Annotated in this window: 50 protein-coding genes and 1 tRNA gene (1 of these 51 running past the window's edge); 25 read left to right on the top strand and 26 right to left on the bottom strand. The window is 64.4% G+C overall.

Features of this window, described 5'->3' with window-relative positions:
* Both GXB81_RS11220 and glnK read left to right on the top strand, forming a co-directional pair.
* Window positions 1-1283: the 3' portion of an NAD+ synthase gene (locus tag GXB81_RS11220; protein ID WP_205989141.1), read on the top strand. The gene continues 406 nt to the left of window position 1, outside the view; 1283 of the gene's 1689 nt are visible here — the last part of the coding sequence; the start codon falls outside the window, past its left edge; the stop codon is at window positions 1281-1283.
* Window positions 1284-1349: 66 nt separating this feature from the next.
* Window positions 1350-1688, top strand: coding sequence for a P-II family nitrogen regulator (gene glnK, locus GXB81_RS11215; protein ID WP_006048444.1), 339 nt, complete (start codon window positions 1350-1352; stop codon window positions 1686-1688).
* 293 nt (window positions 1689-1981) lie between these two features.
* On the opposite strand, the gene GXB81_RS11210 is transcribed toward glnK, so the two are convergent.
* From GXB81_RS11210 to hisQ, 4 genes are all read right to left on the bottom strand, one after another.
* Window positions 1982-3136 (bottom strand): porin, encoded by a 1155-nt coding sequence (locus GXB81_RS11210; RefSeq protein WP_205989140.1) that lies wholly within the window; start codon window positions 3134-3136, stop codon window positions 1982-1984.
* 610 nt (window positions 3137-3746) lie between these two features.
* Entirely contained in the window at window positions 3747-4526 is a 780-nt protein-coding gene (locus GXB81_RS11205; RefSeq protein WP_167036815.1) for an ATP-binding cassette domain-containing protein, read from the bottom strand.
* A 63-nt stretch (window positions 4527-4589) separates the two neighbouring features.
* Window positions 4590-5303: an ABC transporter permease gene (locus GXB81_RS11200; protein ID WP_205989139.1), complete on the bottom strand. Its 714-nt coding sequence runs from the start codon at window positions 5301-5303 to the stop codon at window positions 4590-4592.
* The gene (hisQ, locus tag GXB81_RS11195) at window positions 5300-5989 is read right to left on the bottom strand and encodes a histidine ABC transporter permease HisQ (RefSeq protein ID WP_167036821.1); all 690 of its coding nucleotides are present in this window, start codon (window positions 5987-5989) and stop codon (window positions 5300-5302) included. Before hisQ ends, GXB81_RS11200 begins: the two co-directional genes overlap by 4 nt.
* Window positions 5990-6620: 631 nt before the next feature.
* On the opposite strand from hisQ, the gene GXB81_RS11190 reads away from it, so the two are divergent.
* A complete protein-coding gene (locus tag GXB81_RS11190; RefSeq protein ID WP_167036824.1) occupies window positions 6621-7331 on the top strand; it encodes a pirin family protein in 711 nt (236 codons plus the stop codon).
* A 144-nt stretch (window positions 7332-7475) separates the two neighbouring features.
* Here GXB81_RS11190 and GXB81_RS11185 read toward each other — a convergent pair whose 3' ends face one another.
* A complete protein-coding gene (locus GXB81_RS11185; protein WP_167036827.1) occupies window positions 7476-8018 on the bottom strand; it encodes a periplasmic heavy metal sensor in 543 nt (180 codons plus the stop codon).
* A 220-nt stretch (window positions 8019-8238) separates the two neighbouring features.
* On the opposite strand from GXB81_RS11185, the gene GXB81_RS11180 reads away from it, so the two are divergent.
* A complete protein-coding gene (locus GXB81_RS11180) occupies window positions 8239-8964 on the top strand; it encodes a response regulator (RefSeq protein ID WP_167036830.1) in 726 nt (241 codons plus the stop codon).
* On the top strand, window positions 8948-10264 hold the full coding sequence (locus tag GXB81_RS11175) for an ATP-binding protein (protein ID WP_205989138.1): 1317 nt from the start codon (window positions 8948-8950) through the stop codon (window positions 10262-10264). The genes GXB81_RS11180 and GXB81_RS11175 overlap by 17 nt, the downstream gene beginning before the upstream one ends.
* A gap of 104 nt (window positions 10265-10368) precedes the next feature.
* Here GXB81_RS11175 and GXB81_RS11170 read toward each other — a convergent pair whose 3' ends face one another.
* Both GXB81_RS11170 and GXB81_RS11165 read right to left on the bottom strand, forming a co-directional pair.
* Window positions 10369-10635, bottom strand: coding sequence for a hypothetical protein (locus GXB81_RS11170; RefSeq protein WP_167036835.1), 267 nt, complete (start codon window positions 10633-10635; stop codon window positions 10369-10371).
* A gap of 102 nt (window positions 10636-10737) precedes the next feature.
* Complete coding sequence (locus GXB81_RS11165) at window positions 10738-12429, bottom strand: sensor domain-containing diguanylate cyclase (RefSeq protein WP_205989137.1); 1692 nt, start codon at window positions 12427-12429, stop codon at window positions 10738-10740.
* Between the two features lie 863 nt (window positions 12430-13292).
* On the opposite strand from GXB81_RS11165, the gene GXB81_RS11160 reads away from it, so the two are divergent.
* Window positions 13293-15044, top strand: coding sequence for an ABC transporter permease subunit (locus GXB81_RS11160; protein ID WP_167036841.1), 1752 nt, complete (start codon window positions 13293-13295; stop codon window positions 15042-15044).
* A gap of 101 nt (window positions 15045-15145) precedes the next feature.
* Window positions 15146-16492, top strand: coding sequence for a nitrate/sulfonate/bicarbonate ABC transporter ATP-binding protein (locus tag GXB81_RS11155; protein ID WP_167036844.1), 1347 nt, complete (start codon window positions 15146-15148; stop codon window positions 16490-16492).
* Window positions 16493-16689: 197 nt separating this feature from the next.
* On the opposite strand, the gene GXB81_RS11150 is transcribed toward GXB81_RS11155, so the two are convergent.
* From GXB81_RS11150 to GXB81_RS11140, 3 genes are all read right to left on the bottom strand, one after another.
* Window positions 16690-17208: a hypothetical protein gene (locus tag GXB81_RS11150; RefSeq protein WP_205989144.1), complete on the bottom strand. Its 519-nt coding sequence runs from the start codon at window positions 17206-17208 to the stop codon at window positions 16690-16692.
* A gap of 170 nt (window positions 17209-17378) precedes the next feature.
* Window positions 17379-17957, bottom strand: coding sequence for a hypothetical protein (locus GXB81_RS11145; protein ID WP_167036846.1), 579 nt, complete (start codon window positions 17955-17957; stop codon window positions 17379-17381).
* Between the two features lie 408 nt (window positions 17958-18365).
* On the bottom strand, window positions 18366-19424 hold the full coding sequence (locus GXB81_RS11140) for a sigma-54 dependent transcriptional regulator (RefSeq protein WP_205989136.1): 1059 nt from the start codon (window positions 19422-19424) through the stop codon (window positions 18366-18368).
* A gap of 403 nt (window positions 19425-19827) precedes the next feature.
* Here GXB81_RS11140 and GXB81_RS11135 point away from each other — a divergent pair, with 403 nt between their 5' ends.
* From GXB81_RS11135 to otsA, 6 genes are all read left to right on the top strand, one after another.
* Window positions 19828-20145 carry a DUF883 family protein gene (locus tag GXB81_RS11135; RefSeq protein ID WP_167036852.1) on the top strand — a complete coding sequence of 106 codons (318 nt, stop codon included), beginning with the start codon at window positions 19828-19830 and terminating at the stop codon, window positions 20143-20145.
* Window positions 20146-20220: 75 nt separating this feature from the next.
* The gene (locus tag GXB81_RS11130; RefSeq protein WP_167036855.1) at window positions 20221-20487 is read left to right on the top strand and encodes a hypothetical protein; all 267 of its coding nucleotides are present in this window, start codon (window positions 20221-20223) and stop codon (window positions 20485-20487) included.
* A 312-nt stretch (window positions 20488-20799) separates the two neighbouring features.
* Window positions 20800-22200: a sigma-54 dependent transcriptional regulator gene (locus tag GXB81_RS11125; protein WP_167036858.1), complete on the top strand. Its 1401-nt coding sequence runs from the start codon at window positions 20800-20802 to the stop codon at window positions 22198-22200.
* A gap of 206 nt (window positions 22201-22406) precedes the next feature.
* Window positions 22407-22709, top strand: a complete 303-nt coding sequence (locus tag GXB81_RS11120) for a hypothetical protein (protein WP_167036861.1) — start codon at window positions 22407-22409, stop codon at window positions 22707-22709.
* Window positions 22710-22852: 143 nt separating this feature from the next.
* Window positions 22853-23065, top strand: a complete 213-nt coding sequence (locus GXB81_RS11115) for a hypothetical protein (protein ID WP_167283885.1) — start codon at window positions 22853-22855, stop codon at window positions 23063-23065.
* Window positions 23066-23289: 224 nt separating this feature from the next.
* Complete coding sequence (gene otsA, locus GXB81_RS11110) at window positions 23290-24720, top strand: alpha,alpha-trehalose-phosphate synthase (UDP-forming) (RefSeq protein ID WP_167036866.1); 1431 nt, start codon at window positions 23290-23292, stop codon at window positions 24718-24720.
* Between the two features lie 285 nt (window positions 24721-25005).
* Here the strand turns inward: otsA and GXB81_RS11105 are convergent, their stop codons facing one another.
* The 5 genes from GXB81_RS11105 to GXB81_RS11085 form a co-directional block, all read right to left on the bottom strand.
* The gene (locus GXB81_RS11105) at window positions 25006-26427 is read right to left on the bottom strand and encodes an MFS transporter (RefSeq protein WP_167036869.1); all 1422 of its coding nucleotides are present in this window, start codon (window positions 26425-26427) and stop codon (window positions 25006-25008) included.
* A gap of 91 nt (window positions 26428-26518) precedes the next feature.
* Window positions 26519-27022 (bottom strand): YbhB/YbcL family Raf kinase inhibitor-like protein, encoded by a 504-nt coding sequence (locus GXB81_RS11100; RefSeq protein WP_167036872.1) that lies wholly within the window; start codon window positions 27020-27022, stop codon window positions 26519-26521.
* Window positions 27023-27317: 295 nt separating this feature from the next.
* A complete protein-coding gene (gene vsr / locus GXB81_RS11095; RefSeq protein ID WP_167036875.1) occupies window positions 27318-27764 on the bottom strand; it encodes a DNA mismatch endonuclease Vsr in 447 nt (148 codons plus the stop codon).
* A gap of 57 nt (window positions 27765-27821) precedes the next feature.
* Window positions 27822-29114 carry a DNA (cytosine-5-)-methyltransferase gene (gene dcm / locus GXB81_RS11090; protein ID WP_205989135.1) on the bottom strand — a complete coding sequence of 431 codons (1293 nt, stop codon included), beginning with the start codon at window positions 29112-29114 and terminating at the stop codon, window positions 27822-27824.
* A 278-nt stretch (window positions 29115-29392) separates the two neighbouring features.
* Complete coding sequence (locus tag GXB81_RS11085) at window positions 29393-29755, bottom strand: hypothetical protein (protein ID WP_167036880.1); 363 nt, start codon at window positions 29753-29755, stop codon at window positions 29393-29395.
* Between the two features lie 202 nt (window positions 29756-29957).
* On the opposite strand from GXB81_RS11085, the gene GXB81_RS11080 reads away from it, so the two are divergent.
* The 3 genes from GXB81_RS11080 (at window position 29958) to GXB81_RS11070 (ending at window position 31534) form a co-directional block, all read left to right on the top strand.
* Window positions 29958-30149 (top strand): CsbD family protein, encoded by a 192-nt coding sequence (locus GXB81_RS11080; protein WP_167036883.1) that lies wholly within the window; start codon window positions 29958-29960, stop codon window positions 30147-30149.
* 296 nt (window positions 30150-30445) lie between these two features.
* On the top strand, window positions 30446-30667 hold the full coding sequence (locus tag GXB81_RS11075) for a hypothetical protein (RefSeq protein WP_167036886.1): 222 nt from the start codon (window positions 30446-30448) through the stop codon (window positions 30665-30667).
* A gap of 159 nt (window positions 30668-30826) precedes the next feature.
* On the top strand, window positions 30827-31534 hold the full coding sequence (locus tag GXB81_RS11070) for a glutathione binding-like protein (protein WP_167036889.1): 708 nt from the start codon (window positions 30827-30829) through the stop codon (window positions 31532-31534).
* 134 nt (window positions 31535-31668) lie between these two features.
* Here the strand turns inward: GXB81_RS11070 and GXB81_RS11065 are convergent, their stop codons facing one another.
* Window positions 31669-32196, bottom strand: a complete 528-nt coding sequence (locus GXB81_RS11065) for a hypothetical protein (protein ID WP_205989134.1) — start codon at window positions 32194-32196, stop codon at window positions 31669-31671.
* Between the two features lie 425 nt (window positions 32197-32621).
* Here GXB81_RS11065 and GXB81_RS11060 point away from each other — a divergent pair, with 425 nt between their 5' ends.
* The gene (locus tag GXB81_RS11060; RefSeq protein WP_205989133.1) at window positions 32622-33368 is read left to right on the top strand and encodes a YoaK family protein; all 747 of its coding nucleotides are present in this window, start codon (window positions 32622-32624) and stop codon (window positions 33366-33368) included.
* A gap of 34 nt (window positions 33369-33402) precedes the next feature.
* Here the strand turns inward: GXB81_RS11060 and GXB81_RS11055 are convergent, their stop codons facing one another.
* From GXB81_RS11055 to GXB81_RS11040, 4 genes are all read right to left on the bottom strand, one after another.
* A complete protein-coding gene (locus GXB81_RS11055; RefSeq protein ID WP_205989132.1) occupies window positions 33403-33930 on the bottom strand; it encodes a hypothetical protein in 528 nt (175 codons plus the stop codon).
* Between the two features lie 823 nt (window positions 33931-34753).
* On the bottom strand, window positions 34754-35209 hold the full coding sequence (locus tag GXB81_RS11050) for an Arm DNA-binding domain-containing protein (RefSeq protein ID WP_205989131.1): 456 nt from the start codon (window positions 35207-35209) through the stop codon (window positions 34754-34756).
* A 156-nt stretch (window positions 35210-35365) separates the two neighbouring features.
* Window positions 35366-35440, bottom strand: a tRNA-Arg gene (locus GXB81_RS11045).
* Window positions 35441-35678: 238 nt separating this feature from the next.
* A complete protein-coding gene (locus GXB81_RS11040; RefSeq protein ID WP_167050023.1) occupies window positions 35679-35870 on the bottom strand; it encodes a rubredoxin in 192 nt (63 codons plus the stop codon).
* A 295-nt stretch (window positions 35871-36165) separates the two neighbouring features.
* Between GXB81_RS11040 and GXB81_RS11035 the strand changes: the two genes are divergently transcribed.
* From GXB81_RS11035 to GXB81_RS11015, 5 genes are all read left to right on the top strand, one after another.
* Window positions 36166-36567 carry a DUF4399 domain-containing protein gene (locus GXB81_RS11035; RefSeq protein ID WP_167050021.1) on the top strand — a complete coding sequence of 134 codons (402 nt, stop codon included), beginning with the start codon at window positions 36166-36168 and terminating at the stop codon, window positions 36565-36567.
* Between the two features lie 280 nt (window positions 36568-36847).
* Entirely contained in the window at window positions 36848-38782 is a 1935-nt protein-coding gene (locus tag GXB81_RS11030) for an ATP-binding cassette domain-containing protein (protein WP_205989130.1), read from the top strand.
* A 398-nt stretch (window positions 38783-39180) separates the two neighbouring features.
* The gene (locus GXB81_RS11025; RefSeq protein ID WP_167050016.1) at window positions 39181-41166 is read left to right on the top strand and encodes a DNA topoisomerase IV subunit B; all 1986 of its coding nucleotides are present in this window, start codon (window positions 39181-39183) and stop codon (window positions 41164-41166) included.
* 70 nt (window positions 41167-41236) lie between these two features.
* Window positions 41237-43561, top strand: a complete 2325-nt coding sequence (gene parC / locus GXB81_RS11020; RefSeq protein ID WP_205989129.1) for a DNA topoisomerase IV subunit A — start codon at window positions 41237-41239, stop codon at window positions 43559-43561.
* Window positions 43562-43934: 373 nt separating this feature from the next.
* Window positions 43935-44393 (top strand): CopD family protein, encoded by a 459-nt coding sequence (locus GXB81_RS11015; RefSeq protein WP_205989128.1) that lies wholly within the window; start codon window positions 43935-43937, stop codon window positions 44391-44393.
* Between the two features lie 65 nt (window positions 44394-44458).
* On the opposite strand, the gene GXB81_RS11010 is transcribed toward GXB81_RS11015, so the two are convergent.
* The 6 genes from GXB81_RS11010 to GXB81_RS10985 all read right to left on the bottom strand — a co-directional run bounded on the left by GXB81_RS11010 (window position 44459) and on the right by GXB81_RS10985 (window position 52321).
* Complete coding sequence (locus GXB81_RS11010) at window positions 44459-45670, bottom strand: chromate transporter (protein WP_205989127.1); 1212 nt, start codon at window positions 45668-45670, stop codon at window positions 44459-44461.
* 33 nt (window positions 45671-45703) lie between these two features.
* Window positions 45704-48067 carry an EAL domain-containing protein gene (locus GXB81_RS11005; protein WP_205989126.1) on the bottom strand — a complete coding sequence of 788 codons (2364 nt, stop codon included), beginning with the start codon at window positions 48065-48067 and terminating at the stop codon, window positions 45704-45706.
* 532 nt (window positions 48068-48599) lie between these two features.
* The gene (locus GXB81_RS11000; RefSeq protein ID WP_167050006.1) at window positions 48600-49499 is read right to left on the bottom strand and encodes a PhzF family phenazine biosynthesis protein; all 900 of its coding nucleotides are present in this window, start codon (window positions 49497-49499) and stop codon (window positions 48600-48602) included.
* Window positions 49500-49753: 254 nt separating this feature from the next.
* Window positions 49754-50218, bottom strand: a complete 465-nt coding sequence (locus GXB81_RS10995; RefSeq protein ID WP_167050004.1) for a RidA family protein — start codon at window positions 50216-50218, stop codon at window positions 49754-49756.
* A 98-nt stretch (window positions 50219-50316) separates the two neighbouring features.
* The gene (locus tag GXB81_RS10990) at window positions 50317-51513 is read right to left on the bottom strand and encodes a PLP-dependent aminotransferase family protein (RefSeq protein ID WP_167050002.1); all 1197 of its coding nucleotides are present in this window, start codon (window positions 51511-51513) and stop codon (window positions 50317-50319) included.
* A gap of 118 nt (window positions 51514-51631) precedes the next feature.
* Window positions 51632-52321 carry a VOC family protein gene (locus GXB81_RS10985; protein ID WP_205989125.1) on the bottom strand — a complete coding sequence of 230 codons (690 nt, stop codon included), beginning with the start codon at window positions 52319-52321 and terminating at the stop codon, window positions 51632-51634.
* 291 nt (window positions 52322-52612) lie between these two features.
* Between GXB81_RS10985 and GXB81_RS10980 the strand changes: the two genes are divergently transcribed.
* The 3 genes from GXB81_RS10980 to GXB81_RS10970 all read left to right on the top strand — a co-directional run.
* Window positions 52613-54067 carry a PLP-dependent aminotransferase family protein gene (locus tag GXB81_RS10980; protein ID WP_167049998.1) on the top strand — a complete coding sequence of 485 codons (1455 nt, stop codon included), beginning with the start codon at window positions 52613-52615 and terminating at the stop codon, window positions 54065-54067.
* Window positions 54068-54273: 206 nt separating this feature from the next.
* Entirely contained in the window at window positions 54274-56172 is a 1899-nt protein-coding gene (htpG, locus tag GXB81_RS10975) for a molecular chaperone HtpG (protein WP_205989124.1), read from the top strand.
* 311 nt (window positions 56173-56483) lie between these two features.
* Window positions 56484-56726 (top strand): chorismate lyase (locus GXB81_RS10970; protein ID WP_205989123.1); only part of this gene is annotated, 243 nt, incomplete at its 3' end.

The raw sequence follows: 56726 nt of genomic DNA, 5'->3' as shown, positions 1-56726 counted from the left end.
CCGAGGTGTTCGACGAGAAGCGCTACTTCGCCTCGGACCCGCAGCCGTTCGTGTTCGAACTCGAGGGCGTGAAGTACGGCGTGGTGATCTGCGAGGATGCATGGCATGCGTCGGCCGCGCAGATGGCGAAGGCCGCAGGCGCGCAGGTGCTGCTGATTCCGAACGGCTCGCCGTATCACCTGAACAAGGAAGCCGTGCGCTTCGACATTCTGCGCGCGCGGATTCGCGAGACCGGCATACCGATGGTCTACGTGAACATGGTCGGCGGCCAGGACGAACTCGTGTTCGACGGCGGTTCGTTCGTGCTCGACGCGCAGGGCGAACTGGTCGCGAAGCTCGCGCAGTTCGAGGAAGCCACGGCGCTCGTCGAGTTCGACGGTGCCACGCCGGCGCCGGCCGCGATCGCGCCGGAGCAGTCGCTCGAAGCGCAGGTGTACGCGGCGCTCGTGATGGGCGTGCGCGACTATATCGGCAAGAACGGGTTTCCGGGGGCGCTGATCGGGTTGTCGGGCGGCGTCGATTCGGCGCTCGTGCTGGCCGTCGCCTGCGATGCGCTCGGTGCCGACAAGGTGCGCGCCGTGATGATGCCGTCGCGCTACACGGCCGACATCTCCACCACCGATGCCGCCGAGATGGCGCGTCGCGTCGGCGTGCGCTACGACGAGATCGCCATCGCGCCGATGTTCGACGCGTTCCGCGGTTCGCTCGCCGAAGAATTCGCGGGCCGCGCCGAAGACGCGACCGAGGAGAACATCCAGGCGCGTATTCGCGGCACGCTCTTGATGGCGTTGTCGAACAAGTTCGGCTCGATCGTGCTGACCACCGGCAACAAGAGCGAGATGGCGGTCGGCTACTGCACGCTGTATGGCGACATGGCCGGCGGCTTCGCGGTCATCAAGGACATCGCGAAGACGCTCGTGTACCGGCTGTGCCACTATCGCAACGCGGCCACCACGTTCGCGACGCGCGACGTGATTCCCGAGCGCATCCTGACGCGCGCGCCGTCGGCGGAACTGCGCGAGAACCAGACCGACCAGGACAGCCTGCCCGAATACGACGTGCTCGACGCGATCATGCGCATGTACATGGAAGAGGACTGCTCGCTCGCGGAGATCATCGCGGCGGGCTATGCGGCCGACGACGTGAAGCGCGTCACGCGGCTCATCAAGATCAACGAGTACAAGCGGCGTCAGGCGCCGATCGGCATTCGCGTCACGCATCGCGCGTTCGGCCGCGACTGGCGTTATCCGATCACGTCGCGCTATATCGAGCCGGTGGCGTGACGCGCGGCGTAGAATAAAAATCACCCATTTCCCTTTCACTTTCCCTATCACGAGACGAGGTTCGCCATGAAGCGCATCACCGCAGTCATCAAACCGTTCAAACTCGACGAAGTGCGCGAGGCGCTCGCAGAAGTCGGCCTCACCGGCCTGACCGTGACCGAAGTCAAGGGCTTCGGCCGTCAGAAAGGGCATACCGAGCTTTATCGTGGTGCGGAGTATGTGGTCGACTTTCTGCCGAAGGTGAAGATCGAAGTCGTCGTCGCGGACAACCAGTGCGATCAGGTGATCGATGCGATCATCGGCGCGGCGCGTACCGGCAAGATCGGCGACGGCAAGATTTTCGTCGCGGACGTCGAGCGCGTGATCCGTATCCGCACCGGCGAAGAGAACGAAGCGGCGGTGTAAGAGGGCGGTTTCACGGGCCGCCTGCGAGGCTCAAGGCCCACTTTCAAGGCCTGTTCACGCTGCATGTCCCGGCTGTCCTGCGCGGCTGCGTTGCGTGCATGATGAGCAAGCCGGCAAACCGTGGACACCCCACGGACTCGCCAGGCCGAAAAACTCGTCTCCAATAAAAAACGGTGCAATACCCTTGCGGGCATTGCACCGATACGCGCCTCTCGCAGCAGCGTGAAAAAGATTCTCTTGGAGAAATCTGTATTGACGCCCCGAGGGTCGTCCCCTCGGGGCACACCGTTCGCTTAGAACGAGTGCTGGATACCTGCGTACACGCCGGTTTGCGCGTGGCCCGGCAGCGGGTTATCCGTTCCGGCCGAGGTGCCCGCGTTGTTCGCGTTCAGGCCGAAGTTGGCGTTGCTGCTGTTGCGTACCGTTGCAACCTGCAGGTCGAGCAGTGTGCGCTTGGACAGGTTATACGAACCGCCGACCGTGTAGATCGTCGCATTGCCCGCGCCATTGTTGCCGTTCACGTGGTAGACCGCTGCGATCAGCGCAGCAGCCGGCGTGGCTTGCCACGTCACACCGCCCCATTCGTGATTGAGCGTGGTCGGCTGGCCATACGCGACGCCGGTCGCGCCGGCGGAGCGCACAGCCTGGTAAGCAGCCTGAATCTTGAACTGGCCGAGGAACACGTTCACGAGCGCCGAATATTCGCGCGATGCCGAGAATACGCCATTGCCCGTGTTAGCCGAATTGATGCCGTTGTTGGCGACCGCGCCGCCCCACAGGGCGCCATTCGTCGGGTTGCGGATTTCGTCGTAGAGGCCGCGGACCTGGAACAGCGAGTTCGTGTAGGTGACCTGAGCGCCTGCTTCACGGCCTTGCGGCGTCGTGCCGTTGCCGTTCCAGCTCGTCGCGTTCGACAGGGCGTACTGACCATAGAAATCGAAGCCGGCGATCTTCGGCGACTGGTAGGCGACGTTATTGCTCGACTGCGGCCAGTTGCGGCTACGCACGAGCGATGCCGATGACCAGTTCGATTGACCGAACGGGTCGAAGTCCCACACGCCGTTCGAGATGAAGAGCATGCGGCCCATCGTGAACGTACCGTACTGGTCGTTCGACAGACCCACCGTTGCCCAGCGATTGAAGAGGCCGCCGTTGCCCGGACCCGCGCCCGTCATCGTGTTGAACGAGCCCTCCAGCTGGAACAGCACCTTGTTGCCGCCACCGATGTCTTCGACACCCTTCAAGCCCCACAGGCTGGTACCCCAGTCGCCGCTCTCGGCCTTGAAGCGGTTGCCGCTGCCGGTGGCCGCGCCGTTGGCGGGACCGGTCGGCACGCCCGACATGTACTCGAGGCCCGCATCGAGGCGGCCGTACAGCGTGACGCTGCTCTGAGCGTGTGCGACAACGCCGGCCGACATCAGCGCCGCGGCGAGCAAAGCTTTCTTCATCTTCTCCTCCATACCCTGTCAAAAAATGAAACCCAGTACTGCGAGTGGTGTTCGGACGCGATCTGCACCGAACAGAAAGCGGTACCAGGGGAGATGGCGGGCGGATAGGGTCTCCTGCCGTGACGCGTAGCCTGGGGCTATCTGTGCGTCATGCCGATCCCTCGCCGACCGGTTCTCCTCTGTGTTTTGAAGTGAAACTACTTTTAATCAACTTTGTTTTGCTACTTTGGTTACTAATTTATCAAAAATAACTTTGGCTGGGAGAAGAAATTGGCGCCGTGCTCCGGCTGTGTCGCCAAATTGCAATACGAATGTGCGCCACGTCTCTCCGGTGCCGCTCGGGAAAACGCGCAAAGCCTTGTCTTACAAGGGACTCACGATTAGCCTGGGGTCGTATTAAGGATTGCCACTATTGACGCCCGGAAAGTGGCAGGTTAAGGCAAAAAAGCAACGCTTAGCGTTGTTTGGACGAGGTTTTTGGTGCTCCGAACGGTCACCGGCGAACAGAAACGGGCAATAAAAAAGGCGCTCGTAAGCGCCTTGTAAAACTACTTCGACTACACATCACGGCATCGGTGCGATGCGGGATGCGTATCGGACTGCATCCGGTTTATTTGAGGCTGCCGGAAAGGAACTGCCTGAGGCGCTCGCTCTTCGTATTCTTGAACACTTCGTCAGGGTGGCCTTCTTCTTCGACGCGGCCCTGATGCAGGAACATCACGTGATTCGACACGTTGCGCGCGAAACCCATTTCGTGGGTCACGACGATCATCGTGCGGCCTTCCTCGGCGAGCTTCTGCATGACCTTCAGCACTTCGCCGACGAGTTCGGGATCGAGCGCCGAAGTCGGTTCGTCGAACAGCATCACGTCGGGATGCATCGCCAGGGCGCGCGCAATCGCGACACGCTGCTGCTGGCCGCCCGACAGGTGCGACGGATACTGCTTTTCGAGACGCGGCGCGAGACCGACCTTCTCGAGATATTCGCGCGCGCGGTCCTCGGCTTCCTTGCGTTTCAGGCCGAGCACATGCACGGGTGCCTCGATGATGTTCTCGAGCACGTTCATGTGCGACCACAGGTTGAAGTGCTGGAACACCATCGCGAGTTTCGTGCGCACGCGCTGCAACTGCTTCGGGTCCGACACGCGCAACGCACCGTCCCTGGCCGTTTGCGTGCGCACTTCCTCGCCGTCGACGACGATGCGCCCGGCGTTCGGCTGTTCGAGAAAGTTGATGCAGCGGAGCATCGTGCTCTTGCCCGAGCCGGACGAACCGATCACGCTGATCACGTCGCCGGCATCGGCCTTCAGCGACACGCCCTTGAGGACTTCGTTGTCGCCGTACTTTTTGTGAAGCTCGTCGACGAAGAGCTTCTGCTTCTTGGTGTTCATCAGGATCCTTGACGAGCTTGCCTGCCCACGGACGCGGTCTCTAACCGCGATGTCCAACGTTACTTACTTGCCTTGCGGCCGCAGGTAAGCGAGCCAGCGGCGTTCGGCGCGGCGGAACAGCCACACGAGCGCGAAAGAGATGCACAGGTACAGCAGCGCGGCGATACCGAACGCGTTGAACGACTGATAGGTCGCCGAGTTCACGTCGCGCGCGATCTTGAGAATGTCCGGCACGGTCGCCGTGAAGGCGACCGTGGTGGCGTGCAGCATCAGGATCACTTCGTTGCTGTAGTAGGGCAGCGCGCGGCGCAGCGCCGAGGGCAGAATCACGCGCCGGTACAGCGTGAACGACGACATGCCGTAGGCGCGCGCCGCTTCGATCTCGCCGTACGGCGTCGCCTTGATCGCGCCCGCGAAAATCTCGGTGGTGTACGCGCAGGTGTTCAGCGTGAACGCGAGCAGCGTGCAATGCATGCCGTCGCGGAAAAACGCGTTGGTCAGCTCGTTGTTGCGGATGATGTCGAGACTGTAGAGACCGGTGTAGCAGAGCAGCAGCTGCACGTAGAGCGGCGTGCCGCGGAACACGTACGTATACAGCCACACCATGCCGGAGAGCCATTTCTTCTTCGACACGCGCGCGACCGCGAGCGGCACCGACAGGCAGAAGCCGAGGCCGATCGACACCACCAGCAGCCACAACGTGATCGCGACGCCGGTGAAGCGATAGCCGTCGGTGAACAGATAGTTGCGCCAGTATTCCTGAATGATCTCGATCATAGATCCGCCTTTCGCACGCCGGTCGAGTAACGCTTTTCGAGGTACATCAGCACGAAGTTCGACACGGTGGTGATGACGAGATAGATCGCCCCGGCGAGCAGGGTGAAGAAGAAGAACCGCAGCGTGCCCTTGCCGGCGTCCTGCGAGGCCTTGACGACGTCGGCGAGACCGATGATCGACACGAGCGCGGTCGCCTTCACCATGACCTGCCAGTTGTTGCCGATGCCGGGCAGCGCGAAGCGCATCATCTGCGGGAACATCACGCGCGAGAACACCTGCCAGTTCGTCATGCCGTAGGCCGCGCCCGCTTCGAGCTGGCCGCGCGGCACGGCGAGGAACGCGCCGCGGAACGTCTCGGTGAAGTACGCGCCGTAGATGAAGCCGAGCACCGCGACGCCGGCCACGAACGGATCGATGTCGATCTCGTCCCAGCCGAGCGCGTCGGTGAGGTTGTTCAGCCAGATCTGGATGCTGTAGAACAGCAGCAGCATCAGCACGAGATCGGGCACGCCGCGCACGAGCGTCGTGTAGACGGTGCCGATGCCGTTGGAGAGGCGGTTTTTCGACAGTTTCGCCGCCGCGCCGAGCAGGCCCAGCACGAAGGCGAGCACGAGCGACAACACCGCCAGTTTGACGGTCTGCCAGGTGCCGCTGAGAAGCAGCGGGCCGTAGCCTTGAAGGAACATATGAAGTCCTTGACGACGCGCTTGTGACGCATCGCGAAAGACGCGGCCCGTGTTGCGCCGCGCGGGCCGCGAGCGTTCGGCTCGCCATGACGCGCGGCGCACAGCGTGCCGCTGTGCAAATCATGCCGTGGGAGCGTTGGCGTTCCCGCGGCGCGCTTTTGGGACTTTCGTCTCGAATGGGTTTGAATCTACTGCCGGTTTCTGCCACTGCCGCCGTTGCTGGCGACCGGGCTTGCCTTCCTTGTTGCCGACTCTAGTACGAAGCCCCGCTCACGCCCATGCGGGCGAGTCCCGAGTCTCGCGGATACTGCCTGCCGGTTCGTCTCGCGCGGTGTCGAGTGTTGTTTGCGCCGAGGTGTCCTGAAGGGCCCTGAGCGACGCATGGAACGTCCGAGCGCCTCGAAAAGGGCGGTATTTTACCCGAACAGCGCCGGGGTGCCAGTCCGGGACGTCCGTGGACCGGCACGAGCGGCGGCGGGCGTTGTGCGTGCGCGACGTTGCGGCGGGTCTTGCCGCCGGCAGCGATTGCTCGCACCGGTGGAACGGTCCAGTGCATGTGCGCCGATTGTTTGGCGATCGCGTTGGCCCTACATTGTCTCCATCAACTTGTTTCTTTACCGGGAGATTTTCCATGATCGAGATTCGCCGTTCCGAAGAACGTGGCCATGCCAACCACGGCTGGCTCGACTCCTACCACAGCTTCTCGTTTGCCGATTACCGTGATTCGCGGCACGTGCATTTCGGCCCGCTGCGCGTCATCAACGAAGACCGCATCGAGGGCGGCCAGGGCTTTGGCGCGCACGGCCACCGCGACATGGAAATCGTCACGTACGTGCTCGAGGGCGCGCTGGCCCATCGCGACAGCATGGGCAACGGCTCGACGATCCGCCACGGCGACGTGCAGCGCATGAGCGCGGGCACCGGCGTGCAGCACAGCGAGTTCAACGCTTCGCGCGACGAGCAGGTGCATCTGCTGCAGATCTGGGTGCTGCCGAGCCGCGCGGGCGACCAGCCCGGCTACGAGGAAAAGCGTTTCGATGCCGACAGCAAGCGCGGCCGCCTGCGCGTGATCGCATCGCCCGACGGCCACGACGGCTCGGTGACGATCCACGCGGACGCCTCGATCTACGCGGGTCTTCTCGACGGCGCCGAGACCGCGCAGTTCGCGCTGCCGAAGGGGCGTCTCGCCTACGTGCACGTCGCGCGTGGTGCGGTGACGGTGAACGGTACGCTGCTCAAGGCGGGTGACGCCGCGAAGCTCAGCGACACCGACACGGTCACGCTCGAAAACGGCGAGGACGCGGAAGTGCTGCTGTTCGATCTGGGTCAGTTGAACGGCTGATTGCTGCCGCGCCCGCTTCGATGGTGAGGCTTTGGCGCGGCTTTAACCGCCACCAAAGAACAACGCCACGGAAGATTGCTTTCGTGGCGTTGTTTCATGCGCGAGGCGGCCTTTCGGCTGGCCCCGCGCTACCTGGCGTGACGCTTACTGACTGGCGGCCGGCGCCGACGCCGCGCCCTTCTGAGCCTTGTGATGCTGCCAGCGCTCGTGCATCTTCTCGCGGCGTTCTTCCATCCGCGCGAAGCGCTTCTTCAGCGCGGTGCTGACGGTGGTCTTCTGCTGGTCGTTCAGCGCGTTATAGAACTTGAGCCAGGTGTCGCTGGTTTGCTGGCGCAGTTGTGCGTCCTTCTGCTCGATCTGCTGGTGCGTCGCGGCCATCGCGTTCAGGTCGAGGATGGGCTGCTGCTGCGCCGCCTTGAACTGTTCGCGAGCCTGTTGGTGGTTCGCGCGCATCGCTTCGTGATTCTGCTTCATCGTATCGAGCGCGCTTTGCCACAGCTTTTCCTGATCCGCGTTCAGCTTCAGCTGGTCGTGGAGCTGGGTCAGTTCCTTCATGAAGTGGCCGTGCCAGCCGCCGGGGCCGCCGTGCGCGTGCTCCGCGGGCTGGGCGGCATAAGCGGCGCCCGCGCCGAGGGCGAGAGCGGTGGCGGCAACAGCGAGAACGCGCGACATCTTTTTGGTGGACATATAAGGCTCCTTGTAATGGAATAGCCGACGATGCAGCCGGTCATGAGGACTCGCCTGCATTCGGTAAGGCACAGCGTAGAGAACTGTGCCGGGCACTGTGTTACGTGCTCCGGTGCGGCTATTACCAGGCATTACGCGAGGCTTTCACCGTAACACCCGGTAACCCTTGACGCTGTTTGGAAAACGAAATCCCTTTCTGCTGCGCGTTAAACTTCATTCCATGGCTACTCAAATCCTGGTCGTCGACGACGACGTCGAATTGCGCGATCTTCTGCGCGACTATCTCGCCCGTCAGGGTATCGAAGTCTCGGTGCTGCACGATGCGGGCTCGCTCGAGCGCCGCCTCGAACGCGAGCGTCCCGACCTCATCGTGCTGGACCTCATGATGCCGGGCGTAGACGGGCTCACCGCGCTGCGCAAGCTGCGCGCCTCGGGCGACGATATCCCCGTCATCATGCTGACCGCGCGCGCGGACGACGTCGACCGCATCGTCGGTCTCGAACTCGGCGCGGACGACTATCTCGGCAAGCCGTTCAATCCGCGCGAACTGCTCGCGCGCGTGCAGGCGGTGCTGCGGCGGCGCCGCACGCTGCCGTCGGCGGCCGCGCCCGAGCAGCGCGAGCCGTTCAGCTTCGGCCGCTTCACGCTCGACTTCCAGTCGCGCACGCTGCATCACGAAGACAAGCCGCTCACGTTGTCGGGCAGCGAGTTCGCGCTGCTGAAGATTTTCGTCAATCATCCCATGCGCACGCTCACGCGCGAGCGCTTGCTGGAACTGCTGCACGGTCCCGAGTACGACGGCACCGACCGCGGCATCGACGTGCAGGTGTGGCGCCTGCGCCGCATTCTCGAAACCGATCCGTCCACGCCGCGCTTCATCCAGACGGTGCGTGGCCGCGGTTACGTGTTCGTGCCGGACGGCGAGCAGCATGCGTCGGCCCATTGATTCGCTGTTCGGGAGACTGGCACTGCTGGTTGTCGGCGTGCTGCTGCTGTCGCATTTTGCGTGGTACGCGCTGATACGGCTCGAACGCTCGCAGTTCCAGACGCGCTACGCGGTCGAGGAAGCGATCTTCCTCGTCGACGCGGTGCGTCAGCATGTCGCCCGTACACCGGATCAACCGTTGCCGTCGCGCGTGAAGCTCGTCGATCCGGCGAGCCCCGACGTGCCGCCGGCAAATTCCACCATGCCGGCGCCGCTCTCGCGTTTCGTCGAAGACGTGCGCGACCGCATGCCGGACGGCACCCAGGTGCGCGTGGGTCCGCCGGGCCATCCGCCCACGCTGTGGGTGCGCGAGGCGAACGATAGCAACTGGATCGTCGTGCCCGTGCAGCCGCTGCGCATGCCGCACTCGCTCGACCGCACGGTGCTGTGGCTCGTCATGATTTTCTCGTTCGCGGTGATGGCCGCGGTGTTCGCCGCGTGGGCCTTGCAGCAGCCGCTGCGCTCGCTCGCGCAGGCGGTCACGCGCTTCGGCCGCGGCTTGCCGGTGTCGCCGGTGCCCGAGCGCGGCCCGCGCGAATTGCGGCAGCTCACGCACGGCTTCAATCAGATGGTGCAGGAAGTCGCGCGCACCGAGAACGATCGCGCGGTGATGCTGGCCGGTGTCGCGCACGATCTGAAAACGCCGCTTGCGCGCCTGCGGCTGCGTGCCGAGATGATGGACGACGCGAAGACGCGCGACGGCGTGGTGCGCGACGTCGATTCGATGACGCATATCGTCGAGCAGTTTCTCGTGTTCGCGCACGACGGCGCGGATCGCAGCGAACCCGTCGAAGTGGATGCGCAATGCGAGCGGGTCGTGCGCAGCTATCGGGCGGTGGCCTCTGGCGCGCCGACCGTGGAGACGGAACTCGCCGCGGGGCCGTCATTCCTGCTGCCGGCCGCCACGCTCGACCGGATTCTCTCGAACCTGCTCGATAACGCGCATGCCTATGGCGCGCCGCCGGTGATCGTGGCGACCGCGCGCACGGCGCAGGGCTTCACGCTATCGGTGAGCGACAGCGGCAAGGGCATTGCCGCGCAAGACATCATCAACGCGAGCCGGCCGTTCGTGCGGCTCGATCCGGCGCGCGGCGGCAACGGCCATAGCGGGCTCGGTCTCGCGATTGTCGAGCGGCTCGTGCGGCGCGCGGGCGGCGAATGGGAAATCGGCAATCACGATGGCCGTGGCTTGCGCGTGCTGATGAGCTTCTCGTTCGAGATGCTGCCGAAGGTGGCGGCAACTTCGGAGCATGCCTGGTAAATGCCACGATAAATGGCTGGGGAAGGCGAGGCACGGTGGGGGCGATGTTCGCGGCACGCGGCCTTGCGGCCACGTGACTCGCGCCTGATTGCACCCCCGGCGTCTTAATCCGAGAACAGCGTATTGAGCGCGTTGGCCGTTTCGCTGTCCACCGTATTCCACGTGACCGATTCCGCCTCGAAGATGTAGTGCGTCGTGTATTTGCCGAGGCGCGCCAGTATTTCCTCCTGAATCAGTTCCGGCGCGACTGCCAGTTTCAGATACCACGCGGTCGACGACAGGCGCGTCTGAAACGCACCGTATTCGGCCAGCAGGTGGTCGAATGCATCAGCATCCTGATCGCGACAGACGATGACCAGATTTCCCTTCATGCGAATCTCCCGTTAGAGCAGTAGCGACAATTCCAAGATCAGGATCGATGATACCTGCTTCGCTGCGAGAGGCTCGGAGATGGCGTCGACGGATGCGCCTGCTTACCAGGCGTTGACCGCCGTGCGCGTGGGCGGCGCGGTATCGTCGGGCGGCAGCGCCTCGGTGCGGTCGCGGCCGCCGGTCTTGGCCGCGTAGAGCGCGGTGTCGGCGCGGCTCATGAGGCGCTCGGGCAGATCGTCCGGCGACAATTCCGTGATGCCGATGCTCACGCTCAGGCTGACCGAGGGCGGCAGCTTCGGCGACGGCGCGGCCTTCAGCGCGAGGCGCAGACGCTCGACCACTTCGCGGCCGCCGGCAAGACCGGTGGCCGGCAGCAGCAGGCCGAACTCCTCGCCGCCGAGCCGGCCGATGGCGTCCGAGCCGCGCAGCTCGGTGCGGCAGGTATCGACGAAATGTTCGAGCGCGCGGTCGCCGGCCGCGTGGCCGAAGCGGTCGTTGATCTGCTTGAAGTGGTCGAGATCGGCGATCGCCATGCACAGCGGCTCGCGGCCCGCCTGCGCGCGGTCGATCTCGCGGCGCAGCAGGTCGAGGAAGTAGCGCCGCGACAACGCGCCTGTCAGCGCATCGTGACGCGCCTCGGCCGACAGCAGCGTATTGGCCGATTGCAGCTGCTTCGCGAGATCGCGCGTCGCACGATGGTGGCGCCGTTCGCGCACGTAGGACACGGTAATCACCCACGCGAGCGCGACGGTGCCGGCCAGCGTCAGAAACACCAGCAGATGATCGCGCTTGTGATTGCGCAGCAACTCGGGCCACGCCGCGAGCGGATCGACCAGATGTGCGGACAGCCCCGAATTCAGGCCGCTGCGGTTCTGATACAGCGCCGGCGCCGGCTGTTCGCTCATGCCGAAGAACTGCGCGGCCGCGGCCGCCGGGACCCACGGCGCCTGCTCGCGCAACTGCGTGTCGACGCGGATGCGCATCTCGGGAAACGTCTCGCGCCGATAGATGATGCGCCGCTCGGCGGGGCTCATCTGCGTGATGCGCGAGCTCGGCATCGCGCGGCCTTCGAGCCCGCTGTCGTGCGCCATGATGATGACGCCGTTGTCGTCGGTGACGAAGGTGCCCGCGTGCGCTACCCAGTGACGCAGCCGCGCGATGCCGACCTTCGCGACCACCACGCCGACCAGCAAGCCGTCCGAGTAGACCGGCGCGGCGATGAAGATGCCCGGCTCGCCGCTCGCGCGGCCCACGCCGTAGGCTTCCGAAAACGCGCCGAGCAGCGCGTTGGTCATATAGCTGCGTGTGCGCATGTCCACGCCGACGAGCGACGGCTGGATGCCGGCCGGATTCGAGATCGTGGCGCTCGACGCCACGCAGATGCCGTTCGTGTTGACGATCCAGATCTGGTCGAGCCCGGAGAAGCCCTGCGCGTCATGCAGGAACTGGCTGACCGCCGCCATCTGCGGATTGCCGAGCAGCGCGGCGCGCAGGGCGGGTTCCGCCATCCCCGCGTTCACGGCATAATTCTGCGATTGCACGAGGGCGCGCTGGACTACGTCCATTTCGGCCATGGTCGCGGGGATGGCGCGGGACATCGCGAGGTCGCTGGCAATCACCTCGGCCATGTTGTCGACGATCGACGTGGACATTTGCCGCTGGCTGTGCAGAGCCGCATCCAGTTCCTGCTGTACCATCCGGTCCGCGACCATGCCAGCCACGAACCAGCAAACCAGTACGATCAGCGCGAAGCTGACCGGTCCGGCTATCTGGCGCAAGGTTGTCCTGTTCATCGACCCTCTGATCCGTCTGTCTGTGACATGCAACTTGCTCATTCGCGGCAACGCGCGGGTGCGGTCTGCGGCCCTTGCGTCGGCACCTGGCCGGGGCTGCTCGCCCGCCTTGCGGCCGATGCCCTCGTGGGTCCTATGGTCGATGTGTTTGCCGCTGGTCTGCCGCCGTGTTTGAAACGGCTGACGATTCAAACACGGCGCGAACCCGGCGGCCCGGCAAGAATCGTTTGAAAACAGGTGCGTCGTTTCCTGATTCTAACCGTCATGAGGCCCGGCGCCATCCTTATTGCAGGGATGCGCACTGCATGGATCAGGCCGGTCAGATTCATAACGGCAGGCGCCTCGTTTTCTTGATGGCTGCATCGGTCTCGCAGGCGGATTCGTCAGGATTCCCGATACGCTGCGATTACCGTGTATGTCGTTTGCGCGCCACGCCTTGCGATACGGTGCGCGCGCGGATCTGCCATCGCGCAGCGCGGCGAGGTACAGTGCGGCGCGCTGCCGATATGGCGCAAACAGGGGCGGTTGTAAGGCCCCGGTAACCCTGTCTCGCAATTTGCGGGGAAAGGTTGTATCTGAAACATAGGATGGTGTAGTGTCGTGCCGTCCAAAATGAGGAAAGCCCGCCGGCCTTCGGGCGGCGTCCGCGGCGACAGGTATCCGTGTGATGGTTGTGCTCGCGGGCGGCTCGTTCGCGAACATGTCCGTTGCCGGACCACGTGTCTTCAACGCTAACGATTTACCACGCACGCGCGTTTTGCCATGCCCGATTTCCACTTTCCGGACCGATCTGTTGACCGCCGCGTTCAAGTCGCGACCTCCTTCGAGCGATCGCATGCCTGTTTCGAAAGAGGGGGCATCTAATGGATTTCAGCTTTGACCTCAAACGCACCGCCAATGCGTCGGCATGGCGCGTGCTGCCCAACCGCTGGGACTTCGTCGCGTTTCCGCTGATCATCTGTCTGATCGCGATGGCGTCGATCGGCTTTCACGAGACGCTCGCGCCGATGTCGACGCTGAAGACCCAGGCGATCTCGCTCGATCCGTCGAACCTGCCCGAGTACGCGATGCGCACCACGCTGCGCATGCTCGCGGCGATGGTGGCCTCGCTGATCTTCACGCTCATTTACGGCACGCTGGCCGCCAAGAGCCGCCGCGCCGGCCTCGTGCTCGTGCCGATTCTCGACATCCTGCAGTCGGTGCCGGTGCTCGGCTACATTTCGTTTACGGTCACGTTCTTTCTCGCGCTGTTCCCGGGCCGCGTGCTCGGCGCCGAGTTGGCCGCGATCTTCGCGATCTTCACGAGCCAGGCGTGGAACATGACGTTCAGCTTCTATCAGTCGCTGCGCACGGTGCCGCGCGATCTCGACGAAGTCTCGCGCGGCTTTCATCTGACTTCGTGGCAGCGTTTCTGGAAGCTCGAAGTGCCGTTCTCGATGCCGGGCCTCATCTGGAACATGATGATGTCGATGTCGGGCGGCTGGTTCTTCGTGGTCGCTTCCGAAGCGATTACGGTCGGCAACAACACGATTACGCTGCCGGGCATCGGCGCCTATCTGGCGCAGGCGATCAGCGACAAGAACCTGCACGCGATCGGCTGGGTGATTCTCGCGATGACGGTCGTGATCCTCGCGTACGACCAGTTCCTGTTCCGTCCGCTCGTCGCGTGGGCCGACAAGTTCCGCATGGAAAACACCAGCTCGGGCGACGCGCCCGAATCGTGGCTGCTCGACCTGATTCGCCGCACGCACCTGATTCACCGCCTGCTCGTGCCGCTTGGCTGGCTATTCGCGCACGCCGCGCGCATGCGTTTCCAGCTGCCGGCGTTCAGCGCACCGCGCTTTCATATTCCGCAGAGCGAGAAGAACTCGAAGGTCGGCGACATCGTGTGGGCGGCGCTGGTGCTGATCGCCACCGCCTACGTGGTGTATCGCGTGTTTCTCTACGTGCGCACCGGCGTCACGCTCGACGAGATCGGCCATGTGCTCGTGCTCGGGCTCATCACGCTGCTGCGCGTCGTGGTGCTGATCGCGATCGCCTCGGTCATCTGGGTGCCGATCGGCGTGCTGATCGGCCTGCGCCCGGCGCTCGCGGAAAAGATCCAGCCGCTCGCGCAGTTTCTCGCGGCGTTTCCGGCGAACCTGCTGTTCCCGGTGTTCGTGATCGTGATCGTGCGTTTCCATCTGAACCCGGATATCTGGCTCTCGCCGCTGATCGTGCTCGGCACGCAGTGGTATATCCTGTTCAACGTGATCGCCGGCGCGAGCTCGTACCCGAACGACTATCGCGAGGCGGCCAAAAATTTCCATATCCGCGGCTGGCAGTGGTGGCGTCAGGCGATGCTGCCGGGCATTTTCCCGTACTACGTGACGGGCGCGATCACCGCGTCGGGCGGCGCGTGGAACGCGAGCATCGTGGCCGAGTTCGTGCAGTGGGGCGATACGAAGGTCGCGGCGCACGGGCTCGGCGCGTATATCGCGCAGACCACCGCGGCGGGCGATTATCCGAAGATCATCGTGGGCATCGCCGTGATGTCGCTGTTCGTCACGTTGTTCAACCGTCTGCTGTGGCGTCCGATGTACGCGTACGCCGAAGGCAAGCTGCGGCTCGATTGAGCGTCCCCGAACCTGTCGCTGCGCGCCGGGCCCTCGTGGGCGGCCAGCCAGACCCGAGGGGCGGCGCGGCGTTTTGATAAGAGAAATGAAGGCATAACGCGATGCAAAATCCTAAAGCTGCTATGACCGCCGCGCCGATCCAGACACCGCCGAAGCCCCCGCGTCTCGGCGACGAAATCCTGCGCGTCAAGGACGTGTGCCGCGGTTTCAACAAGACGCAGGGCGAGCTGCTCGTGCTCGACGATGCGAATCTGTCGCTGTGCGAAGGCGAGATCGTCGGGCTGCTGGGCCGCTCGGGCTCGGGCAAGTCGACGCTCCTGCGCATCATCGCCGGCCTGATCGAGCCGACCGGCGGCGAAGTCACCTATATGGGCAAGCCGCTCCAAGGCCCGGCGAAGGGTGTCGCGATGGTGTTCCAGACCTTCGCGCTGTTCCCGTGGCTGACCGTGCTGCAGAACGTGGAGGCGGGTCTCGAGGCGCAGGGCGTGGCCGCCAGCGAGCGCCGCACGCGCGCGCTCGCGGCGATCGACCTGATCGGTCTCGACGGCTTCGAGAACGCGTATCCGCGCGAGCTGTCGGGCGGCATGCGCCAGCGCGTCGGCTTTGCGCGGGCGCTGGTGGTCGATCCGACGCTGCTGCTGATGGACGAGCCGTTCTCCGCGCTCGACGTGCTGACCGCCGAAACGCTGCGTACCGACCTGCTCGATCTGTGGACGCAGGGCCGCATGCCGATCAAGGCGGTGCTGATCGTCACGCACAACATCGAGGAAGCGGTGTTCATGTGCGACCGCATTCTCGTGCTGTCGTCGAACCCGGGCCGCGTGATCGCCGAGATCAAGGTGCCGTTCAAGCATCCGCGCAACCGTCTGGACCCGGCGTTCCGCAAGCTGGTCGACGACATCTACGCGAAGATGACCGCGCGTCAGACCGACGAGCAGACCAAGAAGGGGCTCGAACTGCATAGCTGGCTGCCGCATGTGTCGACCAACCTGATGGCCGGTCTGATCGAAACGCTGGCCGCCGCGCCGTACCACGGCCGCGCGGACATGCCGGAAATCGCGCGCTCGCTGCATCTCGAGGTCGACGATCTGTTTCCGATCGCCGAAGTGCTGCAACACCTCGGTTTCGCCGACGTGCGCGAAGGCGATATTTTCCTCACGCCGCCCGCGCGCGTGTTCTCCGAGTTCGGCACGCAGGAACGGAAGATGATGTTCGCCGAGCATTTGCTGCGGCACGTGCCGCTCGCCGCGCGAATCAAGAAGGTGTTGAACGAGCGGCCGGGGCATCGCGCGCCGCGCGTGCGCTTCGAGCAGGAGCTGGAAGACTTTCTGTCGGATAGCGCCGCCGAGGAAACGCTCGATGCGGTCATCAACTGGGGCCGTTACGGCGAGATTTTCTCGTACAACGACCAGACCGAAATTTTCAGCCTGGAAGACGTGGAGTCGTAAAGCGCGGAATTTTGTGCGCGCGATTCGGCCGGCAGATTTGGCTTGCAGGTTCAGCCGGCAGGAAGCGATTCGAACGATAGGCTCGCTTGACCAAGCGGCGGGGCGGATTGAATCGACTGCGCCGCTCTTTGCCACCAACCAGATGGTCGGCCTGACCGAAACGGCCCGCCCGGCATAGCCGGGCGGGCCGTTTCTGCTTATTGCAGCGTGCCCCAGCGTGCGACCGCCGGCTCGGCCGAGGCCCACTTCCAGCCCTTGTCCTGATGGCAGGCGCTCGCCGTGAACCACATTTCCAGCGCGTTCGGGCCGTCGCCGTCCTGCACCGAGAATACGAACTCCTTGCAGAGCGCGAGCGCCGAACTGAAGGCGCGCGTCACGCGCACCTCACCGTGGCCGTTCTCGATCGGCAGCGTATGCTTGACCGACCACGGCCGCGTTTCGCCGACCGGCATCGCGCCCGCCAGCGCCGCGATCAGGTCCTGCTGGTCCTGGTGCATGTTGCGCATATAACGGGCGACGACTTCATCGGTCGCGGCCTGCACGGCGACGCCGACGCCGAGCGCAACGGCCGGATTGCTCGTGACGATTCCCGACGCGACACCCGCCGCGGCACCGCTTGCCGCGCCGATCGAGCCGCAGCCGCTCGCGAGCAGGCTCGCGGCCACGCACAGCACGCCGGCCGCGATGTGGCGCAGGCGGTTGCCGGCCAGCGTCAGCGTGCCTGGGGGCGTGGCGGTGCCGGTAGCGCGAGGGGCTGGATCAGACGTGGCTTCGAGCGAAGCATGACGACGTACCTGACGCACGGGATGCGCGGCCCGAAACGGCAACCGGAGCCGGAGCGCAAACCAGGCTGGCCGGCGCCTCGCAGCCTTGAGCGAAAGCCTCGTCATTGCAGCGAGCCCCAGCGCTCGGTAGCCGGTTCGGCCGAGGCCCAGCGCCAGTTGCTGCCGTCACGGCAGATCGACGCGATATAAAACGCACTGCTCGCGGGCACATTCTGGGTCGCGTTCTGATCGACGGAGAAGACGATTTCCTTGCAGTCGAGCGGACCGGTGCTGATCAGGCGGCTGACTGTCACGCGGCCGTGTTCGTCGTCTTCGATCGGGAAGGAGTGCGTGATGCTCCAGGGGGCCACCGCGCCGACGTCGAGCGGTCCTGCCGCGGTTGCGATGCTGTTCTGGGTGTTTCTGTGGACCACGCGCTCCGAGTACTGCACTCCGGCACGCGCCGCGGCCACCGCGCCGAGACCGATGCCGGTCGCGACCGCCGCATTGCTGGTGACCTTCGCCGCGACCGCTGCACCCCCGATACCGGCGCCCGCCACCGCGCCTTCCGAGTACAGCGAGCTGCAACCACTCAATGTCGATGAGACCGCCAGCGCGAGCGCGACAAGCGCTGTTGCGTGAGGGCGCTTGCGCGCGGCAGCGGATTTCGCGTTGCCGGCCCACACCATGTTCTTTTGCATTTCTTTTGTCCCTGCTCGTACAGGTGTCGTCGCTCACGCGCCAGGCAGCATGTGAACGAGCGGCACGTCGTTCCTGTCGTTCCCGTCGTCCCAATACGCAGCGGAATTGTGCAGGATGATATTTGTAATGGGCAGTGGGAAAATGCAAGAAATTGCAAAACATCGTGCATGGCACGGCGTTTTCTGTTTTTTCTTCGGGGTTTGCCGGCGAATTGTATTGGCGTATTGGCGTTTGGGCGGATTCGCTCATCGGCGCGCGAGGCGGCTCGCACCATGCGGCGAAGCTATACGCGCGAACTTCGGCATTCCGGTGCGAATGGGCATCGTGCCCGGCAATGAATCGCGGCGCGAACAGCGGATTCGCCGTCGGCACATGTATTCGATGCCCGTTATCGACGCACCGCCTCGCTACTGCTCGGCCTCCTCTTCGCCGTTCTCGTCGCCGTATGCGCTCAGGCGGTTGTACAGCGTTTTCAGGCTCACGCCGAGCGCTTTCGCCGCGCGCCGCTTGTCGCCGCCGCAATACTTGAGCGTGCCGAGAATGATCTGCTTTTGCGCATCGGCGAGCGGCGTGCCGATCCACACGCTCATCGCATCGCCCTGCGTGACCGCTTTCTTGACCCGCGATGCGAGATGCGGATGCGGCAGCTCGACCGTCTTCTCCGCGAGAATGAACGCGCGATACACGGCGTTCTTCAGTTCGCGCACATTGCCCGGCCACGACCAGGCGCGCAGCGTTTCGATCGAGCGCTTGCTGAAGCTCTTGCTGGTGCTTTCCTGTTGATTCAGCTGCGCGAGGAAATACTGCGCGAGCAGTTCGCGGTCGTTTTCGCGCTCGCGCAGCGGCGGCGCGCGCAGCGGAAAAACCGCGAGCCGGTACATGAGGTCTTCGCGCAAGCCGTTTTCCTTCACGGCCACGGCGGGATCGCGATTGGTCGCGGCGATCACGCGCACGTTGCCGCTAATCAGCTCGTTGCCGCCGACGCGATAGAACGTGCCCGTCTCGAGCGCGCGCAGCAGTTTGACCTGGCGCACCGGCGCCATTTCGGTGATCTCGTCGAGAAACAGGGTGCCGCCGTTCGCGTGTTCGAAGTAGCCGATGCGGCCCTGGACCGCGCCGGTGAAGCTGCCTTTCTCGTGGCCGAACAGTTCGGCTTCGATCAGTTCATCGGGAATCGCGCCGCAGTTCACGGCGACGAACGCGGCGTCCTTGCGGCTGCTGCGCTCGTGGATCGTGCGGGCGATCAGTTCCTTGCCGGTGCCCGATTCGCCGATGATCAGCGCGGTCGCGTCGGTATCGGCGACGCGCTCTATCTGCTCGTAGAGATCGAGCATCACCGGCGACGAGCCGTATAGCAGCCCGTACGATTTCAGTCCCGCGACGCCGTCCGCGACGCGCTGCTTCGCTTGTGACGAAGCATGGCCGCCGGCGGAGACGGTGGGCGAGTCCAGATCGATTGACGCCATAAAGAAGGGGAGTCCTGTGCAAATGAAGTTCGTGGTGCGGCGCGCAGGCCTTGAGACGCGATAGACCGTACAGCCACTATCCCACAAAAGTCGATTTAACCACTTCGGTACGGTTTCCGGCAATCGACGCGGCCGCGCGAGAAATATTGCCGCGCGCAACCGGTCGAAACTGCCCGAATACCGCATGCGAGCGCTGTTAAAGCGGCAAATTTGCCGGGCATGCGCTTTGCGGCATGGACGAATTCATCGGCTCGCGAGAGCTTCGGGCGGCACGCGAAAGAGGGGAGAGAAGCGCGCGAACGGTGCCGTCGACGGGTTCGGCGATGGGCGCATGCGTGCCGCGATCCATGCCAGGAGGCTCATACGCACGCCGAGCCGGACGAGACCAGACAAGGAGTGAGCGATGACCGACACGACGCAACAACTTGCACTCGGCAGCCAGAAGATCGTCGAGGATTTACGGGTGCTGCTGAGAGACTCGGAAGAAATGCTGCGGCTTGCCGGCAACGTGCCGGGCGAGGGCGTCGACGCGTTGCGCGAGCGGCTCGGCACGCATGTCGAGACGCTGCAGTCGGCGCTCGGCGATGCGCAGCGCAACGTGCATCGGCGCTATCGCGGGGCGGCCGTCCGCACCGAACGCTATGTGCGCCACCACCCATGGCGTGCGATCGCGCTCGCGGCGGGCAGCGGTTTCCTGCTCGGCGCGCTGGTTGCGCGTTAGCCGTGGCGTGAAGGCGCATCGGCTCGCGGCATCCGCATGCCTGGCACTCTTCCCACTACGACCAAGGAGTTCACCATGGCACGACCCACGATTGGCATCTTCGGCGCACTGATGGCGCTGGGCGGTTTCCTCGCGATTCGCTATGTGCAGAACCGACGCGCGGGCCAGTTTGCCGCCGCTCGCGACCTGAGCCGCTGGGAAAACGAGGGCGGCGCGGTGGCAACGCCGCGCGCCCTGGCGAGCGAGGCGGCGGTGACGTCGGGCGCGCACGGTACGAATGGCACGAACGGTTCGGGTCAGGCGCACGGCGAAGGCGACGCATGGCCGTTTCCGCGCGGCTGAGTTGTGATCGGACCCGCGATCGAGCCGCACGCGCCTGCCGCGTGCCGCCTGAGCGGGATTGCTGGGCGGCGTCCCGACGGCGTTATTAAACGAATCCTATAAAGCCGTATAATGGGCAAATAGGCAACAATAAAGCGCCAATTCCGCAGGTTTTTCGCGATATTGTTGCGCTTTTATTCGCAGTGGTCGGCCGGACGTGAATTCGGTGTGACTCCAGCGCGGTTCCGGGTCACGCAGCCGGCCTGCCTGGCGGCATGCGATCCGCATGTTTCGCTCCTTTCTTGACCCACGCTTGCAGGCTTTCGAGACGCGATGCCACATGTACTGATTGTCGATGACGACGCAGCTACCCGCGAGGCGCTTTCCGCAATCATGGGGGGAGACGGCCTGACCACCGCCACCGCGGGCGATTTGCGCGAAGCGCGTATTCAACTGGTCCGGCAGATGCCGGACGTCGTATTCACCGACCTGAAGTTGCCTGACGGCAGCGGGGTCGATCTGTTCGAAGACCTCGATCCGCGCTCCGGCGTCGAAGTGATCGTGATTACCGGTCACGCGACCGTGGAGTCGGCGGTCAGCGCGCTGAAAATGGGTGCCGCCGACTACCTCGTGAAGCCGATCAACATGCAGCGCGTGAAGGCGATCCTCTCGCGCCTGCCGCGCGCCGGCGACCTCAAGGCGGAGATCGGCACGCTGCGTGGCGAGTTGCGCCGCATGGGCCGCTTCGGTCTGATGCTCGGCAATTCGCCGGCGATGCAGGAGGTCTACGACCAGATCAGCCGAGTCGCGCCGACGGCGGCCTCGGTCATGCTGGTCGGCGAATCGGGCACCGGCAAGGAGGTCGCCGCGCAGACGCTGCACGAGTTGAGCCTGCGTCGCAAGCATGCGTTTCTCGCGGTCAATTGCGGCGCGATTTCTCCGAACCTGATCGAGTCGGAAATGTTCGGCCACGAGCGCGGCTCGTTCACGGGCGCGGACCGCCAGCACAAGGGTTATTTCGAGCGCGCGAACGGCGGCACGCTGTTCCTCGACGAAATCACCGAGATGCCGATCGAGTTGCAGGTGAAGCTGCTGCGCGTGCTCGAAACCGGCATGTTCATGCGCGTCGGCACGACGCGGGAAATCGAAACCGATGTGCGCCTGATCGCGGCCACCAACCGTGATCCGGAGCAGGCGGTGCTCGAAGGCAAGCTGCGGCTCGATCTCTATCACCGCCTGAACGTATTTCCGATCAGCCTGCCGCCGCTGCGCGATCGCGGCAAGGATGTCGAACTGCTCGCGCAGGCGTTCCTCGACGAACTCAACGAGCGCCATGACACGAAGAAGCATTTTCCGGCCGCGGTCAAGGAGATGCTGCTGTCGTACCCATGGCCCGGCAACGTGCGCGAGCTGAAGAACTACGTGCAGCGTGCGCACATCATGTCGGGCGCCGATTCGGACAGTACCGCGACCGTGCCGTTGCAGATCACGCTGTCGAAGCCCGCGGCCGGCACCGCGATCACGATTCCGTTCGGCACGTCGCTCGCCGAAGCGGACCGTCAGCTGATCCTGGCGACGCTCGAACAATGCGGCGGCGTGAAAACGCGCGCCGCGGAAATTCTCGGCATCAGTCTGAAGACGCTGTACAACCGCCTTGTCGAATATGGCAACGATGCGCGTGAAGACGGCGACGCCGCCGACGAATCGCGCGCGCTGGGCGGCGCGAACGCCTGATTCGACGCGGCGATTGGCGTAGAACGCTGCGGGTTCGCGCCAGTCGTGTTGAGCGGCGCCGGTTCGCCCGGTGCTTCGCTTCGATAAGTCTGAATCAGCACGCTAACCCGGCACGCCAAACCTGACTCCCCAGACGACCGCGCGCGCATCGCAAAACGGCACAGCCTTTGCTGCGTTTCAACGAAACGCAAAACGAGGACACCGACATGCCGCGAGACGTTGCCGCTCCCGAGCCGCCGCTGCCGAAGCGCGCTCACCGGCCCGAGCCGGTCGAGCCGCCCACTGCGCCGCCCGATCCGGGCGAACCCGATACGCTTCCAACGCCGGGCCCCGACCCGATCGATCCCGACGAACCGTTTGCACCGCCGATCGGCGATCCGCCGCCGCAGCCGACGCAAGCGCCTCAGGCCAATGCGCGTCCACTGCGGCCGATGCGCTTGCGCCGCCAGAAGCGCTGGCCGCATCGTCACGGCAATCCGCGCACCGGACCTCGCGCCGCGACAGGCTAAATCATGCAAAACGCCCCGTTCGCGGCGGCGAATTGATGTACTTGTTACAAAGCCGAGGCATTTTTTACCGGCAATTTGCCGTCACGCCCCCTAGACTGTATGAATGCCGCCACAGCGGCGAGCTTCCCCTGGAGGCATCGATCATGCGACATCCCGCATTGCGACGTTCCGCGCGGCACTCGAAGCGCGGTCCCCGGCAGGGCGACGGCAACGCCGAGCCGGCCGTGTCGCCGGACCCGGCCGGGCAGAACCGGATCGCTCCGCATACGCCGCCGGACGGCGAACACAATCAGGGCGGGGTGCGTCAGGAAGGGCTCGAATACCAGCGCGACCTCGGCTCGGAGCAGGACGCCTGAGCCCCGGCGGCCACTTCGGGCAGGCACGAGGACCGGTAAACAAGGCTTCCTGTTTCATCATATAAGACAGAAAAAACTTCTTCGCGATGGTCTGCGGTCGCGCGTTTTTGCTCGTCCAACGCAGTTGAATATATTTTTATTTTCGAGATACCGCGGAAATCGGCACGCCACTTGCGTGCACCGTTTTGGCACATATCCGCATACAACGAAACAATGGAGTACCAATGAGCAGATTGATCGTGGTATCGAATCGTGTCGCACCGATCCAGGAGGCGCGGCCCGCGGCGGGCGGGCTGGCCATCGGCGTGCTCGACGCGTTGAAGGAGACCGGCGGCGTCTGGTTCGGCTGGAGCGGCGAAACGGTGGGCGAGCCGTCCGCCCCGGTGATCGAAAAACAGGGCAACGTGACCTACGCGACGGTGGGCCTCACCAAGCGCGACTACGATCAGTACTACCGTGGCTTCTCCAATACGACGCTGTGGCCGACCTTCCACTATCGCAACGATCTCTCGCGCTACGACCGCCAGGAGTACGCCGGCTATCAGCGCGTCAACGCGACGCTCGCGAAGCAGCTCAAGGAGCTGCTCGAACCGGGCGACATCATCTGGGTCCATGACTATCATCTGCTGCCGTTCGCGCGCTGCCTGCGCGAACTGGGCGTGCAGAACCCGATCGGCTTTTTCCTGCACATTCCGTTTCCGGTGCCCGAGGTGCTGCGCACGATTCCGCCGCACGACGAACTCGTCAAGGCGATGTGCAGCTATGACGTGATCGGCTTCCAGACCGAAGCCGACCGCCAGTCGTTCGTCGACTACATCGAGCGCGGCCAGCACGGCACGTCGAGCGAAGACGGCATGGTCCACGCGTTCAATCGCTTCCTCAAGGTGGGCGCCTATCCGATCGGTATCTATCCCGATGCGATCGCCAGGGCCGCCGAGCAGTTCATCGACCGCAAGCCCGTGCGCAGCCTGCGCGACGGCATGCGCGGCCGCAAGCTGATCATGAGCGTCGACCGGCTTGATTACTCGAAGGGGCTCGTCGAGCGTTTCCAGGCATTCGAGCGGCTGTTGCTGAACGCGCCCGGCTGGCATGGCCGCGTCTCGCTCGTGCAGATCGCGCCGCCGACCCGCGCCGACGTGCAGACCTATCAGCGCATCCGGCAGACGCTGGAGGGCGAGGCGGGGCGCATCAACGGCCGTTTCGCGCAGCTCGACTGGACGCCGATCCAGTATCTGAACCGCAAATACGAGCGCAATCTGCTGATGGCGCTGTTCCGCCAGTCGCAGGTCGGCTACGTGACGCCGTTGCGCGACGGCATGAATCTCGTCGCGAAGGAGTACGTGGCTTCGCAGGACCCGGCCGATCCGGGCGTGCTCGTGCTGTCGCAGTTCGCGGGCGCGGCCGAGCAGTTGCCGGGCGCGCTCGTCGTCAATCCGTTCGATCTCTCGCAGATGGCCGAAGCGCTCGAACGTGCGCTCTCGATGCCGCTCGCCGAGCGCCAGGCGCGTCACGCGGACATGATGAAGCCGCTGCGCGAGAACAACCTGTCGGTGTGGCGCGATACGTTCCTCGACGATCTGCGCAACGTCGCGACCGCGTCTTCGGTGAGGGCCAAAGCGGTAAAGCTCGCTGACGTGACGGCATCGTCGTCGTAAGCGCAGGGGCGTCGTCCGCGCTGGTGGCCGCGGATGGCGCCCATGCCGATCACGTCTGATTCGCGATAGCGCGCCAGGAGACCTGGAGCAATACGTGGAGCAATGAAGGAAGGGCGCGCATCGCGTTGTGCGATGCGCGCCCTTCGTTTGCGTGGGCCTATGGGCTGCGTGTGTTTCTACGCGTGTTCATGCGCTTGCGTGCACGCGCATGAACACGCGTATAGGCACGCAAGCACGACCGCGGGAACGTGAGTACGCGACTAGGCGACCACACGCGCAGCAACCTCAATCCGGCTGCGTCACCTTCTGCATGATCCGCATCGTGCTCACGAGCGCGGCTACTGCCGAAAAACCCGCGGCGACATACAGCGCAACGATCGGCCCGTTCTGCGGCGCGACGCCGAAGATCAGCGCGACCAGGGCCGCGCCCAGCGTCTGTCCGGTCAGGCGCGCGGTGCCGAGCATGCCGCTCGCGCCGCCGCTGCGCTCGCGCGGCGCCGAAGACAGCATCGTGCGATTGTTCGGCGACTGGAAGATGCCGAAGCCCGCGCCGCACAGCGCCATGCGCCAGGCGATCTGCAGCGCGTCCGGATGCGGGCCGAGCGTGGCGAGCAGCAGCAGCCCGGCCGTCATCGCGGCGAGCCCGATGCCGCCGAGCCAGCCGGCCGACACCTTGTCCGACAGCACGCCGGCAATGGGTGCCGCGATGATGATGATCGCGGGCCACGGTGTCATCAAAATACCAGTTTCGACCTGCGACAGGCCGAGCGTTTCCTGCAGCATGAACGGCAGCGACACGAACGCGAGCATCTGCGCGCAGAACGAACAGACCGAGGTGCCGATCGACAGCGCGAACACCGGGATGCGCAGCAGGTCGATCGGCAGGAGCGGCGCGGACTGCCTGAGCTGACGGCGCACGAAGAAGTAGCCGATCACGAGTGCGCCGAGCGCTTCGAGCGTCACGTAGCCGAAGAGCTCGCCGTGACCGAGGCCATCGACCGCGAAAATCAGCAGGCCGAACACGAATGCGTTCATGACCGCGCTCAGATAGTCGTACGGCGATTCGTGGCCGCGGTTCAGCGGCAGTGCCTTGATGGCGCAGACGATCGCCGCGACGCCGATCGGCACGTTGATCGCGAACAGCCACGGCCACGAGGCGACGGCAAGCACGCCCGAGGCGACCGTCGGTCCGATCGCCGACGACACCGCGACCACCACCGCGTTGATCGAGACGCCGCGCCCGAGCTGCGCGGGCGGATAGATCATGCGCACGAGCGCGGTGTTCACGCTCATCACGCCGGCCGCCCCGAAGCCCTGGAACACGCGCGCGAGCGCGAGCGTCGTCAGCGAGGTCGAGACCGCGCAGCCGAGCGAGGCGACCGTGAACACGATCAGCCCGGACAGATAGATGCGCCGGTAGCCGATGCGATCGCCGAGCGAGGAGAACGGCAGCAGCGTGATCGTGATCGCGAGCTGGTACGCGTTGACGACCCAGATCGACGAGGCGGCGCTGGCGTTGAGGTTGCGCGCGATGGTCGGCAGCGCGACGTTGGCGATTGCGCTGTCGAGCACCGCGAGCGTGAGCCCGAGCGCGATGACGAGCATCGCCCAGTAGCGTTGCGGAATCGGCAGACCCTGGTGTTCGGCGCCTTGTGCCGGCGAGGCGGCGAGGGTGGAGCCGTCGTTGCGCGAGGATTGTGCGTGCATCGATTGTTCGAGTTGTGATGGGACGGCTGCGCAGTCGCGCGACCCGGCGTGAAGGCCGCTTCGGCCCACGCCGGCGCCGCATCCTGCTGCGTTATTTGAGTTCGTAAAGGCCCGTGTGAGTGGTCGAGTCGATTTCGTTCAGGTGGGTCATGAAGCGCGCCACCGCGTTGGTGGTGTCCGCGCTGACCGGCAGATGCGGCACCTTCAGCGCATGCAGCCGGAAGATGTAGCGATGCGTGCGATCGCCGCGCGGCGGCGCAGCGCCGCCGAAGCCGACCGTTCCGTAGTCGTTGCGCACCTGCAGCGCACCTTGCGGCAGCAGCGCGCCGTCGGCCTTGCCGGCATTGCGCGGCAGCGCGCGCGCATCGGCCGGAATGTTGACGACGACCCAGTGCCAGAAGCCGCTGCCGGTCGGCGCATCGGGATCGTGAACGGTGAGCGCGAAGCTTTGCGTGTCCGCGGGCGGAGCTTCCCATTGCAGCGACGGCGAGATGTTTTCGCCGTCGACGCCGAATGCCTTGTCGTCGTATTCGTGGGCTTTCGGCATGAAGCCGTTGGTGGGAAAGTCGTCGGACCAAAGACGGAAGTCAGCCATGATGTGCCTCCCTTGTTGATTGGTTCTGCGAGCGTCGGAGCGTGCGCCTGCGCGGCGGACGAAGGCACCTGGGCGGCCCGCCGACGTGTTGCGCAACGTGCGGCGCAGGCGCCTGCACGCATTGCGGATGCAGGGCGATACGTACGCCGATACGCATTCCGGGAACCCCTCGACAGCCCCCCGAAAGCGCTCCGAACAAGCCTTTCGAGTGTATCACCAGCGGCCGCCGGACTACCGCACGAGACGTGGGCAGCGCGCGCTTTTCAGCCGTCCTGGCGCGTTCTAACGCTGTTTTTCATCCGCGTTCTTCGAACTCCGGCGCGTCGCTTTTGAGCCATGCGACGAGCCGTTCGAGCACGCCCGCGATATCGCGATTCGCGCCGCGCAAAGCGCATTCCCATACCACGGCGACGCGCCAGCCGCTCGCGAGCAAGGCGGCGTGCACCTTCTCGTCGTTGCTGCGATTGCGGCCGATCTTCTCGCGCCAGAACTCGGGCCGCGTCTGCGGCCATTTGAACAGATGGCAGTCGTGGCCGTGCCAGAAGCAGCCATGCACGAACACGACCGCGCGATAGCGCGGCAGCACGATGTCGGGCCGGCCCGGCAGATCGCGGGCGTCGAGCCGGAAGCGAAAACCCTGCCGGTGCAGCAGGCTGCGGATCAGGATTTCCGGCTTGGTGTTGCGCCCGCGAATGCCGGACATCATGCGGCTGCGGGTCGCGCTATCGACGATATCGACCATCGTCAGCGCCCCGGCGAAGCATGCGCGGCGCGCCGGCTGCCTCGCGTGCGGGACCGCTCACGCATGGAGCGGCCAAGACTGTTTCGAACCATGGCGGGTCGGACTCGCGAGCAGGGTTTGCAGATGCGGCTGCATGATACGCGCCACTTCGCGCATCACCGGCATCACGACGCTGTTGCCGAACTGGCGGTAGGCCTGCGTATCGCTGACCGGAATCCTGAAGGTGTCGGGAAAGCCCATCAGGCGCGCGCATTCGCGCGGCGTGAGACGGCGCGGCCGCAGCGCTTCGCCCTGATAGACGAGGATCTCGGAGCCGTCCTTGTGATAGCGCGCCGAGAGCGTGCGCGTGACGCTATCCGGATACGCCATGCCGAAGCCGAAGCCGTTGCCGGCCGCACGATGCTTTGCCGCGTAGTTCTGCAGATAGGCCCATAGCTTCGGTGTGAGCGTGTACTTCGGCTGTACGCGGCGCGCGGCGTGGTCGAAGAAACGGTCGTGGTCCCACGGCAGCACGGGCTCGCTGCCGTCCGTGCGATGCAGGATCGAGCCGAGGCGCGGGCCGTGCTCGGGCAGGCGCAGGTCGTCCCACGAGAACCCGGTCTTGCCGCGAAAGCCGACGATGATGATGCGCTCGCGATGCTGCGGCGTGAAATGCTGCCCGTCGATCACGCGGTAATGCACTTCGTAGCCGAGTTCGTCGCGCAGCGTTTGCAGGATCACGTCGAAGGTGCGGCCCTTGTCGTGCGAGAGCAGGTTCTTCACGTTTTCGAGCAGGAACGCGGCGGGGCGCTTCGCCGCGATGATCCGCGCGACGTCGAAAAAGAGCGTGCCCTGGGTCGTGCATTCGAAGCCGTGCGGACGCCCCAGCGCGTTTTTCTTGCTGACGCCGGCGATCGAAAACGGCTGGCACGGAAAGCCGCCGAGCAGCACGTCGTGGTTCGGCACGTCTTCGGCGGGAAAGGCGACGATGTCGCCGATCAGCTCATGCTCCGCGCTGCCGGAATAGTGTTCGCCGTAGTTCTCGCAGTAGGTGCGTGTCGAGAACTCGTTCCACTCGCTCGTGAACACGCATTCGCCGCCATGCGCCTCGAAGCCCATGCGAATGCCGCCGATGCCCGCGAACAGATCGATGAAGCGAAAGCGCGCCGCGCCGCTCGTGTGGTTCGCCGTGCGCGCGCCCTGTTGCAGCAGATCGCGCAAAGCGGGCTCCAGCATCGCGGGACAAGGCGTTTCGCCTTTTTCCCAGCGCCGTACCGTTTTGATGTCCTTGCCGACGTGGGCGGCGATTTCGCGTTGAGTGAAGCGGGCGCGCGCCTGCTGGAGCAGGTCGAGCGGAGCGGCGAGGGTCACGTGGCGTCCTTGCTGGGAATATTTGCGGACATTATGACCTAAGGTTGTCCCATTTCCCTATTTTTACCGCCGATACTCAAGGAATTCTCCGCGGGTTCGCTTCGTCGCGACATTCATCGGTGGAGAAATGTGCTTGTCACGGTTAGGCGTGTAGGCTTGCCTTGTGACGCCGGTTCCCTGCGTTGCACTGTGTGTTTATGGCCGCGACCCGTGACGGTGTGCGCGGCCAATTTTTTTGCGGCGGCGCTTGCAGAGCGACGAACGTGGAACGCAGCGCGTCAGACGGGGCGGCCCGTTTGCGAGGAACCGCTGGAGCGCGCCGAATACGCCGCACCTGACGCGTGCTCGTGCGGCAACGGCGCGGCCGCCGCCGGAGCGAACCGCTCCCATTCGGGCAGCGGCGCCGATTCGAGGCGGTCGAGTTGCAGCAGCAGGCTGTCGACCTTGCAGAACTGCGCGTGCGAGAGATGGCCGACGTCGAACAGCGCATGCAGGCGCTTGCGCCAGTAAACGGCGGGCAGAATCGGACCGCCGAAATCGCCGCGCAACGACACCGGCATGACGCGTGCGATGTGCGCGAGGTCCTGGTCGATCAGCGCGGCTTGCGATGATCCCGAAAGCGTCGTGAGCAGGTTGTCCATGGCTCCTCCATGATTTTTGTTACGGCCGTGCCCGGCGCGACTTTAGGCTGCTCATGAGAAATTTTTCGCTATCGCGGGCATGCGCTGATCGACCGATGCCGCGCCGCGCATGACGGCGCCCTCGGGCATAGCCGTTGCTGTACCGCGATACCGGCGCAATGCCGCGCCGGCATGTGGGCTTATCGCGGAAACGGAGTCGCATATGAACAAGGATCAAGTGAAGGGCGTAGGCGAACAGATCAAAGGCAAGATCAACGAAGCCGTCGGCAAGGCGACGAACGACCCTGCCAAAGAGCTGAAGGGCCATCTGCAGCAAGGCGCCGGCAAGGTGCAGAAGGCCTACGGCGACGCGAAGGAAGAAGCGAAGGACGAGGCGAAGCGCAACAAGCCGTAAGTTTCGCCCGGCGTGGTTTGCCGTCGGAGCAAAGGCGTCGCCGAGGCGGCGGCGCCTTTGCGTTTTATGCGGTGCGTACCTTGATGTGCTGGTTTGACGTGGCGGTGCCGTGCGTCGACACAACGCGGACGGCAAGCGGACGGAGAGCGGACGGCTCGTGACGGGTATTGCAGATACGGCGGTTTGCGCCGTGGCGTGTGCCGGTGCCTGGGAGTAACCCGCGATGTCGATGGCGGACGTTCCGTGCGCGGCGTGTCGCCTTTAGACTGGGCGCATCCCACAAGGAGATCGCGCCCATGACACCCGAAAAAATGCTTTCGATGTTCGAGCGGCAGTACCTGGAAGGCAAGACACCGGCCGATCTCGAAGCGGCCTGCGCGAGCTTCGCCGCCTGGCTCGCGGCGGCGTGGGAATTGCTCGACGGCAACGAAAAGACGCTGCTGCTGACGGTCGGCGCGGCCTTGTGGCGCGACGGATATAACGTGCGAGCAGGGACCGCGACCAAGGATTTATGGTGAGCGGTCCGGTGTGGGCGGCGACGCGAGGCCGGGGAGCGAGGTAGCGAAGCCGGAAGGCGACGGCGTCGCCCGCGAAGATTTTGTCGCCGCGCGCGTTGCGCCGTGTCGGTTTATATTGGCCGGTCTTGAAATTTCTCTCGCATGAGGCGACCCAATCCCATGACCGATTTGTCCGCTTTCCCGATTACGAAGAAATGGCCCGCCGAGCATCCGGAGCGGATTCAGCTCTATTCGCTGCCGACGCCGAACGGCGTGAAAGTCTCGATCATGCTCGAAGAGACCGGCTTGGCGTACGAGCCGCATCTGGTGCGCTTCGATACCAACGATCAGATGACGCCGGAATTCCTGTCGCTGAACCCGAACAACAAGATCCCGGCGATCCTCGATCCGAACGGCCCCGACGGCAAGCCGCTGCCGCTGTTCGAATCGGGCGCGATCCTGATCTATCTTGCCGACAAGAGCGGCCAACTGATCGCGCAGGACGCGGCCGGCCGCTACGAAACGCTTCAGTGGGTGATGTTCCAGATGGGCGGCATCGGCCCGATGTTCGGTCAGGTCGGCTTCTTCCATAAATTCGCCGGCAAGGAATACGAGGACAAGCGTCCGCGCGATCGCTACATCGCCGAGTCGAAACGGCTGCTCGGCGTGCTCGAACAGCGCCTCGAAGGACGCAAATGGGTGATGGGCGATCAGTACTCGATCGCCGATATCGCGATCTTCCCGTGGGTGCGTAATCTCGTGGGCTTTTACGAGGCAGGCGAGCTGGTCGGCATTCAGCATTTCCCGAACGTGAGGCGCGCGCTCGCTGCTTTTATCGAGCGGCCGGCCGTCGCGCGCGGCTTGAATATTCCGCAGCGTCCGGCTTGATCGCGGGGCTCGGGCCGGGCGGGTGACGTTGAGCCCGGCCTTGAGTGGAAGCGGGTAGGGGGAACACGGAGGAACGCGGATCGCCGGGTTGGGCCGCCGCGGGGCCGTGCGACGGCGGGCGCAGCGGCGAATGCTCAGGCCGCTTCGACGAATACGCCGTTGGCAAACACGATCCACGTTGCCTTGTCGTGACGGGCCCGCTCTTTCACGATCTTCAACTCGTTTTCGGTCAGTGCCTGCACGTTGACCAATTCCATCATGAAGTGCACGGCTGGAGCGGGGGCAGGGGCATGTCCCAAGCCGGCTTTGTGCGCGGCCACGATTTTTACCTGGGCTCGTCGGAACTCGGCGGAAAGATCCACGGGCGGTTTCTTCTCTCTTGCAATCTTCTCCTGCAACGAGATGTTGACCGACGCCGCGATGAAATTGCCGGCGACGCCGCTGAAGAGCGCGAGCATCGAGGTCATGAAGATCTTTTGAGCTTCTGTCCAGCCCGGCAGAATGAATGCGCCCGTCATGAAAGCGATAAAAAACATGACGATGCCGCTAAAGAGCACGATGCGCGCGTTTTTTTTCTCGATGTTCGATGCTGCCCAAAAGGCAACGGCAAGAAGCACGAGATTGATAGCCACGCCGATAGCGATGGTCGATGTCGCAGACATGTTCATGTTCTGTATGTAGTCGGTTGAGTGTGCGAGCGTGTTGACGGTTTATGGTAATGGAAGTGGTTGGGGCTTTTTATGCGGCGGCGATAAATAACGAAAAAAGAACTCGCGCCACGAAATGTAAGTACATCGCTAATTTCAATGGGACGCCTGGCGATTGCACGACGAATCCGTTCTGCTTTTCAGCGTGGTCCGCGAATAGGTTCGGGAACGTTCTCGGTGCGAGCAGCTTTGGCGATACCTTTGCCACGCTGATCGGGCTTTTTCATATCTGGTGCTCACGCGTCCATGTCGTGTGACGTGCCGCGAGCCGGCGGCACGGCACGGTGCGGCGCGGTTCCGGTGCCGAGGCATGCTAGGATCGTCAGCCGTCGGTCGCCTTTCGGTCGGTCCACCCCATGCGATGAAAGCGAGTTACCAGGATGCCCATCAACTATCTCCGCAGCTTCACGGCGCCTGAACGGACGGACGCCACGAATCGCCGCCTCGGCCGATCATTGGCGTTTGTCGCGGGGGCGGCGAACGCCGGCGGTTTTCTGGCCGTTGGCCAGTACACCTCGCACATGTCCGGGATCGTCTCCTCGCTGGCCGATAATGCCGTGCTCGGAGAGGCGGGCCTGTTCGTTTCGGGGCTCGGTTCGCTGCTTGCGTTTCTCGTTGGCGCGGCCGCGTCGGCCATCCTGATCAACTGGGGGCGTCGCCGGCGCCTACGCAGCATTTACGCGACGCCGCTCGCGATCGAGGCCGTTCTTCTGCTGTGTTTCGGGCTGCTCGGCGCCAATCTTGAACATCATCGCCTGCTCTTTCTGCACCTGACTGTCGGCGTGCTTTGCTTCGTCATGGGACTGCAAAACGCGATGATCACGAAAATTTCCCGCGCGGAAATTCGCACCACTCACGTCACCGGCCTGGTCACCGACGTCGGAATCGAACTGGGCAAGATGTTCTACTGGAACAGGCGACCGATGGCCGGCGAAGGTAGCGTCCAGGCGGACCGGCAAAAGCTCGCGCTGCTTGGTTCGCTGCTTCTGGCGTTCGTCGCCGGCGGCGTGGCCGGCGCATTGGGTTTCAAGCATCTGGGATTCATATCGACGGTGCCGCTTGCGATCGTCCTGCTCACGTTAGCGGCGGTGCCGCTGCTCGATGATCTATGGGGCGAGCGCTGTTAGTCCGGCGAGCGCACAGGGTCACCCACGAACCCGACTATTTCTTTGCCTTGGTTGCCGGGGCGGCGCGCTTGAGTTTTTTCGGGGCATCGCTTTTCCCCAAGCCCCAGTCGTCATACTTTTTCATGCAGAACATCAGCACGAGAATGCAGAGCACATAGACGCCGACGGTCCAGTTGTTATCGGGGTGCTCGGAAATCGTTAAGAATGCCGCCGAGGAGATGCCAAGCATCAACGGCGTGAGGGCTTCATCCGGACCCTCGGTGAAGAGCATGTAGCCCAAGTCAATCCCGGCCGAAATCCCCAAGGCTTTGCCGATGTATTGGAACGTGTGGATCGAAAGCAGGTGCGCCATAAACGTCGACTGCTCAAGCGCCTTTTGGTCCCACACATGGGGAATCTGCAGCGTTTGCATGAGTTCCGCCGCGCCCTTGAGCAGGAGGGTGGCCATGAGGGTCGCACCGATCAGGCATTGAAGCCCCACTTTGACTGTGTGCGCTATGCGGGTAACGGGATTGAGTGCCTCTGTGTGTTCGTCGTTTTCGGTGGTCGTTTGGGAGTTCATTATGGGTTTGCCTGATGCGGTGACGGTATTGCCTGCTCGTCATAACGACCTCGTTGGCGAAAACTGAAGACTTCGTGCTCGTCTGTGTGAATGCGGGGGTGTGGTTTATCGGGTGTTTTGTGCGGTTTTTCTGTTATTGGGTCAATGAGCGGGGTGACCGCGTTCCGGACATGCCGGGTAATATCCGTACCATGATGGAGACGATGGGCGGGACTGTCGAGATTGATGAGTATCGGTAGGGTACGGGTTGGCGCGGGCAGAAAAAAGCCCCGCAGTGCAAGGCGTACGGTTTTTTCTCCGGGAAACCTTGGGGGACGCACACGCTCTATCAGGTTTCCGTGAGCGAAAGCTTCTTCGAGCAGTTTCCCGAGTGGCGCGTATACCTCAAGCCGTAGCGGGCGAGAGGTCAAGTCGTTCAAAGAGGGCCTTTAGCGCTAGCCAGGACATTGCTCAATGTCCATGGCCGCCGCCGTGACCTCCGCCGCCATGTCCACCGCCATGATGTCCACCGCCATGGCCGCCGCGACCGCCTTCCCAGCGCCCGTGGCCGTGATTCCAGTCTCTATGACGGTAGTCGCCACGGTGGTAACCACCTCCACCGCCTACCCATACGTTGACGCCACCATAGCCGTAGCCGGGCGCATAGCCAGGACCGTAAGCGTATCCAGGGTCGTTGTATCCATATCCCGCAGGGTATGCGGCGCAACCCGAGAGTGCAGCCAACAACCCCACTACCAACGCGATTCTAATCATGATGTGCTCCTTTCTTCCTTGTAAGAAAGGGCACTCACGGCCTTAGTTCGCGAGGAATTGTGACCGCTGATTACGGTTGCTTACGAGTCGTCCTGCCGGCGACTCCGGTGCTCGGCGGGAAGCGCCGGCTAAATACGATAATTGATGACCTCCGAATCGCGATTCTCGCAATCACTATCGGTTTTTTGCAGTGGCTCGCTTCTTCATACGTTGCGGTGGTTTCGGATTCCAGTGCCCGCGCACGCTTCACTTCCTTCTTCTGCTCCGACGGATCAGTGCCCGCGGTCAATAGTTGCCGAGCGACTAGGCATGCCTTTCTGGCGTCTGCGAGACTTACCTCAGGATAAACGCCGAACGAGGCCAGTTTTTCCTTGTCGTCAAACCGGTACTTCATCCGCCAGTAGCGCGAGCCGTTTGGCATCACCTGAAGGTAGAGCCCCTTGCCATCGGCCAAGTGGTAGGGCTGTTCAGCTGGCTTGGCCTTGCGGATTTGAAGCTCGGTCAGCGGGGCAATCTGCTTGGACATGGTTTTGGGGGTATCGATTTTGGGGGTATTCGGAGATATCCCCAAACAATCTGGCTTGTATTGGGAAACCTTGGGCGCCGATGGCAGCAAAAAGCCCCGCAGCGCAAGGCACACGGGGCATTTCTGGGCAATCTTGGGAGACGCTGGGAACCTATCTGGTCCCCCTGACAGGAATCGAACCTGTATCTAGCGCTTAGGAGGCACTTGTTCTATCCATTGAACTACAGGGAGAGAGGACCGAAGCGGATATAGCGGATATCCGCGAGGACATGAAGTCCAAATTCGCCAGCGAGGGCAAAGTATATCAAACCCGCTCCGGCAAAAGGAGCGCCTGCCCACGACTCCGCAAAAACAAACAGCCCGGCAGACATCGTCTGCCGGGCCGCATGGCCTTTCTCCGTGCCAACCGCGCGGCGCTTATTCACACGCCCAAGCGTGCCGCGCCGCCGTGCAATTCAACCCGCCTGCCTCAAAACTCCACCACTGCGAACTCTGCCTTGCCGACATCGCACAGCGGGCAGCGCCAGTCTTCGGCGATATCGGCGAAGCGCGTGCCGGGCGCGATGCCTTCCTCGGGCAGGCCTTCTTCTTCGTTGTAAATCCAGCCGCAAATCAGGCAGACCCAGCTCTTGTATTCAGTCACTTCGATTACTTCACTCACGACGTACTCTCTCTTTCAATGCAATGGCCGGCTTGGTCCGCCCCTTTTTGGGGCGGCGCGGCGACCCGCAATATTACCGGAATTCGTCACCCCGGCCTCGAACGGCCCGGGCTACGCCTCGTGCAACGCGCCTTCGCTATCATGGACGGGCCTCGTCATACGCAGCGTGTATGCTTGATCCGCAGCTATTTCATTCGACAGGCGCGCCGCGTGCTTCGCACGCATTGCGGCGATTCGCCTCAGGCGAGCGTGGCGTCACCACGTGCGCGATTGTCCTTTCTGAAAGGAGAAAACGATGTTTAAAAACAGTTGGTTGGCAGGTATCGCAGCGGTAGGGCTGCTGGCCGTTTCGGGTGTGGCGCAGGCCGCGAGCGTCTACTTCGTGCAGCCGGCCGATGGCGCGACGGTGAGCAATCCGGTGCATGTCGTGTTCGGTCTCGACGGCATGAAGATCGCGCCGGCCGGCACGATGACGGAAGGCACGGGGCACCACCATCTGCTGATCGACGGCAAGCCGCTGCCGAAGGGCGAGGTTATCCCCGCGACCGACAAGTCGCTGCACTTCGGCAAGGGACAGACCGAAACCGATCTGACGCTGCCGTCGGGCGACCATACGCTGACGCTGCAATTCGGCGACGGCATGCATCGCTCGTATGGTCCCGAGATGAGCAAGACGATCACGGTTCACGTGAAATAAGCACGTCGAGCAAGCACGTGAAATAAGCCGCCGTTCCGGCAAGCAGGGCAGGCGCGCACGCTGCCTGCCCGCGCCGTTTGTGTGGCGCGTGCTCGTGCCTCGTCCATGCGTTGCATGGCGCGTCGCTCGTACGAGTTCGCCCGCGCTTTCCTCACGCTTCCCCGCGCTTTCCCCACGCTTCCCTCGCGTTTCCACCGGACACATCCGGCCGACCGGCTCCGCACCCGGCACACCCGGTACAATGAGCGGCTTCGGCTCATCGCTGTCTTTTCCCATTCCCATGTCGCTTTACACCATCACCGGAGCCCAACTGGCGTTCGGTCACGTCGCGCTGCTCGATCACGCGGATTTCTCGCTCGAAGCGGGCGAGCGCGTCGGACTGATCGGGCGCAACGGCGCGGGCAAGTCGTCGCTGCTGAAGATCGTCGCCGATCTCGCCAAACCCGACGACGGCCTCATCACGCGTCAACAGCATCTGAGCACGGTCTACGTGCCGCAGGAGCCCGAGTTCGACGCCGACGACACCGTGTTCGACGCGGTCGCCGCCGGTCTCACGGAGGCGCGCGCGCTGCTCGACGAATACGACGCGGTCGCGCATCAGTTGGCCGACACGCCCGAGGGCGCGGAACACGACGCGCTGCTCGCGCGCATGAATACGCTGCAATCGTCGCTCGACGCGACGGACGCCTGGAGCTGGGGCACGCGCGTCGCCACCACGCTGCAGCAGATCGGCCTGAACGGCGAGGCGCGCGTCGGCTCGCTGTCGGGCGGCATGCAGAAGCGCGTCGCGCTGGCGCGCGCGCTCGTCGTGCAGCCCGACGTGCTGCTGCTCGACGAACCGACCAACCATCTCGACTTCGACGGCATCCGCTGGCTCGAAGAACTGCTGGTGTCGCTGCGCGCGGGGCTGCTGTTCATCACGCACGATCGCGCGTTTCTCGACCGCGTCGCGACGCGCATCGTCGAACTCGATCGCGGGCGGCTCCTGTCGTATCCGGGCAATTTCTCGGCCTATCAGACCCGCAAGGCCCAGCAGCTCGAAGTCGAGCGCATCGAGAACGAGAAGTTCGACAAGCTGCTCGCGCAGGAAGAAGTGTGGATTCGCAAGGGCGTCGAGGCGCGCCGCACGCGCAGCGTCGGCCGTATCGCACGGCTCGTGCAGATGCGCAACGAACGCGCCGAGCGCCGCAACGTGCAGGGCAACGTCAAGCTCGACGTCGGTCAGGGCGAGAAGTCCGGCAAGATCGTCGCGGAACTGACGGACGTGACGAAGCGCTACGGCACGCGCACGGTGATCGACCGCTTTACCGCCACGGTCATGCGCGGCGACAAGATCGGCTTCGTCGGTCCGAACGGCGCGGGCAAGACCACGCTGCTCAAGACGATCCTCGGCGAACTCGCGCCGGACGAAGGCAAGGTGCGCACCGGCACGAATCTGCAGGTCGCGTATTTCGACCAGATGCGCGCGCAGCTCGACCTCGAAAAGAGTCTCGCGGACACCATCAGCCCCGGCAGCGAGTGGGTCGAAATCAACGGCCAGAAGAAGCACGTGATGAGCTATCTCGGCGACTTCCTGTTCGCGCCGGAGCGCGCGCGTTCGCCGGTCAAGTCGCTGTCGGGCGGCGAGCGCAACCGGCTGCTGCTCGCGCGTCTGTTCGCGCGGCCGGCCAACGTGCTGGTGCTCGACGAGCCGACCAACGACCTCGACATTCCCACGCTCGAACTGCTCGAAGAACTGCTGATCGACTACGACGGCACGGTGCTGCTCGTGAGCCACGACCGTGCATTCCTCGACAACGTCGTGACCTCGGTGATCGCCTCGGAAGGCGAGGGCAAGTGGCGCGAATACGTCGGCGGCTTTACGGACTGGCAGACCCAGCGCGATCGCTCGGAGCAGCTTGCGCTCGACGCGCAGAAGGACGCGGGCAAGGAAGCGCCGAAGGACACCGCGGCGAAGGACAGCGCCGCGGGCCGCAATGCGCAGCGCACCGTGAAGCTGTCGTTCAAGGAGCAGCGCGAACTCGAAGCGCTGCCGCAAATGATCGCCGACCTCGAAACCGAGCAGAAAGCGATCGGCGCGCAACTCGAAGACGGCTCGGTGTTCGCGAGGGATGCGCGCGAAGGCGCGCGTCTGACCGAGCGTTATGCCGAGATCGACGAAGAGCTGCTGGTTGCGCTCGAACGCTGGGACGAGCTGGAAAACCGGCGCAAGTAATCGGTTCGGCGCAGGGCGGCGGGCGTGCCTGCACCCGCCGCCCCGCGCCATGCAGCGCTTTTCCGCACCTCGTGCGCGCCGCCGCGCGCATGTCTCCGTGCCCTGGCGGGCCTTGTCCGGACGGCCAATTCCGCGCGCCGTCAATTGCCGACGTTATCGAAATCAGTACAATACCCCGCGAACAGGCTGCCCCGGCAGGCGCGCCGGCCGGGTTGCGCGAGACCGCGCGAGCGGGTGCGCCAGCGGCAAGCCGCGCGACAAAACAGCTTGCCCGCAGCGCGGGCACCTCGCCTAACCCCGTTGTTTCGTTTCGCTTTTTTTGAAAACTCAACGTATTGTCCACGGACCTGTCCACAGGACCTGTGGACAACGATGAACCGAGACGCACCGAGTCAATCATGTCCACGAAAAAGCCAAACGCCGCGTATAGCGAAGCGTCGATCAAGGTGTTGAAGGGTCTGGAGCCGGTCAAGCAACGACCCGGCATGTACACCCGCACCGAGAATCCGCTGCACATCATTCAGGAAGTCATCGACAACGCCTCGGACGAAGCCCTCGGCGGCTACGGCCGGCAAATCACGGTCACCCTGCATGCGGACCATTCGGTCTCGGTCGAGGACGACGGCCGCGGCATTCCATTCGGCATGCATCCCGAAGAGGGCGTGCCGGTCGTCGAAATCGTGTTTACGCGCCTGCACGCGGGCGGCAAGTTCGACAAGGCCGCCGGCGGAGCCTACACGTTCTCGGGCGGCCTGCACGGCGTCGGCGTGTCGGTCACGAACGCGCTGTCCACGCGGCTCGACGTCACCGTGTGGCGCGACGGCAAGGTCGCCGAACTGAGCTTCGCCAACGGCGACGTTGCGAAGCCGCTCGTCACGCGCGCCGCGGCGAAGGGCGACAAGAGGTCGGGCACGCGCGTGACCGCATGGGCCAATCCGAAATACTTCGACTCGCCGAACCTGCCGCTCGGCGAATTGCAGCGCCTGTTGCGCTCGAAAGCAGTGCTGCTGCCGGGCGTCGAAGTCACACTCATTAACGAAAAAACCGGCGAACAGCAAAGCTGGAAATACGACGACGGCCTGCGCGGCTATCTGCTCGAAGGCATGAACGGCAGCGATCTGCTGATTCCGCTGTTCGAGGGCGAGCGCTACGCGGAAAGCTCGCGTTCGAGCGAAGAGACGTTCGCCGAAGGCGAGGGCGCGGCATGGGTCGTTGCATGGAGCGAGGAAGGCCCGCTCATGCGCGAGTCGTACGTGAACCTGATTCCGACGCCCGCGGGCGGCACGCACGAGTCGGGTTTGCGCGACGGTCTTTACCAGGCGGTCAAGAGCTTCGTCGAATTGCATAACCTGCAGCCGAAGGGCGTGAAGCTGCTCGCCGAAGACGTGTTCGCGCGGGTGTCGTTCGTGCTGTCGGCGAAGGTGCTGGACCCGCAGTTCCAGGGGCAGATCAAGGAGCGCCTGAATAGCCGCGACGCGGTCAAGCTCGTGTCGTCGTTCGCGCGGCCCGCGCTCGAACTGTGGCTCAATCAGCACGTCGAGCACGGCAAGAAGCTCGCGGACCTCGTCATCAAGCAGGCGCAGGCGCGCACGCGCGCGGGGCAAAAGGTCGAGAAGCGCAAGAGTTCGGGCGTGGCCGTTCTGCCGGGCAAGCTGACCGATTGCGAATCGACGGAAATTGCGCGCAACGAGCTGTTCCTCGTCGAGGGCGACTCGGCCGGCGGTTCCGCGAAGATGGGGCGCGACAAGGAGTACCAGGCGATCCTGCCGCTGCGCGGCAAGGTGCTGAACACGTGGGAGACCGAGCGCGATCGCCTGTTCGCCAACAACGAGGTGCACGATATTTCGGTGGCGATCGGCGTCGATCCGCATAACCCGGACGACAAGGTCGATCTGTCGAACCTGCGCTACGGCAAGATCTGCATTCTGTCGGACGCGGACGTTGACGGTTCGCACATCCAGGTGCTGCTGCTTACGCTGTTCTTCAAGCATTTCCCGCAACTGATCGAGCGCGGCCACGTGTGCGTCGCGCGCCCGCCGCTGTTCCGCGTCGATGCGCCCGCGCGCGGCAAGAAGCCCGCGCAGAAGCTCTATGCGCTCGACGAAGGCGAGCTCGAAGCGATTCTCGACAAGCTGCGCAAGGACGGCGTGCGCGAGAGCCAGTGGTCGATCAGCCGCTTCAAGGGTCTCGGCGAAATGAGCGCCGAGCAGCTGTGGGACACGACCATGAATCCCGACACGCGCCGCCTGCAACCGGTCGCGCTCGGCGAACTCGACTACGACGCGACCGTCGCGCGCATGACGATGCTGATGGGCAAGGGCGAAGCGGCGTCGCGCCGCAGTTGGCTCGAAGAGAAGGGCAACGAAGTGGAAGCGGACATCTGAGCGCCGCGTTGCAGCTTCAGCGCCACCGCCGCATACGACACTTCAAGCCAAACACGGATACGGAATCTAGATGGACGACGATAACACTCTCGACCTTTTCAACGAGCCGCCGCCTCCGGAGGGCGACTTTCTGACGCTCGGCAACTACGCGGAACGCGCCTACCTCGAATATGCGGTCAGCGTGGTCAAGGGCCGCGCGCTGCCGGACGTTTGCGACGGCCAGAAGCCGGTGCAGCGCCGCATCCTGTTCGCGATGAACGAGATGGGCCTCGGCGACAACGCGAAGCCGGTCAAATCGGCGCGCGTGGTCGGCGACGTGCTCGGTAAATATCACCCGCACGGCGACCAGTCCGCCTACGACGCACTCGTGCGTCTCGCGCAGGACTTTTCGATGCGCTATCCGCTGATCGACGGCCAGGGCAACTTCGGCTCGCGCGACGGCGACGGCGCGGCGGCGATGCGCTACACCGAAGCGCGCCTCACGCCGATCGCGAAGCTGCTGCTCAGCGAAATCGACCAGGGCACGGTCGACTTCATGCCGAACTACGACGGCTCGTTCGACGAGCCGAGGGTGCTGCCGGCGCGTCTGCCGTTCGTGCTGCTGAACGGCGCATCGGGCATCGCGGTTGGTCTCGCAACCGAAATCCCCTCGCACAACCTGCGTGAAGTCGCGGGCGCCGCGGTCGCGCTGATCCGCAATCCGAAGCTCTCGCATGCGGAGTTGATGCAGCACGTGCCGGGCCCGGACTTTCCGGGCGGCGGCCAGATCATTTCGAGCGAGGCGGAAATCGCCGCTGCTTATGAGACCGGCCGCGGCAGCCTGAAGGTGCGGGCGCGCTGGAAGATCGAAGACCTCGCGCGCGGCCAGTGGCAACTCGTCATCACCGAACTGCCGCCGAACACGGCCGCGCAGAAGGTGCTCGAAGAGATCGAAGAACAGACCAACCCGAAGATCAAGCTCGGCAAGAAGGCGCTCACGCCCGAGCAGTTGCAGACCAAACAGACGCTGCTCGCGCTCGTCGACGCGGTGCGCGACGAATCGGGCAAGGATGCGCCGGTGCGTCTCGTGTTCGAGCCGAAGTCGAGCCGCATCGACCAGACCGAGTTCGTCAACACGCTGCTCGCGCATACGAGCCTCGAATCGAACGCGCCGCTCAACATGGTGATGGTCGGCGGCGACGGCCGGCCGCGTCAGAAGGGCTTGAGCGAAATCCTGCACGAGTGGATCGCGTTCCGCTTCGCGACGGTCACGCGCCGCACGCAGCATCGTCTGTCGAAGGTCGACGACCGGATTCATATTCTCGAAGGCCGGATGATCGTCTTCCTGAATATCGACGAAGTGATCCGCATCATCCGCGAATCGGACGAGCCGAAGAGCGCATTGATGGCCGCGTTCGGGCTCACGGACCGCCAGGCCGAAGACATCCTCGAAATCCGGCTGCGTCAGTTGGCGCGGCTCGAGAAGATCAAGATCGAGAAGGAGCTGGCCGAGTTGCGCGACGAGAAGGCCAAACTCGAAGAACTGCTCGGCAGCGAATCGGCGATGAAGCGTCAACTCATCAAGGAAATCGAAGCCGACGCGAAGCAGTACGGCGACGAGCGCCGTACGCTGATCCAGCAGGAAAAGCGCGCGACCTTCGAAGCGCGCGTGGTCGACGAGCCGGTCACGGTCGTGGTGTCGCAGAAGGGCTGGGTGCGCGCGCTGAAGGGCCACGGGCTCGACGCGGCGGGCTTCAGCTTCAAGGCCGGCGACGGCCTCTATGCGGCGTTCCAGTGCCGCACGCCCGACACCTTGATCGCGTGGGGCAGCAACGGCCGCGTCTATTCGGTCGCGGTCGCGCAACTGCCGGGCGGGCGCGGCGACGGTGTGCCGGTCACGTCGCTGATCGAACTCGAATCGGGCAGCCATCTGATGCACTACTACGCGGCGTCGGCGGATCAGGCGCTGCTGCTCGCGTCGAGCAACGGCTTCGGCTTTATCGCGAAGGTCGGCGACATGGTGAGCCGCGTGAAGGCCGGCAAGGCGTTCATGACGATCGACGCAGGCGCCGCGCCGCTCGCGCCGATGCCGATGCTGCCCGATGCGGTGCAGGTCGCGTGTCTGTCTTCGGGGGGACGTCTGCTCGTGTTCGGTCTCGACGAGATGAAGACGCTCTCGGGCGGCGGCCGTGGCGTCACGCTGATGGCGCTCGACGACAACGAGGCGCTCGTGCAGGCGCTCGCGATCGACAAGGCCGGTCTGGTGCTGATCGGCACGCGTCGCGGCGGCCGCGTCGACGAAGAGAAGCTGGCCGGCGCCGAGCTTGCGGCGCACGTCGGCAAGCGCGCGCGCAAGGGCCGCGCGCCCGAGAGCAAGATGAAGCTCGACGGCATGCGTCCGGTGTTGCCGGCCTGACTCACGAAGCCGATGAGGGCGCCACTGAAAGAGCTGCCAAGCCCATTTAACAAACTTTGACATGAGAAACCGGCGCGCGCCTGCTAGCATGCGGGGCGCTCGCGGGTTATCGCAAAAAAGTTCGTGCGGGACGTGGCAGCAGACTGTCGCAAGCGAACGCACAGCGATGGTGTCGCGGCGGCCCGCCGGCGCCGCGACAGAAATGAAGCAATGCAACGTAGCAATACGGCGAAGCAATATAACGAAGCAATACGGCACAATTATTCGCAGGCCCCCGGAACTGCCCGCATCACGCATGGTCGAACGCGCTCAGTGGCGGCTGAGCAAGATCAAGTGTCCTAAACGGTATGGCGTCGTGGGAGAGGAAAACTAAATGAACAAGGCTATCGAGGTCGCGCTTTTTCTGCATCTGCTCGGCGTGGCGGTGTGGGTTGGCGGCATGGTGTTCGCGCATTTCTGCCTGCGCCCGGCGCTCGGCGATCTTTCGCCTCAATTGCGTCTGCCGCTGTGGGAATCGGTGTTTGGCCGCTTCTTCAATTGGGTCGGCGTCTCGGTGCTGGTGATTCTGATTAGCGGCGGCTTCCTGCTGATGCAATTCGGCGGCGGTCATGCCACCTGGCCTTTGCATGCGATGGCCGGCCTCGGCATCGTCATGATGCTGATCTTCGGGCATATCCGCTTCGCCGTGTTTCCGCGCATCCGCCGTGCCGTGCAGGCGCAGAAGTGGCCCGACGGCGCGCGGGCGGTCGGCACGGTCCGGCGTCTCGTGCTGATCAATATCGTGCTCGGCGTGGTGACGATCGGCGTCGCGGTGCTGTCGCGCGGGTTCTGAGCTTCATGTGAGCCCGGGCGGCTCCATCGCTCCAAACAGACAATGGCGAAGGCGCGCCAAGCCGTCTACCCGCTCGGCGCGCCGAACGCGAGCCACAGTCCGCACATGACCGCCACGGTCCCATACACGGCATACACCGGTACCTTGAGCTTCGCGAAGCAGGTCGCGGAGAACAGCGCGGTCAGCAGATAGATCGGCTTCAACGGCACATGCGCGGCGATGCGCAGCACCGCCACCGCGAGAAACGCGGTTGTGACCGCGCGCAAAATCTTCATGCCATGCTCGAAGCGCGGGTTCGTCTTCAACTGATGCAGATGCCGCTGCGCCAGCACGACGAGGCAGCCCGACGGCAGGAACAGCGCGAGCGTCGCGATCAGCGCGCCGGGCCAGCCGCCGATGAGATAACCGAGGAACGGCACCACGTTCAATAGCGGCCCGGGCGACAACGGCGACAGCGAGAACGCCAGCGTGAAATCGTTATCCGATACGCCGATCGCGGGCGTCACGAACAGGATCTTCAACACCGGTAACGCCGAGAAGCCGCCGCCGAACAGCGTCATGCCCGCGCCCGCGAGGCGCGGCCACAGCAGCGCGAGTTCGTAGCGATGCGGCACGGGCAGCGCGAACAGCACGAGCAGCAGACTGAGCGCGGCGAGCAGCCGGTAGTCGCCGCGTGCGAGCGACACCGCGAGCCGCGTGTCGCGCTCGCGGCTCGCGAACCAGCCGGTGCCGAACGCCGCGCCGAGCATCACGACGTAGGCCGCCGCATTGTGCGCATAGAAGAGCGCGGCACAGCCCAGCACCGCCGCGCTCCATTCGAGCTTGCCGCGCACGAGCGCGCGCGTTTGCTTGTACCAGGTTACCGCGATCAGTGTCGCGAGCACGACGCTGAAGTGCTGCAACAGCGTTTGCGAGGCGATCGCGTGGATGAGCGGGGTGCGGTAGAAGATCGCGAACAGCGTCATCAGCGTGAAGAAGGGCAGCACGCTAGCGATGCCCGCGACCCAGGCGCCGGCGCGTCCGCGCAGCGCGTGGCCGAGTTGCACGGCGACGTTGCAGCCGACCGGCCCGGGCACCATCCACGCGAGCGCGATCAGGTCCGCGAAGGCGACGCGCGAGAGCCGCTCCTCGCGTTCGACGTAGTGATGTTCGAGCTGCGCCATCAGCGCGAGGCCGCCCCACGAGAGCGCCGACAGGCCGAACACGACCCGGAACAGCGTCCCTAGCGGCTCCGGCTGCCGGCGTCCGGCGGCATCTTCGTTCGTGACGGTCTGCATGGCGCCACGGGAGCCCGTGCGCGGGCCCCGTCCTTAAGGGTTGGTGCTCGACACGCTGCTCGTGTTGTCGGTTTCCCGCGTGGCGTGGCGGTCGCCCGCGTTGCCGAGGCCGCATACGCCGAAGCGTTCGAGCAGTGCCGGGATCGCCTCCACCGGTACCGGCCGCGAGAACAGGAAGCCCTGCGCCTCGATATGGCCGAGCGCCGCGAGCCATGCAATCTGCTCTTCGGTTTCCGTGCCCTCGACCACCACCGTGAGCCCGAGCGAGCGCGCGAGATTGACGATCGCCGTGACCATCACGCAGACGCTGCGGTCGCCCGGGATGGCCTGGACGAACGAGCGGTCCACCTTGAGCGTATCGACCGAGAAGCGGTTCAGATACGAGAGCGACGAATAGCCGGTGCCGAAATCGTCGAGCGCGATGCGCACGCCGAGACGCTTGAGCGCGAAGATTTTTTCGGAGACGACTTCGGGATATTCCATCATCGTCGTCTCGGTGATCTCGAGTTCGAGGCGGCGCGCCGAGATGCCGGTTTCCTCGATCGCGTGCGAGATCGTTTCGTACAGGTCGCCGCGCCAGAACTGCACGGCCGAAATGTTCACCGCGAGCGACAGCGTGTCGTAGCCCTGTTGCTGCCACTGCGCGAGTTGCCGGCAGGCGGTTTCGATCACGAAGTCGCCGATCGGCACGATGAGGCCGGTCGATTCCGCAACCGGAATGAACTCGTTGGCCGGAATCAGCCCGTGCTGCGGATGATTCCAGCGCACCAGCGCTTCGAAGCCGGTAATGCAGCGCTGCGTCAGATCGATCTTCGGCTGATAGGCGAGGAACAGCTGGCCTTCGCTGAGCGCGACGCGCAATTGCTGTTCCCACTTCATCAGATGGTCCGCGCGATGCGACAGATGCGGCGAATAGAACTGGTAGCAGTTCTTGCCGGCGTCTTTCGCGCTGTACATCGCGAGGTCGGCTTTCTTGAGCAGGTCGATTTCGTTTTCGTTCGCGACCGAGTACAGCGCGATGCCGATGCTCGCATGCAGTACGAACGAGCTGCCGCGGACCTCGAACGGTTTCGAGAACGCTTCGCCGGCCGCTTCGGCGAGCGCGACCGCGCGCTTCTCGACGTCGTCGCCCTTGAGCACGACGACGAACTCGTCGCCGCCGATGCGCGAGAGCGCGCCGCCTTCGCCGACCGCCGCGGCGAGGCGCGAGGCGGTCATCTGCAGCACGATGTCGCCGGCATTGTGGCCGAGTGTGTCGTTGACGGTCTTGAAGTTGTCGAGATCGATGAAGAGGATCGCGAGACGCCCGAGATTGGACGGCTGCGCGACGTCGTGGCGCAGCGCCTGCAGCGTCGCGTAGCGGTTGCGCAGGCCGGTCAGCAGATCGTATTCGACGAGGTGCGTCATCTCGCGCTCGCGGCCGAGCAGCTTGCCGATCAGTCCGGTCGCGACCGCGAAGAAGCTCAGCATCGCGAGCGAGATGAAGCCCGCCATCAGCAGATAGACGTTGCGCGTGTGGTTGTAGTCGGCGAATTCTTCGGCTTGCGAAAGACCGACCAGCACGCCGAGCGGATAGCCGTCGATATGCCGGTACGAGACGATGCGCGTGACGCCGTCGATCGAATCGACGTAGGTGCCCGACACGTGTTCCGAAGTCGGATACGTGCCGCTCGCGGTGAAGGTGCCGCTCGCATCGTTGGTGCGGCCGGTGCGCCGCGCGAGCACGGTGCCGTTGTCCGAGATCACCGCGATCACGCCTTCGCGGCCGATGGCGGCGTTGTTGTAGAAGTCGGACGTGAAATAGCCGGGGTCTTCCGAGACCACGACGACGCCCGCGAACGAGCCGTCCGGATGATTGAGGCGGCGCGTCATCTGCAAGGTCCAGTGACCCGACACGCGGCCGAGCACCGGCTTGCTGATGTACAGCTGGTCGTCGTTCTCGTGTTCGTGGACCTTGAAGTGCTCGCGGTCGGACAGATCGATGTGCTTCGGGTTGAGTTCGGCCGTATTGGCGATCAGCTTGCCGTGTTCGTCGATCAGCGAGACCTGGACGAGTGTTTCGCTTTGCACGACGCCTTTTTCGACGGTGCTCGCGAGATCGAAATGATTCGGCGTTTTTTCAAACTCGTATTTGACGAAGCGCGTGATCTGATCGACCTGGTGAATCGCCTTGATCGTATGCTGTTCGAGTGCCGCGGAAAGAATCGCGGAAGAGGCCATGGCCTCGCGGTAAGTCGCTTCTTTTTCCACCGACAGCCGCGCGAAAATCACGGTCCAAAGCAGGATCAGGACCAGCACGCCGAGCGCGGGAATGACGAGCAACGCCCGCCGGCGCGTGAATGCCGGGTCGCGGCGCGGCTTGGCTTCGCGCGGGTCGGAGAAGCGGGACTGACTCATCGTGAGGCCCGTTGCCGGGTATGGGCTCGGCATGAATGCCCGGGCATCGACTGCGCTGATTTCATGGATGGCTGCATGGTGACCGAGAGGGTGCCAAAGCTGCTGCGCAGAAGGGGCGGGCGTGGCGCCGTGCCTGACAGTCCACAGATCATCGAATTCCTTCCGATATTACTGAATGAGGTTGGATTAAGGAAGCGTCAGGGCATGGGGTATACGCTGGCGCGGCGCGCACTTGTCTTGAACCGGATTGGCCCTGCATGCCGGCAATGTTTATGCCGCAATACATGCGTGATTTCTCGAATAGGTTTTCTCGAACGGCATGGACCTGCGTGGGTTTTCCGGTCGCGCATCGGTCATTCAATATGCATGGGTTGCAATTGCCATGCCTTACGATGCGGCCTTTTGTGGTTCGGCGCGGCAAGATAGGGCGTCAGGTGATGCCGCCCGAGCGTGCCTGCGCCTTGCCCGAGTGATGTCGCTATGCAACGTGCGTTGCTTGCGGCGTCGCTCATCGGGCCGCTTATCGGGCTATTCACGTCAGCCGGCACGTACCGTCGACGATCGTCACCGAAGGCCCGCCGATCCAGATCTTGCCGCGCGCATCGTCGTAAAGAACCGACACCTCGCCCGCGCGCCCGAGCACGGTGCCTTGACGCACCGTGTAGCGCGGGCCGGGCCGCCGTTGCTGCGCGTTCAGCAGACCCGCGAGCGCGGCGTTGGCGCTGCCCGTCACCGGGTCTTCGCCGACGCCGAAAGCGCGGCCCGCCATCAGGCAGCGGACTTCGAACGTCGCGGGACCCTCGGCGTCGTGCGGACCGTAGACCGCGAGCCCATGCGTGTCGGCCGCGTGCACGAGGTCGGCGAGCGCGGCCGCGTCGGGTTCGAGCGCGAGACAGCTGCGCGCCGAATCGACCCGCACGACGAGCCACGGCGCACCGTTGTCGACCGCGCACGGGGTGGCGCTGAAATCGATCGCATTGCTACGTAAAGCCGCCGCAAGTGTTTCGTAATGGCGTTCGGCCAGCGGCGTGACGCGCGCGGGCGGCGCGGCGAAGGCCCATGCGTTGCGTGTGCCGTCGGCGTCATGCAAGGCTTCGAGTTCGATGAGCCCGACGCCGCACTGCTGGATCAGCTTGCCGTCCTGCTTCGGCCGATAACCGCTTTCGAGCAGCGCATGCGCGGTGCCGAGCGTCGGATGGCCCGCGAACGGTAATTCGCCGCCCGGCGTGAAGATGCGCACGCGATAGTCGGCGGCCGGATCGGTGGGCGTCGAGAGAAAGGTGGTTTCGGACAGATTGGTCCAGCGCGCGATGGCCTGCATCTGCTTCGTATCGAGCGCGTCGGCATCGAATACGACGGCCAGCGGGTTTCCTTTGAACGGCGTCGACGTGAAGACGTCGACCTGTTTGAAACGGACGGTGTGAGCGGGCATCGGCATGATTCGGCGCATCCGGCGTGAAGGGCGTTCGCGGATTCTATCCGTGTCCGCGCTGCCGATCCAGTTCGCTCGATAAGCCAAACGCGCCGCAGGTGGCTCACACTCTGCGGCGCGTTTCAAATGCCATGCGCGGTGAATTGCGCGTGAACGGTTCGTTAATTGTTTGCGACGGCGGGCCGATGCCGACGGCATCGCCGTGCCATGTCACGCTCCGCGCGGATCGGCACGACCCGTCGATGCGCGATGCCTTATTCGACCTCGGCGATCATCTCGATCTCGACGCATGCGCCGAGCGGAATCTGCGCGACGCCGAACGCCGAGCGCGCATGCTTGCCGCGCTCGCCGAACACGTCGGCGATCAGTTCGGACGCGCCGTTCGTGACCAGATGCTGCTCGGTAAATTCGAGCGTCGAATTGACGAGGCTCATCAGCTTGACGATGCGCTTGACGCGGTTCAGATCGCCGACGTGCGCATGCAGCGTGGCGAGCAGATCGATCGCGATCGAGCGCGCCGCAGCCTTGCCTTCTTCGGTATCGAGCGTCGCACCGAGCTTGCCGGCCCACACCTTGCCGTCCTTTTTGGCGATGTGGCCGGACAGGTAAACCGTGTTGCCGCTTTGCGCGCTCATCACATAGGCGGCGGCCGGCGCGCCCGCCGACGGCAGTTCGATGCCCAGTTCCTTGAGCTTGTCGTACACGTTCGATTGAGCCATGTTGAGTCCTCGATTCAGTGAGATTGCGTTAATGAAGACGGGGCGAAGTTTGCGCGTACAGCGCGCCGGCTTCGCCCCGATGCCACCTGGGCGGGCGTTCAGAGCTTCGCGCGCACGAGCGCGGCGAGACGCGCGACACCTTCGTCGATTTTAGCCGGCGGCACCGTGACGAACGACAGGCGCAGCGTATTGTGCTGGGCCTCGTTCGCAAAGAACGGGCCGCCCGGCACGAACGCGACGTTCTGCGCGACCGCTTCCTCGAGCAGCTTCATGCTGTCGATCTGCGCGGGCAGATCGACCCAGATGAACATGCCTCCTTCCGGACGGTTCCAGCTCACGCCCTCAGGCATGCAGCGCGCGAGCGCGGCGAGCATCGCCTCGCACTGGTTGCGATACAGCTCGCGGATGGTCGGCACGTGCGTGTCGAGAAAGCCGTCCTTGATGACTTCGTGGACGATGCGCTGCGTGAAGCTCGGCGTGTGCAGGTCGGTGGCCTGCTTGGCCTGCACGAGCTTGAAGATCAGCTCTTCGGGCGCAATGATGAAGCCGACCCGCAGACCCGGTGCAAGCACCTTCGAGAACGAGCCGAGGTAGACGATGTGATCGGGCGCCATCGACAGCATCGTCGGCAGCGGTTCGCCCGCGTAGTCGAGCGCGCCGTAGGGGTCGTCCTCGATCACCGGGAACGGCGCGGTCTTGGCGAATTCGGCGAGCGCGCGGCGGCGCTCGACCGGCAGGCGGCGGCCGGTCGGATTCTGGAAGTTCGGCTGCGCGTAGAGCAGGCGCGCGCCCTGGGTCAGTTCCGGCTTCAGGCCTGCGGGGATCAGCCCTTGCTCGTCGGTCGGCACCTGCACGTAGCGCGGCTCGTACATCGAGAACGATTGCAGCGCGCCGAGGTAGGTCGGCGTTTCGACCAGCACCGGGCTATCCGGGCAGACCAGCACCTTGCCGAGCAGATCGAGCGCCTGCTGCGAGCCGGTCGTAATCAGCACCTGCGACGCTCGGATCTGCACCCCGTTGCTCGAATAGCGCTGCGCGATCCATTCGCGCAGCGGCAGATAGCCTTCGGTCGCGCTGTATTGCAGCGCGGCGGCGGGCGTGTCGCGCAGGATGCGGTCGGCGGCTTCGCGCATGCGCTCGGCCGGGAAGGTGGCCGGCGCGGGCAGGCCGCCTGCGAACGAAATGACCTCGGGCCGCTCCGTTACCTTCAGGATCTCCCGAATCGCGGAGCTCGTGAGCTTGCGCGCGCGTTCGGACAATTGCCACGTCGGGGCTTTCAGGTCGCTTTGGTCCATGCTCTCCTCTGCTTGGTATTTCTGGAACCGGTCAAATTATCGATTATCGCGCGACTCGGCGGGGAGCGCCGCTGGAGCAGGCCACCGGGCACGAAACCGCAGAGTCGCACGCGCTGCTTTATGCGAGGGTCCGCGGGCCCTCGGGTGTTTCGAATTCGGCGACGAGCGCCGCGGCGCCGTCGCCAGGCTGCACGTCGAGCAGATGCGCGGCGCCGAGCCAGCGCAATTGCTCGCCGATCAGTTTGGCCTGCGGATGCACGGCTCTCAGCGTCTTCAACGCGAGATTCGCCGGCGCCAGCACCTGCGACGGCTGCCGCGTCGTCTCCCACTGGATCAGCGAGGGCAGCACGCCGTCGCCGGCACCTTGCCAGGCCGGGAACGCGCCGTCGTCGGGCACGGTCAGGCCCCATGTGAAATCGCCGCGCGTCATCGGCACGACCGGCGCAATGCGCTGCGGATACTGCGCTTGCCAGGTCGCGAGATGCCTCGGCCGCTCGACGCGCGCGACCCAGTGCGACAGATAGGGCCCGTTTTCGAGCCGCGCGTGCGTCGCCGGGTCGTCGAGCGCGAAGAAGCGCGGGCGCGGCGTGCCGCTCCCGGCCTCCGCCGGCGCATGCGGATCGAGCGCAATCACTTCCAGATAGACGCCGCCCCACAGGCTCAGCAGGCGGTTGTGCGTGCGCATCAGCGGATGCGCGCCGCCGCCCGCCGGCGCGACGCCGAGTCTCGCGGCGACGTACTGGACACCCTCGTCGAGGGTGCGGGCGGAAATCACGAGGTGATCGAGACTGAGCGAATGAGCTGTCATGGCTAAGCGACGCGGAGCGGCGAAAACGGGGGGCTGGCAAAGAGGCCGCAGCGCGCGAGGTGTAATAAAGGCGGCGCTGCCGGGGCCGTAAGCATAACCGTTTGCCGGATTGGCGGGCCATGCGGATGGCTGGCGGAGCGTGGTTTGCAGTCCGCGGCGGCGCGCTTGCAACGTATTTGCGAGGTCTGCGCGCCGCGCCATCACGCTTCGTGACGCTTCAATGTAACGGCCGCAACCGGCACAGTAACGGTACAATCGGCACGATACTATTCGGTACAGTTGGAGCCCGTCATGTCCGTCCCGCTTGCCCAGATTCCCGCCCCACACGACACGGCGTCGCTGACGCTGGTCGAGCAGCTCGTCCAGTGGGCGTGCCGCCGCATCGAGGAGCGCGTGTTCCGCCCCGGCATGCGCATGCCGTCGATCCGCAAGCTCGCGCTCGACAAGGGCGTGTCGCGCTTCACGGTGGTCGAGGCGTACGAGCGGCTGGTCGCGCAGGGCTATCTGGAATCGCGGCGCGGCTCCGGCTTCTACGTGCGCGAGCGGCAGAGCAGCGCGACGTTCAGCGAACTGCCCCCGCGCGCCGAAACCTTACCCGCGCCGGCGAATATCGACGTCGTCTGGCTGCTGCGCAACATGCTCCACACCGGCGCGCGGCCCGAGCGCAGCCCCGGCCTCGGCTACCTGCCGGCGCGCTGGCTCGACGGCGACCTGATTACCAATGCGCTGCGCACGCTTGGCCGGCAAAGCGGCGCGCAGATGCTCGGCATCGGCACCGCGCAGGGTTTTCTGCCGCTGCGCCAGCAATTGCAGACGCGGCTCGAGGAACTGGAGATCGGCGCGTCGCCCGAGCAGATCGTGATGGTGTCGGGTGTCACGCAGGCGATCGACCTGATTTCGCGCATTTACGTGAAGCCGGGCGATGCGGTGATCGTCGGCGATCCGGCGTGGTTCCAGATGTTCGCCTGTTTCGCCGCGCAGGGCGCGCGGCTCGTCGGCATGCCGTACACACCGGACGGCCCCGATCTCGACGCGCTCGAAGCGCTCGTGCAGGAATGGCGGCCGAAAATGCTCGTCATCAACTCGGTGCTGCAGAACCCGACCGGCACGTCGCTCTCCGCCGCCCAGGCGTTCCGCATCCTGCGCCTCGCCGAGGCGTACGACTTCATCGTCGTCGAGGACGACATCTACGGCGACCTGTGCCCGCCCGGCTACCCGGGCACGCGGCTCGCGAGCCTCGATCAGCTGAAGCGCGTGATCTACCTCGGCAGCTTTTCGAAGACGCTCGCGCCGAATCTGCGCGTCGGCTTTATCGCGTGTGGGCCGGACGTCGCGCGGGTGGTCAGCAACCAGAAGATGCTGGTCGGCATGACAAGCCCCGAACTCAACGAGCGCGTGATCTACAAGATTCTGACCGAAGGCCACTACCGGCGGCACGTCGAGCGCGTGCGCGCGCGGCTCGACGGCGTGCGCGACAAAGCCGTGCGGGTACTCGAAAAGACCGGCCTGAAACTGTTTCTGACGCCGACGGCCGGCATGTTCCTGTGGGCCGACACCGGCGTCGACGCGGGCGCGCTCGCCGCGGCCGGGCACGAAGCCGGCTTCCTGCTGACGCCGGGCGGGCTGTTTTCGCCGCAGCAGTCGCCGAGCACGTGGATGCGCTTCAATATCGCTAATTGCGGCGATCCGGAATTGCCGGCGTTTCTGAGCCGCTATCTCGACGGCGTCGCGCGCCGCCCGGCCTGAACTGTCCGGCCCCCCTTGAAACCGCGCCGGGGCGTCCCCATTTGCGCGAACGATCCGGCGCGGCCTCGCTCGCACTTTGATGTGAGCCTCGGCCCGCCCGCGGGACCCGGACGCGGGTTCGAACCCCGGTTCGCCGCGGTTCGATACCTTGTCGCCCGGCACCCCATCGCCCGAAACCTGATTCGCAACAGAGAGGAAGTCCGACCATGGCCCAAGAAACCATGAGCTTTCAGGCAGAAGTGAAGCAGCTTCTGCAACTGATGATCCATTCGCTGTACAGCAACAAGGAAATCTTTCTGCGCGAGCTGATCTCGAACGCGTCCGACGCGGCCGACAAGCTGCGCTTCGAAGCGATCGAAAACAGCGCGCTGTACGAAAACGATCCGAACCTGCGGATTCGCGTCTCGTACGACAAGGCCGCGCGCACCGTCACGATCGACGACAACGGCATCGGCATGAGCCGCGACGAAGCGATCGCGAACCTCGGCACGATCGCGCGCTCGGGCACCAAGGAGTTCTTCGGCAAGCTGTCGGGCGACCAGCAGAAGGATGCGGCGCTGATCGGCCAGTTCGGCGTGGGCTTCTACTCGGGCTTTATCGTTGCCGACAAGATCACGGTCGAGACGCGCCGCGCCGGTTTGCCGGCCGCCGAAGGCGTTCGCTGGGAAAGCGCGGGCGAGGGCGATTTCGCGGTCGAGCAGATCGAGCGCGCCGCGCGCGGCACGACCATCACGCTGCATCTGCGTGCCGACGAGGACGAACTGCTGTCGTCGCATCGCCTGAAGTCGATCATCCAGAAGTACTCGGACCACGTCGCGCTGCCGATCCTGATGCAGAAGGAAGAGTGGGACGCGGAAAAGAGCGAGATGGTCACGAAGGACGAGGACGAGACCGTCAACCAGGCGAGTGCGCTGTGGACCCGCTCGAAGAACGACATCAGCGACGAGCAGTACAGGCAGTTCTATCAGCACATCTCGCACGATCATCAGGACCCGCTCACGTGGACGCATAACCGCGTCGAAGGCCGCAGCGAATACACGCAACTGCTGTACGTGCCGGCGCACGCGCCGTTCGATCTGTGGAACCGCGAGCAGCGCGGCGGCCTGAAGCTGTACGTGAAGCGCGTGTTCATCATGGACGACGCCGAGCAACTGCTGCCCACGTATCTGCGCTTCGTGAAGGGCGTGGTCGATTCGGCCGATCTGCCGCTCAACGTATCGCGCGAAATCCTGCAGGAAAGCCGCGACGTGAAGGCGATTCGCGAAGGCGTGACGAAGCGCGCGCTGTCGATGCTCGAAGAACTTGCCAATTCGGACAACGACGCCGACAAGGAAAAGTACGCGGGCTTCTGGAAGGAATTCGGCCAGGTGCTGAAGGAAGGCATCGGCGAGGATTTCGCCAATCGCGAGCGCATCGCGAAGCTCGTGCGTTTTGCGACGACGCATACGGGCACGGCCGAACAGACCGTGGCGCTGGCCGACTACGTCGCGCGCATGAAGCCCGAGCAGAGCAAGATCTACTACGTGACCGCCGATACCTGGCAGGCCGCCGCGCATAGCCCGCACCTCGAAGTGTTCCGCAAGAAGGGCGTCGAAGTGCTGCTGCTGACCGATCGCGTCGACGAATGGATGCTGTCGTTCCTCAACGAATTCGACGGCAAGCCGCTGCAAAGCGTCGCGCGCGGCGACCTCGATCTCGGCGCGCTGAACGACGAGGAAAAGGCGGCGCAGGAGAAGGTCGGCGAGGAGTTCAAGCCGCTCGTCGAGAAGATGAAGGACGCGCTGAAGGACAAGGCGAAGGACGTGCGTCTGACGTTCCGCCTGACCGATTCGCCGTCGTGCCTCGTCGCCGACGACGGCGAAATGAGCGGCTACCTGCAGCGCATGCTGAAGGCCGCGGGCCAGGATGCGCCGTCGTTCCATCCGATTCTCGAAGTGAATCCGGAGCATGCGCTCGTGAAGGGCCTGCATGCCGATAGCGCGAATTTCGACGACTGGTGCCATCTGCTGTTCGATCAGGCGCTGCTCGCGGAAGGCGGCTCGCTCGAAGACCCGGCGAGCTTCGTGAAGCGCACCAACGCGTTGCTGCTGTCGCGCGCGGGTTGAACGTGAGTCGGGGGCGTTGATGCCGTTGCTGCCGTTGCTGGATTGACGCTCCCTGGTTGAGAAAATGCGCTGCTTTGGCAGCGCATTTTTTTGCGCCCGAGGTTTTGCGCCCGGAGTTTTGTACCCGAGGTTTTGCGACCGATGAGGCGAACGGGTGCGGTGAGTTGTTTCGCTTGGCTGGTTTTTGTCTAACGCGTTTTTCGCATGCACCGGTGCGCTTGCATTGGCGTTATGCGTCAGATTGCAGAGGTGGCGCCGTGAACTGCCGCGATGAAGAGGGCTGCAAGACCGCGCCGCTATAATCCGACACCATGCCTATCCGTTTCGATCCCGCCGACGCGCACTGGCGTGTCGCACCTTTGCCCACCTTCAGCGCCGCGCAGAAAGACTGGCTGACTCGCGGCGGTTCCCTGACTGCTCATCTGCGTGCGCTCGGCGCGGTCGCGGTGCGCGTGACGCGCGAAGCGGTCGCGCTACCATGGGCCGACGAAGCCGCCGCGCTCGGACTCGCGCCGCGCGCGCCGGTATGGGTGCGCGAGGTCGTGCTGTCGGTA

This window comes from Paraburkholderia sp. Ac-20336 (genome assembly GCF_017105025.1).
Classification (GTDB): Bacteria; Pseudomonadota; Gammaproteobacteria; order Burkholderiales; family Burkholderiaceae; genus Paraburkholderia.
The sequence above is the reverse complement of the archived record's forward strand: the minus strand, read 5'-3'. Positions and strand labels throughout refer to the sequence as shown.

What these genes read in the sequence shown, in the direction of transcription:
- glnK (WP_006048444.1), top strand. Translation starts at nt 1,350, where the DNA reads ATGAAGCGCATCACCGCAGTCATCAAACCGTTCAAACTCGACGAAGTG.
- GXB81_RS11210 (WP_205989140.1), bottom strand. Translation starts at nt 3,136, where the DNA reads ATGAAGAAAGCTTTGCTCGCCGCGGCGCTGATGTCGGCCGGCGTTGTC.
- GXB81_RS11205 (WP_167036815.1), bottom strand. Translation starts at nt 4,526, where the DNA reads ATGAACACCAAGAAGCAGAAGCTCTTCGTCGACGAGCTTCACAAAAAG.
- GXB81_RS11200 (WP_205989139.1), bottom strand. Translation starts at nt 5,303, where the DNA reads ATGATCGAGATCATTCAGGAATACTGGCGCAACTATCTGTTCACCGAC.
- hisQ (WP_167036821.1), bottom strand. Translation starts at nt 5,989, where the DNA reads ATGTTCCTTCAAGGCTACGGCCCGCTGCTTCTCAGCGGCACCTGGCAG.
- GXB81_RS11190 (WP_167036824.1), top strand. Translation starts at nt 6,621, where the DNA reads ATGATCGAGATTCGCCGTTCCGAAGAACGTGGCCATGCCAACCACGGC.
- GXB81_RS11185 (WP_167036827.1), bottom strand. Translation starts at nt 8,018, where the DNA reads ATGTCCACCAAAAAGATGTCGCGCGTTCTCGCTGTTGCCGCCACCGCT.
- GXB81_RS11180 (WP_167036830.1), top strand. Translation starts at nt 8,239, where the DNA reads ATGGCTACTCAAATCCTGGTCGTCGACGACGACGTCGAATTGCGCGAT.
- GXB81_RS11175 (WP_205989138.1), top strand. Translation starts at nt 8,948, where the DNA reads ATGCGTCGGCCCATTGATTCGCTGTTCGGGAGACTGGCACTGCTGGTT.
- GXB81_RS11170 (WP_167036835.1), bottom strand. Translation starts at nt 10,635, where the DNA reads ATGAAGGGAAATCTGGTCATCGTCTGTCGCGATCAGGATGCTGATGCA.
- GXB81_RS11165 (WP_205989137.1), bottom strand. Translation starts at nt 12,429, where the DNA reads ATGAACAGGACAACCTTGCGCCAGATAGCCGGACCGGTCAGCTTCGCG.
- GXB81_RS11160 (WP_167036841.1), top strand. Translation starts at nt 13,293, where the DNA reads ATGGATTTCAGCTTTGACCTCAAACGCACCGCCAATGCGTCGGCATGG.
- GXB81_RS11155 (WP_167036844.1), top strand. Translation starts at nt 15,146, where the DNA reads ATGCAAAATCCTAAAGCTGCTATGACCGCCGCGCCGATCCAGACACCG.
- GXB81_RS11145 (WP_167036846.1), bottom strand. Translation starts at nt 17,957, where the DNA reads ATGCAAAAGAACATGGTGTGGGCCGGCAACGCGAAATCCGCTGCCGCG.
- GXB81_RS11140 (WP_205989136.1), bottom strand. Translation starts at nt 19,424, where the DNA reads ATGGCGTCAATCGATCTGGACTCGCCCACCGTCTCCGCCGGCGGCCAT.
- GXB81_RS11135 (WP_167036852.1), top strand. Translation starts at nt 19,828, where the DNA reads ATGACCGACACGACGCAACAACTTGCACTCGGCAGCCAGAAGATCGTC.
- GXB81_RS11130 (WP_167036855.1), top strand. Translation starts at nt 20,221, where the DNA reads ATGGCACGACCCACGATTGGCATCTTCGGCGCACTGATGGCGCTGGGC.
- GXB81_RS11125 (WP_167036858.1), top strand. Translation starts at nt 20,800, where the DNA reads ATGCCACATGTACTGATTGTCGATGACGACGCAGCTACCCGCGAGGCG.
- GXB81_RS11120 (WP_167036861.1), top strand. Translation starts at nt 22,407, where the DNA reads ATGCCGCGAGACGTTGCCGCTCCCGAGCCGCCGCTGCCGAAGCGCGCT.
- GXB81_RS11115 (WP_167283885.1), top strand. Translation starts at nt 22,853, where the DNA reads ATGCGACATCCCGCATTGCGACGTTCCGCGCGGCACTCGAAGCGCGGT.
- otsA (WP_167036866.1), top strand. Translation starts at nt 23,290, where the DNA reads ATGAGCAGATTGATCGTGGTATCGAATCGTGTCGCACCGATCCAGGAG.
- GXB81_RS11105 (WP_167036869.1), bottom strand. Translation starts at nt 26,427, where the DNA reads ATGCACGCACAATCCTCGCGCAACGACGGCTCCACCCTCGCCGCCTCG.
- GXB81_RS11100 (WP_167036872.1), bottom strand. Translation starts at nt 27,022, where the DNA reads ATGGCTGACTTCCGTCTTTGGTCCGACGACTTTCCCACCAACGGCTTC.
- vsr (WP_167036875.1), bottom strand. Translation starts at nt 27,764, where the DNA reads ATGGTCGATATCGTCGATAGCGCGACCCGCAGCCGCATGATGTCCGGC.
- GXB81_RS11085 (WP_167036880.1), bottom strand. Translation starts at nt 29,755, where the DNA reads ATGGACAACCTGCTCACGACGCTTTCGGGATCATCGCAAGCCGCGCTG.
- GXB81_RS11080 (WP_167036883.1), top strand. Translation starts at nt 29,958, where the DNA reads ATGAACAAGGATCAAGTGAAGGGCGTAGGCGAACAGATCAAAGGCAAG.
- GXB81_RS11075 (WP_167036886.1), top strand. Translation starts at nt 30,446, where the DNA reads ATGACACCCGAAAAAATGCTTTCGATGTTCGAGCGGCAGTACCTGGAA.
- GXB81_RS11070 (WP_167036889.1), top strand. Translation starts at nt 30,827, where the DNA reads ATGACCGATTTGTCCGCTTTCCCGATTACGAAGAAATGGCCCGCCGAG.
- GXB81_RS11065 (WP_205989134.1), bottom strand. Translation starts at nt 32,196, where the DNA reads ATGTCTGCGACATCGACCATCGCTATCGGCGTGGCTATCAATCTCGTG.
- GXB81_RS11060 (WP_205989133.1), top strand. Translation starts at nt 32,622, where the DNA reads ATGCCCATCAACTATCTCCGCAGCTTCACGGCGCCTGAACGGACGGAC.
- GXB81_RS11055 (WP_205989132.1), bottom strand. Translation starts at nt 33,930, where the DNA reads ATGAACTCCCAAACGACCACCGAAAACGACGAACACACAGAGGCACTC.
- GXB81_RS11050 (WP_205989131.1), bottom strand. Translation starts at nt 35,209, where the DNA reads ATGTCCAAGCAGATTGCCCCGCTGACCGAGCTTCAAATCCGCAAGGCC.
- GXB81_RS11035 (WP_167050021.1), top strand. Translation starts at nt 36,166, where the DNA reads ATGTTTAAAAACAGTTGGTTGGCAGGTATCGCAGCGGTAGGGCTGCTG.
- GXB81_RS11030 (WP_205989130.1), top strand. Translation starts at nt 36,848, where the DNA reads ATGTCGCTTTACACCATCACCGGAGCCCAACTGGCGTTCGGTCACGTC.
- GXB81_RS11025 (WP_167050016.1), top strand. Translation starts at nt 39,181, where the DNA reads ATGTCCACGAAAAAGCCAAACGCCGCGTATAGCGAAGCGTCGATCAAG.
- parC (WP_205989129.1), top strand. Translation starts at nt 41,237, where the DNA reads ATGGACGACGATAACACTCTCGACCTTTTCAACGAGCCGCCGCCTCCG.
- GXB81_RS11015 (WP_205989128.1), top strand. Translation starts at nt 43,935, where the DNA reads ATGAACAAGGCTATCGAGGTCGCGCTTTTTCTGCATCTGCTCGGCGTG.
- GXB81_RS11010 (WP_205989127.1), bottom strand. Translation starts at nt 45,670, where the DNA reads ATGCAGACCGTCACGAACGAAGATGCCGCCGGACGCCGGCAGCCGGAG.
- GXB81_RS11005 (WP_205989126.1), bottom strand. Translation starts at nt 48,067, where the DNA reads ATGAGTCAGTCCCGCTTCTCCGACCCGCGCGAAGCCAAGCCGCGCCGC.
- GXB81_RS11000 (WP_167050006.1), bottom strand. Translation starts at nt 49,499, where the DNA reads ATGCCCGCTCACACCGTCCGTTTCAAACAGGTCGACGTCTTCACGTCG.
- GXB81_RS10995 (WP_167050004.1), bottom strand. Translation starts at nt 50,218, where the DNA reads ATGGCTCAATCGAACGTGTACGACAAGCTCAAGGAACTGGGCATCGAA.
- GXB81_RS10990 (WP_167050002.1), bottom strand. Translation starts at nt 51,513, where the DNA reads ATGGACCAAAGCGACCTGAAAGCCCCGACGTGGCAATTGTCCGAACGC.
- GXB81_RS10985 (WP_205989125.1), bottom strand. Translation starts at nt 52,321, where the DNA reads ATGACAGCTCATTCGCTCAGTCTCGATCACCTCGTGATTTCCGCCCGC.
- GXB81_RS10980 (WP_167049998.1), top strand. Translation starts at nt 52,613, where the DNA reads ATGTCCGTCCCGCTTGCCCAGATTCCCGCCCCACACGACACGGCGTCG.
- htpG (WP_205989124.1), top strand. Translation starts at nt 54,274, where the DNA reads ATGGCCCAAGAAACCATGAGCTTTCAGGCAGAAGTGAAGCAGCTTCTG.